This is a genomic window from Chitinophaga sp. sic0106, from assembly GCF_019219075.1.
Classification (GTDB): domain Bacteria; phylum Bacteroidota; class Bacteroidia; order Chitinophagales; family Chitinophagaceae; genus Chitinophaga.
In genome coordinates this window covers 115343-173013 of sequence record NZ_JAHUWJ010000014.1, presented here as the reverse complement: position 1 = coordinate 173013, position 57671 = coordinate 115343, and the positions used below count along the sequence as shown (strand labels likewise).

The window sequence follows — 57671 nt, the reverse complement described above, 5'->3', positions numbered from 1 at the left end:
AACGAAAAACTGGCAGAAGCAGTGATGGAAATCCTCCCGCAATTTGTATACAAAGAAGGCGTGGTAGGCATCGGGGAAATAGGCTTCGACGATCAAACCGCCCTGGAGGAAAAATACTACCGCGCACAACTGGAGCTGGCCAAAGAAGCCAATCTCCCGGTACAAATACATACCCCACACCGCGATAAAAAGCAAGGTACCCGCCGCAGCATGGATATCGCACTCGAACACGGCCTCGATCCTAAAATGGTGATCGTAGACCATAACAACGAGGAAACCGTGAAAGAAGTGCTGGATCGTGGATTCTGGGCCGCATTCACCATTTATCCGTTTACTAAAATGGGTAATGAACGTATGGTTCAGGTCGTAAAGCAGTATGGCAGCGAACGAATTATGATCAATTCCGCAGCCGACTGGGGTATCAGCGATCCGTTAGCAGTGCCCAAAACCGCAGCACTCATGCACGAAAGTGGTATTGACTCGAATGACATTCATTTGGTAACTTACAGGAACGCACTGACAGCCTTCGCTCAAAGTGGACAAATTAATGAATCTGATTTCGGAGTTGTCACGGACCAAAGTGAAAAATTTAATGGAAGTACTGTTTTAAGAGGTGGACAACAACCAAGAATTAACAAGAATACGACCATCATCCGTTAGGCGCTTATTGTACTGGAGTACAAGCCCGAAACCATGAAAACCTCATACTAAAGTGAGTTATATTGCTAGTAAAGTGATTGGATACCTGCGACTGATGCGACCCGCTAATATTATTACAGCCATCGCAGATGTTTTAGCAGGAGTAGCCATTTCGGGCTATTTTTTGAATGTGACTTATCGTACAGTTACATTGGAGTTTTCACTCCCCGTAGTATGCCTCTGCCTCGCAGCAGCCGGCCTTTACGGAGGAGGCGTCGTATTCAACGATGTGTTCGACGCTAAACTGGATGCGGTAGAACGTCCCGAACGTCCTATCCCCAGCGGAATAATTTCCAGAACACAAGCCATTATTCTCGGTGCTTACCTGCTACTCGTAGGTATATTAGGCGCCTTTTCGGTAGGACACCTGACCGGTGCCCCGGGCTGGCTCGCTATTGCCATTACCACCGCCGCACTGGTATACAACAAATGGGGAAAATATCATCCTATCTGGGGGCCCATTAATATGGGACTCTGCAGAGGATTCAATCTCCTGCTGGGTATCAGCATCCTGCCGGAAGCACTTGCGCAATACTGGTGGATGGGAATTATTCCCGTCATATATATCGCGGCCATTACAAATATCAGTCGCGGTGAAGTGCACGGAGGTAATACCAAAAGCCTTAAAATCAGTGCCCTCGGCTATGCCGTAGTATACGTAGCCATGATCGCGCTTGCCATACACCAGGAACGCCTGTGGAGGGCATTGCCATTTATTTTGCTGTTCATATTTATGGTGAACAGCCCGCTGATGAAAGCTATGAAAGAGCCTTCCGGACCTAATCTGGGAAAAGCAGTGAAAGGGGGGATACTGGCACTCATTGCCATGAATGCCGCCTGGGTGGCTGCTTTCGCACAAATGCCGTTCGCTATTTTTGTGCTGCTGCTGTTGCCTATTTCATTGGGACTGGGAAAATTATTTGCTGTTACTTAAGGATATTCATTTGAGCCTGATCGTTTGAGGAGAGACCATTGGTCTCTCCTCAAACGTTTAATACCTAAAGAAGATGAGTATGAAAACGTTTGAGACCCGTTATTTCGCCAGCTGCATCGGAATAATATTAAACGCTATATACGCCGTAGTACCTCTCCCTGCTGACGCATCAATATCCAGGTTCCCGTTCAGCGCCTTAATACGCGTGTGTAAATTGCGCAAACCCATGCCCTGATGCAGTTCCGGCTGATGTTGGAAACCGATGCCATTATCTTCTACCTGGATAGACAAAGTATGCTCCTCCTGCACCAGCTGTACCAGCGCAGCCGAAGCCCTGGAATGCTTGATGATGTTGTTAATCAGCTCCTGCACAATCCTGTATACGGATAACTCAAAGCTGGCATTATAACGCCGCACCTGCCCCGTGCTTTCATAAGTAATCAGCAGCTTCCGGCTATGACTCACATTCCGGCAATAGAAACCCAGCGCTTCCGATAGCCCCACCCTGGAAAGGATTTCAGGCATAAGGTTATGTGCCGTTTTACGCACTTCCACCACCGCATCATCCAATATTCCCATGGCATGCAGGAAACCAGGATCTTCTTTCAGATACGGACGCTCATGCCGCAGTGCGCTGAAATGCAGCTTTACGGCCGATAATAGTCCTCCCACGCCATCATGCAGATCCTTTGAAAGCCGCGTGCGCTCCCGCTCTTCGCCCTGCATCATAGCTTCCAGCACCTGTACGGTACGTTCTGCTTCCATAGTTTGCAGTTGCTGCAATTGCAGCCGGTGGCGGTGCCGCAGCTTCAGCCAGTAAATAATGGCAGGAATCATCAGCAGGATAAATCCCACCATGCCATAGAGTATCCACTTGTTTTTGCGATGCAGCTCCAGATTAATAGTAGCTACCTGTAGTTTTTTTTCGGTGAGATTTTTATCATTCCTGGCAGTGGCGTAGCGTGATTCCAACTGTTGCACACTGCTGCGCGTAGTATTGCCCAGCAACGAATCATGTAGTTTTTCATATTGCTTGCGTAATGCCAGCGCCTCCGCAGGCTTCCCTGTGGCTGCTTTCAGGTCTGATGCCACCAGGTAGGCCTGGTGAAGTTCATTACCTGCAAGGTATATCTTACTCAGAGAGATGGATTTATTGATGTATTCCTCGGCCGCAACGTATTTGCCGGAAAGAAACAACTCATTTCCAATACCCAGCAATATATTGATCAACTTATCAGGTGCAGGATATGCTTTTGTGATGGCCTCGGCCTCACGAAATAATTCCAGGGAGCTCTTATGGTCCCCTTTGCAGGAAAGCACAGATGCCATATTAATAGTGCCGTTCAGCACAAAGATACTGTCGCCCACCTCCCGGCCCAGCTGTATTACCTGTGTAAAAATCTTATTGGCCTGGTCGTGCTGCTTTAGTTGCAGCAAAGCGGCCCCCATGCAGTTCAATGCACTCGCCATCCGCCACTTATGCTTCCGCTGTTCTGCAAACTGATAAGCCTTTTTGGCATATTCCAGCCCCTTGTGGTAGTCACCTAATAATATAAATACCGACGACAAATTAATGGTGATTTTGTTGGCCTGCATACTGTCGCCCCGTATATCCGCCAGCTCCAGTGTAGCCATGTACTGATCCGCCGCTGCCTTGAAATTGCCTACCTGTTGAAACTCATTGCCCATGAAGTTGTGGACATTCATAAGACTGGTGGTATCCTTCAGGTGGCTGTAAATTTTTTCTGCCTGTTGCAGCAGGTACAGGCTCTGCATGTATTCCCCCTTCAGGTCCTGGATGTACATGTAATACATGGTGAAGTCGGCCACTCCTTTCTGATAGCCCAGCTGTATACTCAGTGCCAGCGCATCCTTCATCATTTTTTCAGCTTTCTGCACGCTATCCGGAACCAGCGCTTCTCCAAGGGCCAGATAGGTATTTACTCTTTCAATATTTGGCGGTAGTTTATCCAGGCGCTGATACAAACTGTCTTTATGGGACAGCGCTTGTGCCGCGGCTGTCAGCAGCAGCGGTATTATCAGGGCAGGGATTACCAGTAATAACTTACGGTACATAACGAATAGTGGTTTGGGGAAACGGCTTTCCTTTACAGTAACAATTAATTTCCGGGGCCTGTAAGCAGGTTCTCAGAAAACAAAGTTTATGCTTTTTCGGTGCATCCGCAAGGGTGTTTGGATGAATGGCGAAACCCCTCATGCGTATAATTCCCGTCTCCCGGAATATAACCCGCCACAGTACGGTAATTTGCCGCCCATCTGTCCGGTTAAGTAGAAATACGGATTTTTGTGTACATTTAAAGGATCACTAATTAGATAGAATGTAAGAGGATTAGCCATGGAATATTTACTGCAGAATTTTAATGTCAACTTTCACTACCAGGTACACTTTACCTCCCAGCTTTTTAGTCCTGACAATAACTGTTTGAGAGCATACCTGGAGTCGCAGGCGGTACATACCCACCTGAAGAAAATATTGGTGGTGCTGGACCAGGGTATGGCCAGCCACCATGAAGGGCTGCCGCAGCAGATAGCCTCCTATCTCAAAACCATCAAAGGATTTGAGCTGGCACCGGAAATATTAACTATTGCCGGGGGAGAAGGCGTGAAAAATGATTTACCGCTGTTCCTTAACCTGGTAAATGCCATTGATAAATATAAGATCGATCGCCATTCCTACCTGATTGGCATTGGCGGAGGCTCCCTCCTGGACCTGGTGGGCTTCGTTGCAGCTGTATCGCACCGGGGGGTAAGACATATCCGTATACCCACTACCGTACTATCGCAAAATGATTCCGGTATAGGTGTAAAGAACGGGATCAACTTCAATGGTAAAAAGAACTTCCTGGGTGCATTTGCACCGCCGCAGGCTGTTTTCAACGACAGCCGGTTCCTGACTACCCTCGAAAAGCGGGACTGGAACTCCGGTATGGTGGAAGCCGTAAAAGTAGCGCTCATCAAAGATGCCGCGTTTTTTGAATGGATGGAATCCCGTGCTGTGGCCCTTAGCCAGGGCGATATGGCGGATATGCAGGAACTGATTTACCGCTGCGCCGCCCTGCATATGCAGCACATCGGTAATGGGGGCGACCCGTTCGAAAGCGGTTCCTCCCGGCCGCTCGACTTCGGCCATTGGAGTGCACATAAGCTGGAGCAATTGACCAACTTTGAACTGCGGCATGGAGAGGCGGTATCCATAGGTGTGGCGCTCGACAGCGTATATTCGTACCTGTTAGGATGGCTGAGCGAAAACGATATGCAGCGCATCATCGCCGTACTGAAAAATATGCAGCTGCCGGTATGGCATCCGTTGCTTGAAAGGCAGGATGGGAAAGATTCTCCGGTGATTGCCGGCCTCGAAGAATTCCGCGAGCACCTGGGTGGGCAGCTCACTGTATCTCTCCTTAAAAATATAGGACAGGGAGCAGATGTACACGAAATGAACCTGGAAAAGCTGTACGAAGCAGCAGCGATTACCAAAACCATGCAATAAAAATCAGCACATGCAAACAACTGTTGGTCACCTGACCTACTGTTCCAATATACATCCCGGCGAAACCTGGAGCGCCCATTTTCACCAACTGCAGCAGCATATTCCTGCGGTAAAGAAAGCCGTATCACCGGATAAACCTTTCGGTATAGGATTGCGACTAGCCAATACCGCCAGCCTGGAACTGGCCAGGGAAGAGAACCTGCGCGCATTTCAGCAATGGCTGAGAGAAAATGATTGCTACGTTTTTACCATGAACGGATTCCCCTATGGCGGATTTCATAACACCGTGGTAAAAGACCAGGTGCATGCGCCTGACTGGACCAGCCCCGATCGCGTAGCCTACACTATCCGCCTGTTTCGCCTGCTGGCATCCATGCTGCCTTACGGCCGCGAAGGAGGTATTTCAACTTCCCCGCTGAGCTACAAATTCTGGTGTAACCGCTGTGAAGAAGAAAAGAATTCCGTGATGGAAAGCGCTACCCTCAATATTTTGCTGGTAGTGGAAAACCTGGTGCGCGTACGCCGTAGCGGCGGACCATTGCTACACCTGGATATAGAGCCGGAACCAGATGGGCTGCTGGAAAATACAGAAGAATTTATGGATTGGTATTTACATCAGCTGTTACCAGCTGGTATCCCATTCCTGCAGGATAAATTTAAAATTGATGAGGCTACTGCCGCCGGGTTTATAAAAGATCATGTGCAGTTATGCTACGATGTTTGCCACTTTGCACTGGAATATGAACAGCCAGCTGCGGTACTGGAGAAACTCCGGGCGTACGGCCTGAAAGTAGGTAAGATCCAGATCAGTGCCGCACTGAAAGCAGACATGCCAACGGATACGGATAAACGAAAAGAAATAGTAGCCGCATTTCGTCAGTTCGAAGAACCTGTTTACCTTCACCAGGTGATTGCCCGCACCGTGGAAGGCGGATTAATTCATTATCCGGATCTGCCACAGGCCTTTGCTGATGCAGATAACAGCAAAGTAACAGAATGGCGTTCTCACTTCCATGTGCCGGTATTCCTGGAAAGATATGATCCGCTTTCTTCCACACAGGCCGATATCAAAGCGGTACTGGCCTTACAAAAAGAGGCACCGTTTACAGCACATCTGGAAGTAGAAACATACACCTGGGAGGTATTGCCCGCACCACTGAAAGAAAATATGGATATTTCCATCTCCAGGGAATTGCAATGGGTATTGCAGCAACTGGATTATTGATAACCGAATAACAGCATTATGCCACAATAAGCAATGGCTAACGCATCTATGAAAAAGACAGTAGTAATCGATGTGGTAGGGCTTTCTGCTTCCCTGCTCAAACACATGCCTTTCCTGAAGGCCTATACCGACACGCGTCATGTGACCACGATTCAGCCTATGCTGCCGGCAGTAACTACGGCGGTACAAAGCACTTATCTTACAGGCCAGTGGCCATCTGAGCACGGTATCGTGGGCAACGGCTGGTACGACCGCACCGACGCTGAAATTAAATTCTGGAAACAATCCAATCGCCTGGTGGATGCACCTAAAATCTGGGACAAAGCCCGTCAGCTCAATCCGGAATTTACCGTATCGCAAATGTGCTGGTGGTATAATATGTACGCTAATGTGGACTACTCACTCACGCCAAGGCCTAACTACCTCCAGGATGGCCGCAAGGTGCCGGATTGCTATACCACACCGGCAGACCTGCGTGATTACCTGCGCGAAAAACTCGGCACCTTTCCGTTGTTTAACTACTGGGGACCCACCGCCAGCATCGTATCTTCCAAATACATTGCAGACGCTTCTATCCTCACGGATCAGCGCTACAACCCTACCATGACCTTCATCTATCTCCCACACCTGGATTACTGCCTGCAGAAATTTGGTCAGGATATGGAAAAGAATAAAAAAGAAATCCTGGAAATAGATGCCGTTGTAAAACAGCTGGTAGAATACTACCAGCAGCAGGATGCTGCTATTATCATCCTGTCGGAATACGGTATTTCCAATGCTGATAACCCGATCGATATCAACCGCATTCTCCGCAAGGAAGGACTGATTGCGGTGAGAGAGGAACGGGGGCTGGAGCTGCTGGATGCCGGGGCCTCCAAAGCCTTTGCTGTGGCAGATCACCAGATTGCGCATGTTTACATCAATGATCCTGCGGTATATAAAAACGTACGGAACTTGTTGCAGGCGCATCCGGATATTGAGCTGGTGCTCGACCGGGAAGGCAAGCGGCAGCATCACCTGCACCATGCCCGTAGTGGCGAGCTGGTGGTGGTGGCGAAGCCTGGCAGCTGGTTTACCTATTATTACTGGCTGGATGATGCCAGGGCGCCTGATTTTGCACGCACAGTAGAGATATTTAAAAAACCAGGTTATGATCCGGTAGAGATGTTCATGGACCCTAAAGATCCGTTGGTAAAGTTGAAGGCAGCGTTTAAAGTGCTGAAAAAGAAGCTGGGCTTCCGTTACCTGATGAATGTAATTCCGCTGGATGCCACGTTGATAAAAGGCTCCCATGGCCGCCTCGAAACTGATCCCGCTTTGCAACCGCTGGTGATCACCAATGCGCCTACCGGGAAGTCATCTATTCCTGCTACCGAGGTGTACCAGATCATGTGGAATCACCTGAATAATTAAGCCTTCACCGCCGGTCATAAAAAATCCCTGACAGTGGAATATTTATATATTTTCATGCAACCGATTGCCGAAAATCTAAAAATATACTATCGTTATGAAGAGAAGGGATTTCGTTAAAACCGGCGCTGCTGCTGGCTTAAGCGCAGGACTTACCTACCTTAATTTTCCGGTATTCGGGAAAAATGCACCAAGCAATAAAATTGTAGTGGGGGTAATGGGCGTGAATGCCCGTGGCAACTGGCTGGCACAGCTGGCCGCCAAACAGCCCAATGCGGAAGTCGGCTACATTTGTGATGTGGAAGACGGCGCCGTAGCCAAAGGACTGAAGGCATTGTCGGGTATACAAAGCAAGGCTCCCACCGTAGAAAAGGATATCCGGAAATTACTCCAGCGAAAAGATTTTGATGCACTGATGGTGGCCACACCCGACCACTGGCATGCGCCTGCCGGTATTATGGCTGCCACTGCCGGCAAGCACGTATATGTGGAAAAGCCCTGTGCCCATAATCCGCGGGAAGGGGAGTTGCTGGTAGCTGCCGGCGCCAGATACGGCCGGCATATCCAAATGGGCAACCAGCGGCGTTCCTGGCCTAATATGCAACAGGCAGCAGCGGAAATAAAGGCAGGTGTTATTGGTGAAGTATACTATGGCCGTGCGTGGTATGTGAATAACCGCAAGCCAATCGGCGTAGGTAAAAAAATAGCGGTACCCGCCACACTTAACTGGGACCTCTGGCAAGGACCGGCGCCGCGGCGGGATTTCAAGGATAATATTGTGCATTACGACTGGCACTGGCGCTGGCATTGGGGTACCGGTGAAACCTGTAACAACGCCACGCACGAACTCGATTGCCTCCGCTGGATGATGAACCTGGGATATCCTACCAAAGTGACATCTGCCGGTGGTCGTTATGCCTATCCCCCGGACGACTGGGAAACCCCTGACACCCAAACGGTCAATTTCGAATTTGAAGGCGGTAAATCCGTGTCCTGGGAAGGTCGTAGCTGTCACCCCTTCCCCTTAGAGGGAAGTGGCCGCGGATTCGCCGTATTTGGCAGCAAAGGGGCCTTATACTGCAATGGCAGCGACGCGTATAAAATTGTGGATAATGATAATAAAACCATCAAAGAGGTGAAACAGCAGGACCCGCCTTCCCGTTCGGTGACTAACACAGTGAGTCCTGCCGGTGAATACCTGGATGGACTGCATATTCAAAATTTCCTTGACACCATCCGCGGCAACGCTAAACTAAATTCCGAAATAAGCGAAGGTTACCGTAGTACGTTGCTTTGCCTGCTGGCAAATATTGCGCAGCGTACCGGCCGCGTTTTACATACCGATCCGGCCAATGGTCACATCCTTGCGGACGCTGCAGCGATGAAGCTGTGGAGCCGCGATTATGAAAATGGCTGGGCACCTAAAGTATAATGCTGAATTTATATTCTATCAACAGCGCCTGCCATCATACGATGGCAGGTTTTTTTAACCCTCAATCCGATAAAACCCTTATCCCTATTCTGTTTATAGACTAGGAATAAATATAATAAATTGTTATTGGCCATAACTTTTAGTTATTGCTTTTATTTCTTTAAGGAATGTGGTTGGCCTACATTTGTAGTACCTGTAATTTTATTTTTAAGCGAACCAACCACCATATTTTGGAATTTTTGTTACAACAAACTCAGTACCTGCCGGTATTGATTATCGGCCTTATTGTAGGCTATCTTTCCGGCTTGCTTGGCAAAGGAGGCAGTGCGATCAGTACACCGGCACTGCAGATTTTTGCCGGCGTTAATCCGTTTTTTGCGCTGGCCTCACCGTTGCCGGCGTCTATCACCAGTACACTTTCTGCTACCGCTGTATATCGTAAAGAAAAGTTGTTTAATGCAAGGGTTATTTTACTCAGTGCCGGAATGGCGGTGCCGGCCACTATTGCGGGCTCATGGTGCAGTAGTTTTCTACCTGGAAAAACGTTGATGATACTTACCGCTGTGTTCATCATGGGCATTGGTATCTCCCTGTTATACTCTTTTATGAAAAAGAAAGATACAGCCAATGATACAGTAGTAGCGGCGGAAGATGTGCCTGCTATGAAACTGCTGGGCGCGGCTATGGGTATAGGATTGCTGGCAGGCCTGCTGGCTAATGCCGGTGGTATTTTATTCAGCACCTTTTTTATTAAAAAGCTGAAAATGCCCATCAAACAGGCACTCGCCTGTGCAGTGGTATTATCCGCCATCTTATCGGTACCGGGAGCGCTCACACATTGGTGGCTGGGGCATATCGACTGGAATATCGCATTGCTGCTGTCGCTCACTGCTTTTCCTGCTTCCTACCTGGGGGCCAAAACTGCGGTGAAAATGAAAACGCCTGCGCTGGAAAAGTTATTCGCTATCACACTGATTGTATTCGGTGTGTACGATATCTTCTTTACCATCTTTGGGAAATAACCATTACGCACTCGCGTGATGGTTCTGAATTTGTTGCTGTTCCACCTCCGGCAAAGAACTAAACACCAGCTCATAGGCTTTTTGAAGGTATTGCTCCAGCTCGGAATCTGGTAAAGTATCATCCTGTTTCAACTGTACCCAGTGATAGCGGGCCAGATGTGGCGCCGGTACGATACCTGGCTTGCAGATCAGTTTGTGAAACTGTGCAGGCACACATTTAAATGAAATTCTATGGGGCTCATCCATAGATAGCATGGCAAATAATTTTTCTCCTACGAACAAACGCAGTTCATTATCCCACTTCACTTCAGTGGTAACGGCTGGTAAGGCACGGCAAAATGCCAGGGTATTGTCAAACATAGCAGCAGGTTTAAAACTCCATAAAATAGTTAATCAGTTTGTCATAACGGACTTAAAGGCTAACGAAAATAAACATATGTAAATATACTACATATGTGTGTGGCAACCCCTGAAACGGATTCATCAGGCGGTTGTTGTCAGGATTTAGGTAAATAGATTGGAACTGCGTTATAAAAATACGAAATATTATCGCTAAAAATCACCGGTGATAAAATCTTCAGAAATTTTTAATAACCGGGAGAGGGTGACCAAACCTTGCCTGACACAGCCGGCCGGGGCAGCTCTCCTGCTGCGGGATGTAAGCCCTCAGCAAGGTCCCGCAAAAAAGCCTGACGTTCGAAACGTCAGGCTTACCAATTTTAAGTATGTATAATACACCTATCGGTGTCCTTTGCCATTACCATGCCCCTTTCCATTATTGCCTTTATTGCCTTTGCCCTTGTTCCCGTGATTGCCGTTGTTTCCCTTACCATTCACTTTGTAATACTTCGGATCATCACTATCGCGGATAATCACCTGCTTGCCATACTGATTTTTATATTTTCCATATTTACCACGATAATAGTCAGGCCTTGTCCATGGATCGCGGTCATTCACCACTACCTTATATCCGCGGTATACGTCGTAATGATAACTGGCAGGTAAAGCATCGGCGAAAACCCATTTATTCCCATGCAGGTATACATACTGGCGCTGAGGAATAGCGTAATACGCATCTATATCCGGAAAATAATAATAGTTCGCATAATCATACCCTACAGGCCCCCAAACCGGCTGACTCCCAATATTCACGTTAATATTCACCTGTGCACTCGCAGTACGGGCAGAAAAAATGCCAAATGAAAAAAACATGACCAGGAAGAATAATCCCTTTTTCATAAGTTTTTCGTTTTAAGAATACTCATGCTAAAACAGTGCCAGCCAATATTTGGGTATCGTACTGCCGCCATTTTAAAAGATACCACCTTACTGAACGTAAACGTAACCGTGGTTACAGTAACTACTGTAGGTACTGTAACCTTACACTAAAACATACTTCTTATACACAAAAAGGCCGCTCCCATTTGGAAGCGGCCTTTATATTTATACACATTACTTATCTCTTCTGTTATCCCGGCGATCATCTCTGTGGTCATCCCTGCGATTATCTCTTCGGTCATTATCCCTTCTGTCGTTATGCCCGTTGCGGTGGTCGTTATCCCATCTGTCGTTGCGGTCATCCCGGCCGTTATTTATTCTCCAGCTGCTGTTGTTGCGGTTATGATCATCGGCATAATAACGTCTGTCGTTATCGCGGTAATCCCGGTGTACCTGCACATACCTGACATCCCTGGTATTGCGTATCAGCGGCTGCTTATCGTAATAACCTTTATACCTGCCGTAAGTGTTGCGATAGTAAGCCGCGCGGCGGAACGGATCGCGTTCATTCACCACTACTTTATAGCACCTGTCAATATCACAATGGTAATATCCCGGTAACGCTGCGCCGTAGACCCACCTGTTTCTTTCCAGGTAAATAAACTGGCGACCAGCTACATCATAGTAAGCATCTACATCCGGGAGGTAATAGTATTGTACATAATCATAGCCTACAGGCCCCCACAGTGGCTGACTGCCAATGTTGATATTCACACGCACCTGGGCAAAACTTTTGTTGATGATAACACCTGCCATCATTATTGCGACGAGTAAAATTGTTGCCTTTTTCATATACTATCGGTTTGACTTACTTAATACCAAAGGAATGCCAGAAGTTGTTATACCAATAGTTAAAGGTTAAACGTTTTTGCAAGTCTATCTAATTGATTTATAGAGAGATGTAATTTGCATTATGGAGAGATTTTTTCTTCCAACTCTCCATAAAATTCTGTTAAAATGAGCTTGCCCATCTTTCCATTTTCAGGTCGAGCACGGAAAGCGGTACACAACCATCTTTTAATAATTCATCATGGAAAGCGGACAGCTGAAATTTATTTCCCAGTTCTTTCGTGTATTTATTGCGCAGGTCACGGATCTTGATTTCACCAATTTTGTAGGAGAGTGCCTGGCCCGGAATCGCCATGTAGCGCTCGATTTCGGCGGTTACCTCCTGCTCGGAAACAGGTTCATTATCCAGCATATATTTAATTGCCTGCTCACGTGTCCAGCCTTTGGTATGGAGTCCTACGTCAACGACTAAACGAATGGCGCGATGTATTTCATCGCTGAGTCGACCGAAGTACATATAAGGATTTGTATACAGCCCCAGCTCTTTGCCCAGGCTTTCGCAATACAAGGCATATCCTTCGCCATAGGAGCCTATCCAGGCGAAGCGGCGGAACTTAGGGAGGGAGTCGTTTTCCTGTTGCAGCGAAAATTGGAAGTGATGACCGGGGATGGCTTCATGCAGGAACAGGCATTCCATGCCTACATAACTGAATTTGCTGGCATCGAGGATAGGCACATAAAATACGCCGGGCCTTGTGCCATCCGGACTTCCAGGCTGGTATTCCGCGCTGGCAGCCGCGGCGCGGAAAGCCTCCGTTTGCCGGATTTCGAATTTTGTTTTAGGGAGATGACCATACATTTTTTTCACACCGGGCATAATTTTCTGCTCAATGGCCTTGAAAGAATCAAGTACGGCCTGCGGTGTCTGGAAGATGCGGAACTGTTTATCGTTTCTTACGAATTCAAAGAATGCGGGGAGGTCGCCCTGAAAACCGGTGCTGTTCTTAATCTGCTCCATTTCCCCCCGGATGCGTGCCACCTCCTGCTCGCCGAGTGCAAATATTTCATCCGGTGTTTTGGTGGTGGTGGTCCAGTATTTTATGAGATAGTTGTAGTAAGCTTTGCCATCAGGAACGCCGTTGATGCCGCTGGTGCTGCGGGCTTTGGACAGGTATTCCGTTTCCAGGAACTGTTGCAGTTTGGCGTAGGATGGAATGATGTATTCATGTACGGTAGCCGTATAATCCAGTACCAGCTGGGCTCTTTCGGTGCCGGCAATTGAATCCGGGATAGATTTCAGCGGTGCAAAGAAAATGTTGGAGGAGTCTTTTTGCGCCAGGGCAGCCATTTGCGGGATGGTTTTTACTACCAGGGCTTGCGGCAGCACATAACCGGTGGCTATTCCACGTTTCATATTCGCGATGGCGGTATCCGTCCATACCGCGAAGCGCTGCATACGGTGGATAAAGTTTTTATAATCTTTAAGGGATTTAAAGGGTTGTGCGGCGCTGCCGGAGCCTAACTGCGCAAGGGTAAGCGGCAGGCAGGTAAACTGCTGCACCGGCATCAGGTTATCATGAAAGGTATAGCCTTCGCGGGTGATGGCCAGCTCCCGGCTGAGCATATCGTAGGTGATACGGTCGTTAGGACTGAGCACACTGGTATCTATCCCGGCCAGTTCCTGCTGGTAACGCACACAGAAAGAATCCGCGCGAAGGCGCCAGGCATCGCTGATGTCAATGGCGAGGTCACCGTTATATTTATCTTCTCCGTTGAAGGTGGATTGGACAGGGTTTAAGGCCATATTTTCTTCGTAATACCGGGAAGCGATGTCCTTTAGTTTTTCGGCTGTTTCCTCGCGACCGGCCCGCTTACAGGAGGCGGCGCACAAAATGGCGAGGGCTATCAGCCCTGCTTTGTACTTAAATATGCGCATAAGATGTATTTAGACAATATTAAATCTAACTAAAAAAAGAAAGCATTCCGAAGAATCGGAATGCTTATTTAGAACAGTGAACAATGAAAAAAAAGATGAATATTTTTATTTGAGAGTTTTAATCCTTAAGCTCCTGTAGGATACCTCGTTACCGTGATCCTGGAGGAGTAAGCGACCTTCCGGCCACAGACCAAAGTTATTCCAATTTTTGTATTTGCTGATAGCTACCAGATCTTTAAAAGCCTGAGAGCCTCTTTCGTATTCCAATACCTTAAAACCGTTCAACCAATGCTCAACGTGGTTATTTGGATACACAATTATACGACCTTTGTTCCATTCTCCAATGGGTAACAGGGCACGTTTTTCCTGTTTTCTTGTCATGAGATCGTAAAGTGACGCCAGCGTGCGGTTTCCGTCCCTTCCCAACTTGGCATCAGGGTGGGTTTCATCGTCCAGTACCTGGTACTCCAGCCCGATGGCAGATTTACCTTTTGTATCATATGACTCTTTTACGAAGTATTTCACGCCGGAGTTGGCTCCTTTGGTCAATTTAAATTCAAATTCCACTTCGAAGGCTTTGTATTCCTTGTCGGTAACGATGTCACCGCCGCTGCCCATCTCGTCGCCATTGCTGTTGTGGATGGTCATGGTACCATCGTTATAGCTCCAGCCTTTATCCGGGAAACTTTTCTGGTTGTAGCCTCTCCATCCTTTGGAGGTTTTACCGTCCCACAGCAGCTGGAAGCCGTTTTTCTTCTGTTGGGCAGATACGGTGTTCACCACATTATTTACCACATATATATTATCATAAGGGGAATATTGGGATGCGGAAGGGTTTTCGATGATGCGTACGTTGCGCCATCTGATGTCCTTGTTAGCGTCGGCACCATCTTTACCAATAGAATGCACCTGCAGGGCGATGAAGCCTTTAGGCAGGGCGGTATCTACCAGGTGGGCAGTGGCTACACCATTTACCCAGGTACGGATTTCGTTACCACGGCACTCAATACGGTATTTATTCCAGTCGGTTTTGTTGAAGGCATTTTGTCCGCCAGGGTTGTATTCCATCGGATATTGCCAACCACGGCGCCCTTCTTCATAAATACCACCGCTCCATTTACGGTCCGACGGGTCAATTTCCATCTGGTAGCCGAATACGCGGCCGTTGTTGTAGTCCGGGCGACTCTGGCTGCGGAACTGTATACCGGAGTTGAATTCTCTGTCGAGCTTAAATTCCAGCTCCAGGATGAAATCACCATAGTCTTTCTCGGTAGCGAGGAAGGAATTCGGGGTGTTTACCACGGTAGTGCCCACGATTTCACCGTTGCGTGCGGTATAGATTGCTTTGCCACCCAGCTGTTTCCAGCCTTTAAGGTCTTTCCCGTTAAAAAGGTCCTGCCATCCGGATTTAGAGGCTTTCTGAGCCTGCAGCGCACCCGTTAGGAGTAACACACTGCCACATACTAATAATATCTTTTTCATAACTAGTTCTGGAATGAGAGAGCCAAAATATAAAATGATCCTGACTTATACAACCGATTGCAACAGGCTTTTTTATAAAGATGTTAAATCTGCTGGTGAACGGAAATAAGGGTGGGCGAAATTTACTATCTTCAAAAGGTTATTTTAGAAATAATTATAAAACTCAATAAACCATGGCACAAAAGAAAATACTGCTGCTTACCGGCGATTATGCAGAAGATTATGAAACAATGGTACCCTTCCAGATGCTCCAGATGATTGGTCATGAGGTACATGCTGTTTGTCCGGACAAGGCGGCAGGGGACAAGATTAAAACGGCGATACATGATTTCGAAGGGGACCAGACTTACAGTGAGAAGCCGGGGCATGGTTTTGTGTTGAATGCTACTTTTAATGATGTGGCGGGGGCTGATTATGATGCTTTGGTGATTGCCGGTGGACGTGCGCCGGAGTACCTGCGACTTAATAAGAATGTGCTGGAGCTGGTAAAACACTTTTTTACGAATGATAAACCGGTGGCTGCCGTATGCCATGGTATTCAGATATTAACAGCGGCGGATGTGGTGCGTGGCCGTAAGCTCACTGCCTACCCTGCGGTAGCGCCGGAAGTAACGGCTGCCGGTGGTACTTATGTAAGTGTGAATGTAACGGAAACCGTGGTCGACGGGAAGCTGGTGACAGCACCAGCCTGGCCGGCCCATCATACCTGGATCGCGGCATTTCTGCAGGTCCTGGGCACTACCATCACCCTATAATAAAGTTTTATCTACAATTAATTGATTTTCAGGTGTGTAAATAAAATTTAAATTATCTCTTTGCGGATTTTCAAATTAAGCCTGCAATGCTTACCTTTGCAGCCAAAATCGGGGGTTGCCCCTGGATTTTTACTCATTTGTAATTCGTAATCGATTTTAATTATATGTCCGGACAACTTAAAGAAGTTCGTAACCGAATCAAATCTATTCAATCTGGTCAGCAGATCACCAAAGCCATGAAAATGGTTAGTGCTGCGAAGTTGAAACGTGCCCAGGATGCTATTTTATTAATGCGTCCTTATGCGCTGAAACTGCAGGAAATGTTGCAAAATATTGTAACCAACAGCGAGGGTAACATCAATACTCCGCTGGCGGCTCAACGTGAGATTGAAAAAGTGCTGATCGTTGTAATTACTTCCGACAGGGGTCTGTGCGGTGCTTTCAACTCTAACCTGATCAAGGCTGCAAAACGTACGATTCGTGAAAAGTACGCTGAACAATTTGAGAAAGGAAATGTTGAAATCATGCCTATCGGTAAGAAAGGATATGAGCATTTCCTGAATAACGGTTATAAAGTAAATGACCGTTTCTGGCAGATGTTCGGCAGTCTGACCTTCGAACACGTGAAAGAGGCTGCAGCAGTGGCAATGGAAGGTTTTATCGATGGTACATACGATGCGGTTGAAATTGTGTACAGCGAATTTAAAAACGCTGCCATGCAGGAATACATCACCGAGCAGTTCCTGCCGATCGCTAAAATTGATCAGGAAGACAACGGGCTGAAAGCAGATTATATCTTCGAACCAGAAAAAGATGTACTGATTGCTGAGCTGATGCCTAAAATCCTGAACACACAGTTCTTTAAAGCTATCCTGGATTCACACGCCTCCGAACACGGTGCCCGTATGACTGCTATGGATAAGGCAACTGAAAACGCCGCTGAATTGCTGCGCAACCTGAAAATCTCCTATAACCGTGCACGTCAGGCCGCTATTACCACCGAGCTCACTGAGATCGTTAGTGGTGCCGCCGCACTCGCTGGTTGATAAGATTTCAGCGTTATTCAAAGTTTATCAGCAACTGAATAATAAATTTTTCAGAAAAAGGGTCAAAGACGGTATTTTCGGTCTTTGACCTTTTTCTTATAACCGCCACCCGTACAATAATTTTATGGAAATATCTCAGATCATTCCGCACGTGGAAGCACTCATATTTGCTGCCGACAGGCCACTGCCCGCGCTGGAAATCCTGGATTTATTGAACAATGCACTGGCTTTCCTGGAAGATCGCGCAACCCTTGATCAGGTGGAAGCCGCCATTGAAGCCATTAAAGAAAAGTATAGCTCGGAATTTTATGCGTTTGAAGTAAGAAGCAGTGGTGGTGGCTATCAGTTTCTTACCAAAAAAGATTATTACCAAACGGTAGCCCAGCTAAATGGTGACAAGTTCCTCAAACGCTTGTCCACCGCCGCCCTGGAAACACTCGCCATCATCGCTTACCGCCAGCCTATTTCCAAAGGCGAAATCGAATACATCCGTGGTGTAAGTACCGATTATTCGATACAGAAACTCCTGGAAAAAGAACTGATCGTGATTAGCGGCCGTAGCGAAGACCTCCCGGGAAAACCCCTGCTCTACGCCGTTTCCCGCTCATTTATGGACTATTTCGGCATCAATTCCCCCGCCGATCTGCCAAAACTCAAAGAACTCTTCGATGAGGAAATGGTACAGCCCACCCTCATCAACGATGATACCGCCACCATTGGCCGCGGCGACCGTACCGAAGCAGTTGTGAACGGACACGCCATGATGGTGTCTGAAGATGGTGAACTGCTCGATCCGGATCACCAGCTCGATGATCTCACCAATACCATCCCACGCTCCGATTTTCACCTCATGTCCGATGAGGAAGAACATATCCCCGCCTCCGAAGATGAAGAAGCCGAACCTGATGATGAAATCATCCATTTCGACAGCTTCCTGCGCCAGGCCGAAGAGGAAGCACGTGACGGTGCCTCCGAAGACGAAGACGCAGAGCCAGATGATGAAATTATCCGGGACAGTTTTGAAGAAGAGGAAGAAGAAAGTGTAACAGCGTCAGATGAAGAAGTTACTGCCGATGAAGATGAGGAGGACGTAAACGACGATGAAGAAGAAGAAGATGATGACGAAGACGACGACGATGAGGATGAGGACGACGATGATGATGACGACGATGATGATGACGATGACGATGAAGATGAAGAGGACGAAGACGAAGACGAGGTGCAAGGCTTGGAAGACGATCAGGATGAACAGGATGATTTCCCTGGCACAGATACTGACGACGCCGATGAAAATGACCTTGATAAGAAATAAAGCATAACGGGTGCGTACAAACGCCATCAGGCACAAACCCGGAAGTAATAACGACAGCGCCGGTTGCCAAGCAACCGGCGCTGTCGTTTCTCCCAAATACGGACATCATACCGTCCTAAATCGGACACCTTCAAAACTGATTTGCTATTGAATTTATTGATGTTCAGTGTATTAAGATTTTGGTGCGCTTTTAGGTGCAAGTCGGTCATTAATACCGCATTCCATGCTGAGAAACTATCTGAAAATAGCTGTTCGAAATCTCCTGAAACATAAAGTCTTTACAATTATTAATATTGCTGGCCTGGCCTCGGGTATCGTTACGGTACTACTCATCGGTTGCTGGATTGCAGATGAATGGAATTATAATAAGCAGTTCAATAACTATAAAAGTATAGCGCAGATCTACCAGCGTACCACCGCCAACGGTAGCATCGGGGTAGGCAATAACATGCCTTTTCCTGTTGCAGCTACCTTGCGTAAGGACTATGGTAACTATTTCCGGGAGGTATCCCTCGCCACATGGGACCAGACGCATGTACTCACCGCCGGCACTAAACATCTTAGTAACACCGGTATTTATTGTGAGCAGGGATTACCGGATATGCTGCGGATGCAGGTTGCCGGCAATAAGAATCTCTCTGATCCCAATACCATACTGCTTGCGGCATCCCTCGCCCACGCCTGCTTTGGAGAGGATGATCCCCTCAATAAAACCATGATAATAGATGGGGATCAACCCGCGAAAGTGATAGGTATTTATCCTGATTTCCCTGCCAGCAGTGCATTTGCGGCAGTAAAATTCATACTGCCCTGGAAAAAGTATGCCCGGTTACAGCAGCTGGATCAGCGCCCCAATCCCTGGCGGGCCAATTCTTACCGGGTGTATGTGGAGTTAGCCGCAAATACCACCATGGAACAGGTTTCAGCGGTTATCAAAGACGTAAAGTACAATCATGTGCATGTGGAGGAGAAAATTTTTCATGCGGAACTGTTCCTGCAGCCCATGGAAAAATGGCATCTCTATAATGAGTTTTCAAATGGTGTAAATAGCGGAGGCCAGATCCAATACCTCTGGCTGCTGGGTATCAGCGGCTTTTTCATCTTGCTGCTGGCCTGCATTAATTTCATGAATTTAAGTACAGCAAGGTCAGAGACCAGAGCCAGAGAAGTAGGAGTGCGTAAAGCAGTAGGCTCCCGGCGCCGGCAGTTGATTCTTCAGTTTTTTACCGAATCACTGTTGCTTACTATCATCGCCATGGTGCTGTCGGCACTGGCGATACAGCTATTATTACCCTATTTTAACACTATTAGTAATAAGGAGATAGTAATGCCCTGGAGAAGTATTTATTTCTGGGGTTTTACAATTGTTTTTAGTGTGGGAGTGGCATTGCTGGCAGGTAGCTACCCCGCCATGTACCTATCTTCCTTTAAGCCGGTGAAGGTTCTGAAAGGTACTTTCCGGGCAGGAAAGGCTGCCGTAGGGCCCAGGAAGGTACTGCTCGTGTCCCAGTTCACCATTGCCATGGTATTGCTGATCGCTACAATAGTAGTTTACAGGCAGGTAAAACTAGGCGCAGAGCGACCTGTAGGCTACAACAGTAATGGCCTGATCACTGTACAAATGCACACCAATGTATTACATGATCATTACGCATTACTAAAGCTTAAACTGCTGGAATCCAGTGCAGCAGTGGCTATAGCAGAAGCCTGGAGTCCTGTAACTTCGGTATGGAATACCAATAGCGGCTTCAACTGGGCTGGTAAAAACGAGGCGGTAGCGCTGGATTTTCCCAATGAAGGGGTGTCACATGATTACGGAAACACCGTAGGGTGGCAGTTTGTAGCCGGCAGGGATTTTTCGGCGGATTATGCCAGCGATTCCAACGCATTTGTAATTAATGAAAGTGCCGCTAAGTATATGGGGCTGAAAGCAACAATCGGCGCTACCGTTACCTGGGATAACGAGCCTTATCATGTCATTGGGATTGTGAAAAATGTGATCGCAGAATCTCCCTTTGAGCCCGTCCGTCCTACATTCTATCATATTTCAAATGATCCGGGTACACAGCTCCTGGTGCGGATCAATCCTGAAATGAGTATAGGAACTGCCATGGCAAAAATTGAAACAATTTTTAGAGAAGTTAACCCTAACGACTCTTTCGATTACAGTTTTGTAGATAGGGATTACCAGGTGAAATTTGGAGCGGAGCAACGCTTTGGCAAGCTGGTAGGTATTTTCTCTTTCCTGGCTATATTTATTTGCGCCATTGGTCTATACGGCATGGCGGCTTATATGGTGGAACAGCGTACAAAAGAAATGGGAATCCGGAGGGTGCTGGGCGCCAGTATTTTTAGTATTTGGCGGTTATTGTCCCGCGATTTTGTAACACTCCTACTGATCGCTATGCCACTCTCTTTTGGTGCTGCTTATTATTTCATGCACAACTGGCTGCTTAATTATAGCTACAGAGTTAATATGGCCTGGTGGGTATTCGGCATGTCCGCTGCTATTACGATGGCACTAACTCTTGGTGCGGTGAGTTTTCAAGCGCTGAGAGCAGCTGCACAGCAACCGCTGAAAAGCCTGAAATCAGAATGAAAAAACCCGGCAGGACTGGCGAAGTCCTGCCGGGTTACCAATAATATTCAGGGAGATGTAACCCCCGTTCAGCGGCTATTTCGCGGCTTGCTGCACGCCGAAATATTCATAGAAGTACGACGCCGGTTTAAGATTTAACCATGCTTCCCTGTTCTTTTCCAGGTCAGCATAGGTCATTTTTTCAATTTCTTCCGGTGTGAAATTCAGCATGGATTCAGGCTGGCCCTTAGTCACGATGCCCAGTCCAAAATCACAATCCAGCACAAATACATTCAGGTCCTTACGCGTGCTTCTCATATGTACGATAGATTTCCAGACATCACCATTCCAGTTGTCCTTGAATCCACGAGCTTCCCATTCGCTGAAAGTACTGGCAGCAGTGGCTGTAGCAGGGTTGCAGTCATGCATGATGATCACCCCGTTTTCTTGCAGGTATTGCACGGCGTTTTCTACATCTCTCAACGCAAAATGATATTCGTGCATCCCATCTACCAGGCATACTCCGATTTTCCTGGATTGGAAAACCGCCTGTGCTTTTTCTGCAAAGAAGCGGTCGCTCTCCAGCTCATAATAAGAAGCATTCCAGTTAGACGAATTTTTAATGGAACGTTTCAGCTTTCTGAACCAGTTGAATTTGAAGTTAGGATCTATCGCAATTTTTTTCTCCGCTTTGATGGGGAAGAAGTTTTTACCGAGGAATACACCAATTTCCGCATAGGTTTTGAAGTCGTGCTTGTTGATCAGCGACGTTGCAATTTCTTGCCTGTTCAATGACATGATATAGTAAATTTTTAGTTGACAGTTGTAGATAGTATTGGCTGTAGGTCCGTCGTTATCTCTCTAAAGTTTTCATTTCTACTATCGACAGTTAAAATCGTTGTGTTATGTTCGCATGTTGGCAAACTAAAGATATAAAAAATGAGTTATGCGTGGAGGTTATTTGCTAAATGAGGTGAGTGGATGACTTTATAAGGCATAGGATTTTCCTGCTATCCGAAGGCGATGATCAGTTAGCGTATGGCAGGAGGCAGTTTTTGTTTGATCTGCCTGCTAAAAGGTGAATATCAGATATTTTTTGCGCTGAAGGGCGCTATACTTATCCAGTTATTGGTTGACTATTTTTTTAGTGCTTCAATAGCTTTCTTCAGGGCAGCGGCTGCCAGGTGTACGGCTACGGACCAGTCGTCGGCAGCAGCACCGTCGGCACCATCAGAGATGTATTTGAGGCATAGGAGGGGAATGTTCTCCTGTTTGGCGATCCAGGCAATAGGATGTGCTTCCATGTCGATGACGTTGTAATCGTCCGTTACATGACCTATTTCAAAGCTGTCGCCCGTACCACAGGTGCCTGAAGGCAGGCCTGGGGCAGCAATGCCATATTCCAGCAATGGCGGTTCACCGGAAAGCGGGGTTTCATACAAGGCAAATCCCAGCGGTCGAACGTCCATATCCCGCTGGATAAAGCGGGTGCAGCACACCACAGTACCACGCTCGAAGGTATTACTGCCTGCCGAACCGAGGTTAATAATGATACCTGGTCTGTTGGCAGCAATCGCTTTTGTAAGGTGGTAGGCGGCATTCACTTTCCCGATGCCTACAAACAAGGCGTTCACGTCATCAAATTCACCGGTAGCTTCGGACTTCAGTGCGAAAACAAATAGCGGGTTATGTTGAAGGAGATCTCGCAGTGGTGCGGTAGCTGCTATGGTAGATAAGTCGGACATTGCTGTAAATCTGTTAAACAGGCTGCAATTTAATTCCCTTTCCGGGCAATCACGTAAAATAATGGAGGAAAATATCGTTTTATCCACAGGAGCACTTTCTCTGCTCTGGCTATTTTTACCATTTTACGCCGTTTATGCATAGCCGTGATGATCTTTCTGGCGCATACGTTCACTGGAATGCCATGTGCCTGGCCCGGGTCCATTTTCCCAAATGCGCTGCCATCTCCCGTAATAGCTGAAAAAGTAATGGGAGTATGTATCCTGCCGGGGCAAACGATCGTGGTGTATAACTCCGGAATGGGCTGCTCGGTTTGTAATGTTTCAAAGTAGCCGTTCAATGCATGTTTGGCGGCATTATAGCCTGAGCGCCAGGGGTAGCCAAACAGGCCGGCCATGCTGCTAACCACCACTATCTGACCACCTCCCTGGGCTTTAAACTGCGGCAGGAGGGCTTTGGTAAGCATCACCGGTCCGAAGAAATTTACTTCCATCAACGTGCGGATGGCGGCTACGGAAGTATCTATCAGTTTGGAACGCTGGGTAACGCCTGCATTGTTGATCAGCACATCGATGCGGCCGTATAGGGCTATGGCCTTGGTGGCGGCGGTTTGGACCTGCCCTTCGTCGGTTACGTCCAGAGGGAGTACCTGGCAGTCGGCCGTATACTGAAGGCATTCCTGCTGTACGGCGATCAGCTTTTCGGTGTTTCTGGCGGCGAGTATCAGGCGGGCTTTCTGTTGCGCAAGCAACAACGCCAGCTCCCGGCCTATACCGGAGCTGGCGCCTGTGATGAGTATAACTTTTTGCTGGTAGCTCATTATGATTTCAATGGTACCAATTTAACGCTTTTCCATCTTACCTTAATGCCGCCACCTGAGTGGATTTGCAAGGCAATTTGTCCGTCGGCGCCGCCGATTTTAGCATCATTTAAAGTGATCATTTCATGGCCATTGAGCCAGGTGGTTACCTGATCGCCCTGTACTCTCACTTTCATGGTATTCCATTCACCCATTTTGAGATATTGTTCTTTCTCTTTTTCAGGCTTAATCAGCCATCCGCGGCCGTACGACTCATAGATGCCGCCGGTATGCTGATCCGGAGGAGCTACTTCCGCCTGCCAGCCGGTAATTTTGGTACCCTCGATAGAGGAGTGGAAAAACACGCCACTGTTGCCGTTGGCCTCTTGTTTGAACACTACGGTCAGCTCAAAATTTTTGAAGGATTTGTCGGTGCCCAGGTAGCCATATTCCTTATCCGGGCCGCTTTCGCAAATAAGTTCGCCATTGTCCACGTACCATTTTTCAGTACCATAAATTTTCCAGCCGTCGAGGTTTTTGCCATTAAAAAGTGAGATGGCTTTTTTCTGTGCATAGGTCTGGCTGGCACCCAGGAGGATACATGCTCCCAGCAGCAGTTTTAACATGGATTTCTTCATTCGAATAGTTTGCGTTTAGAGTTACAGAAAATAAAAAAGGCCTTCGGTTAGTACCGAAGGCCTCAATATAAAATCTAAATTCTGTTATTCTAAATTTATTACACGAATTAGCGTGCAACGTTCACCGCTCTTTTTTCGCGGATAACGGTAACCTTGATCTGGCCAGGGTATTGCATTTCCGTTTGGATTTTTTGAGCGATGTCGAAGGAGAGGCGGTCTGCATCGCTATCGGATACTTTATCCGATTCAACGATTACGCGCAGTTCGCGACCAGCTTGGATAGCGTAAGCTTTTTCCACACCGTCATGAGCGAGGGCCAGGTTTTCCAGGTCTTTAATACGTTGGAGGTAGCTCTGCATGATTTCGCGGCGGGCACCTGGGCGGGCACCGGAGATGGCGTCACAAGCTTGTACGATTGGGGAAATAACGTATTGCATTTCCATTTCATCGTGGTGGGCACCGATAGCGTTAACTACAGCAGCGTGTTCACCGTATTTTTCAGCCAGTTTAGCGCCGAGCAGTGCGTGGCTAAGTTCTGTTTCTTCGTCAGGTACTTTACCGATATCGTGTAACAGACCGGCACGTTTGGCGAGTTTAGGGTTCAGGCCCAGTTCAGCAGCCATCACCGCGCAAAGGTTAGCGGTTTCTTTGGAGTGCATGAGCAGGTTCTGACCATAAGAAGAACGGAAGCGCATTTTACCAACGAGGCGCACCAGTTCTTTATGTAATCCGTGGATACCCAGTTCGATAACGGTTCTTTCACCGATATCCATTACCTGTTCTTCCAGTTGTTTCTTGGTTTTTTCTACTACTTCTTCGATACGGGCTGGGTGGATACGGCCGTCTTGTACCAGGCGTTGCAGGGACAGGCGGGCGATTTCACGACGCAGCGGGTCGAAGGAAGAGAGTACAATTGCTTCAGGGGTATCGTCCACGATCAGGTCTACACCGGTAGCAGCTTCAATGGCGCGGATGTTACGGCCTTCACGACCGATGATCTGTCCTTTGATCTCATCACTTTCCAGGGTAAATACCGTGATGGTATTTTCGATGGTCTGTTCAGCAGCGGTACGCTGGATAGATTGGATAATGATTTTCTTGGCTTCTTTGTTAGCCTTTGTTTTGGCGTCTTCGATAATTTCCTGGATATGGGCCAGGGCCTGTGAGCGGGCTTCTTCCTTGAGGCTTTCCACCAGTTGGTGTTTCGCTTCTTCGGCGGTCAGGCCAGCCACTTTTTCGAGACGGCGGATGTGTTCCTCCTGGTGTTTTTCCAGTTCGGTACGTTTGATGGTTACCAGTTCCATCTGACGGTTCAGGGTGTCTTTGATCGCGTCGTTTTCGTTGATCTGTTTCTGAACCTGTTCATTTTTCTGGTTAAGACTTTGTTCTTTCTGTTTAATCCTGTTTTCGGATTCCAGAATTTTCTGATTGCGTTGGAGCACTTCTTTCTCGTGCTCGCTCTTCATCTGAAGGTATTTCTCTTTTGCTTCCAGGAGGCGGTCCTTTTTCAGGTTCTCTCCGGTTGTTTGCGCATCAGCGACGATTTTTTTTGCTTGTTGTTCGGCCTCGTCAATTTTCTGCTGCGTGTTTTTAGCAAATATCACCTTCCCTAACGCAATCCCTATTATTAAAGCTGCTATAGCAGTTATTGCAAGTGTAACATCCATATGATTTCTTTAATCTTGATTTATGTAGCATTCTCCGGCCCCGTTCGCCTAAAAGGCGTATCAGGGGCGAGAACTGACCCGCGAAAATACAAAAAAATAGCAGTAAAGCGTGTTTAATACGTGATTATTAGCATTTTAGCTAATTCGTTGTATAACAACGTGTAACGTGTTAACCCAGTGCTTGGTTGATTAATTCTTCCAGTTTCTCGAGCTTTTCCTGTAAAAATGGGGCTGTGCTGGCTTGTGCTTTGCCGCCGCTGGTTACTGGGTGGGTAGCATACATGATGAGGGCCATAGCGATGTAATCCTGCAAGTCTTTTCCTGCATAAGCGGCCTTGAAATCAACAATTTTCTCATTCACTTCTTTCATAATACGGCGAACTTCCTCTTCCTCCTCCGGTTTGATCTTGATTCGGTATGAGCGGTCGGCCACTATGATATTTACGGGAATGAGCTGCTCCATGGTATTGCTTGTTTACTTCAGGTTACGCTTATGCATTGAGCAAAGCGATACATCTGTCAATTTCCTTGATATAATCATTGATTTTGCCACGTATCTCTTTACGGAATGCCATATCATCTTCTGCTACGGGGTTTGCTCCCTGGGTAGTGGCAGCTATTTTCATCAGCTGCAGTTTATCTTCCAGGTGTTGTATTGCTCCCTGCTGCTCTTGCAACTCTTGTTGCCTGGTGTTGAGCTCCTCGCGCAGCAACGTATTTTCCAACTGCACCTGTTGCATCTTTTTGAGCAGCAGGTGCAGTTTTTCTTCGACACGTTGTATGTTTTGCTCGAGGATCATTAATTCTACAGATTATTTTCTGATATCTGCCTGCAATTGTGTCTGGAAGTTCTTCACCAGTTTTTCCATCACACTGTCAATTTCTTTATCGGTGAGGGTTTTTTGTGGATCCAGGAAGGTAAAGCTAACTGCATAAGATTTCTTGTTTGCACCCAGCTTTTCACTCTCAAACACATCGAACAGGTTGATTTCCTGCAGTAAGGCAGACTTCACTGCTTTAGCTGCGGCTTCCACGGCGGCGAATTTCACCTGTTTGTCCAGCACAAGGGCCAGATCGCGGCGCACTGCCGGGAAGCGAGGTATTTCTTTGTAAAAGTTATCACTTTTTTGCAACAGTCCCAGCATTTTATCCCAATTAAAGTCTGCAAACCAAACGGGTTGTTTAATGTCGAACTGTTTCAGTTTTTGTGAAGATACGCCTCCCAGCGTTACCACCACCTGATTTTTTACTTTTATTTCCCAGGAAGGAGTGAGTCCTGTGCCTTCACTTTCAACCCATTGCAGATTACGGTAACCGAGCTGAGCCAGTACATTGATCACATATCCTTTAAGGAAATAGAAATCAACCGCACTGCCTTTGTGCATCCAGGTTTCAGCCGTTTTCTGACCGGTAACGTAGAGGCATAAGTGATTGTTTTCGAAATACTTACCGTTATTAGCCACATAGGTTTTACCGAATTCGAAGAACAATAGGTTCTCGTTTTTACGGTTCAGGTTGTAGCCAATGCATTCCAGGCCGGATTCCAGCATGGAAGGGCGCATGATATCCAGCTCTACAGTGAGACTGTTCATCATTTTTACGGCTGTTTCCAGTACTTCTTCCGTATAGTATTTACTGTTGGTGATAGAGTTGGTGAAGATTTCGTTGTATCCGTTGCCGGCGAGGTAGTCTGCAATCTTCTCTTTCACTTTTTCCGGGTCTGGCTGGGCCGACAATGCCGGGGATATCGATACTTTAGAAGGTATTTCAATGTTATCGAGGCCGTCTATACGCATTACCTCCTCTACCAGATCGGCCGGCAGGCTGATATCTGGTTTGCTGAAAGGTACGGACAGGCGGATGCTTTCCGCAGTTTCGTGCAGGATCTGGAAGCCAAGACTGACCAGGATATTTTTGATTTTATCGTTGGAATAGTTGCTACCACTGAGTTTACGTACATACGCGAACGTAGTTTCTACTTCTGTTTTCTTTTTTACAGAAGGGTAGACATCGTGGACTTTAGAGGCTATTTGTCCGCCTGCCAGTTCACAGATGAGGTTAGCGGCACGTTCCAGTGCGAACACGACATTAGAGATATCCACACCTTTTTCGAAGCGGGTGGCAGCGTCTGTACGCAGGCCGTGGCGGAAAGAGGTGGTGCGGATCATGCCCGGGTTGAAGAAGGCACTTTCCAGGAAGATGTTTTGGGTAGCATCTGTTACGCCTGAATGTGCGCCACCGAATACGCCGGCAATACACATCCCTTCACCGGCGCCGTTGCAGATCATCAGATCTGTAGCATCCAGTTTCCTTTCTTTCTCGTCCAGGGTAACGAAGATGGTGTCCTGTGGTAATGTTTTTACTACTACTGCGTTGCCTTTGAGGACAGCATAGTCGAACGCATGGAGTGGCTGACCGGTTTCGTGCAACACGAAGTTGGTGATATCCACGATATTGTTGATGGAGCGTACGCCGATTGCTTCCAGTTTGTTTTTGAGCCATTCCGGGGAAGGGCCTACGGTAACACCGGAGATGGTTACACCGGCATAACGCGGGCAACCGTCTGTATTTTCGATGGTAATGCTGACAGGCAGTTCTGTGGCGGTTGGCACCAGACCATTGAATTGCGGCAGCTGTACCTGGTATTTATGGGTGTGTTCCAGGTTGTTGAGGAAGGCGCATACGTCTTTAGCAACGCCGATATGGCTCATCGCGTCCATACGGTTGGGCGTCAGGCCAATTTCGTATATCCAGTCCTGTACGGGCTTGAATACTTCGCTCACCGGTGTACCTGGTACGAGGGATGGATCGAGTACCATGATACCATCGTGACTGGTACCCAGGCCGATTTCATCTTCTGCGCAGATCATGCCCTGGCTTTCTTCGCCACGGATCTTGGCTTTTTTCATCGTCAGGGGCTCACCACTAACGGGGTAGATGGTAGCGCCGATAGGAGCTACTACTACTTTCTGGCCTACAGCTATGTTTGGAGCGCCGCACACGATGTGAAGCGGTTCTGCGGCACCAATGTTAACAGTGGTGAGACGCAGTTTATCTGCATTGGGGTGTTTTTCTGCTGTTAATACTTCACCTATCACTAATCCGGCAAAACTTCCTTTTACAGCTTCAAATTGTTCGAGGCTTTCTACCTCCAGGCCTATACGTGTCAGTATGGTGGATAATTCCTGTGGTGTAGGCTTCACCGGTAGATAATCGCACAGCCAGTTGTATGAAATCGTCATTTTCTTGTTCGCTCTATTTATATTGTATGGAGCGTAAAGTTAAAGGTTTCTGGCTGATGAGCAAAGCGTCGTTATATTATGCCGCAAAGGAGGTGGTATTATTAACGGAAGCTGGACTGGATAAGGGCCACAGGTTCTTATCCCGTCCAGCTTTTTCCTGGTACCGCCTTCGCCCCGAAAAACCGGGAAGCACAAAATCTTCCCGTAAAAATTCCCGGTAAAAAAGTTTTTTTAACAAATGTGTGTGAATAATCAGACCTTTGCCTGAGTATTACTTGAAAATTGGTGGATAACTAAGGTGTAGTCAGTGGATAACTGACATGTTGCCGGTGGATAACCTGTGATTGGAGCTTAATAAATTTAGTCCCTTCTGTATCGGGTTTAAATGAAAAAATGCGATTACCTTAGTTTGCACGGCTCGAAAAAGTTTGCAATTTTAAAAGTTGAATTAACGTCGGAATGCGAGAATGAATTCCATGTAACCAATTGTAAATCAATAGCAAAAGCCCATTGACAGTAACCTTTTATTAACTTTTTTTAACACACTAACCATAAATGGATCTCAATCTCAAGAAAGACCGCAATGTGCGTAGAAAGCCGTCCATTGAGGTATCATCCTTAGTGTACGGAAAAGTACCGCCACAGGCTAAGGAACTGGAAGAAGCTGTTTTGGGAGCCATCATGCTGGAAAAAGGTGCCTTCGATATTGTAGTAGAGATATTGAAAGGAGAGTGTTTTTACGTAGAGGCACACCAGTTAATTTTCTCTGCCATGACGCGTCTGGCAGCCAAATCAATGCCGGTCGATATCCTCACCGTTACGGAAGAACTCAAATCTATGGGGTCTCTGGAAGCTATCGGTGGCGGATACACGGTAATGAAGCTCACCAATGCCGTAGTTTCTTCGGCCAACATTGAGGCGCATGCACGTATCATCCTGCAGAAATTCATTCAGCGGGAACTGATTCGTATCTCCGGAGAAATTCTCACGGAGTCGTACGAGGATACGGCGGATGTATTTGATCTGCTCGACAGCGCAGAATCAAAGCTTTTTGAGATCACCAATAATCACCTTCGAAAGAACTACGATTCGATCGACCGTGTACTGGTGAACACCATGAAAAGGATCGAGGACCTGCGCAATAAGGGAGATGATATCACGGGAGTACCTTCCGGGTTCCCGTCGCTTGATAAAGTGACCTACGGCTGGCAGTCCACGGATCTGATCATCATCGCGGCACGTCCGTCTGTGGGTAAAACCGCCTTCGCCCTTAACCTGGCAAGAAATGCAGCCTTACACCCCCGCTTTCCGAAAGGTGCTGCGGTATTTTCCCTGGAGATGTCCTCCGGCCAGATCGTACAACGTATCCTGTCCGCGGAGTCAGAAATCAAGCTGGAAAAAATCTCCCGCGGTAAACTGGAAGAATATGAGATGAAGAAGCTGATGACCCATGGTATCGAACGCCTGGCAAAAGCGCCCATCTTTATCGACGATACACCGGCACTCAACATTTTCGAGCTCCGTGCTAAGTGTCGCCGACTCGTTCATAACCACGGTGTAGGTGTGATTATCATCGACTACCTCCAGCTGATGAGTGGCAGTGGGGATGGCCGCGGTTCCAACAGGGAACAGGAGATCAGTAAAATCTCCCGTGACCTCAAAGGGCTCGCAAAAGAGTTGCAGGTACCGGTAATTGCACTGTCGCAGTTGAGCCGTGATGTGGAAAAACGTAAAGACGGAAACAAGATGCCGCAGCTGAGTGACCTCCGTGAGTCCGGAGCGATCGAGCAGGATGCCGACATGGTAATGTTCCTGTACCGTCCTGAATATTATGAAATCAATACCAACGAAATGGGTGAATCCAACAAAGGTGAAACCCACGTGCGTATAGCCAAGCACCGTAATGGTCAGCTGGATACCATCAAACTGAGAGCTGTACTGGAATTCCAGCGCTTCGAAGATGATGGCAGTCTGGAAAATCCTGGTGGAGGCAATCCGTTTGCAGGCATGCGTCAGCAGCATGGTGGCGGCGCCGGTGGCAATGATGAAGCAAAATTATATATCCAGAAAGGGTCCAAGATGAATGATATGGACTTTGACGAGGGATTTGAAGATGCACCATTCTAGCAGATAAAGATATTTGCAAAAGCCGGCATCGACAGATCGCCGGCTTTTTTTATTGTGTAAAGATTCACAGAAGAATACATGAAACAACTGTACTTAAAATACAAAGCACACTACCGCGATAATTTCAGTCTCGCATACCCTGTAGTAATCAGTCAGCTGGGCCACACGCTGGTGGCATTATCTGATAGCCTGATTATAGGTCATACCGGAAAGGTGCCGCTGGCGGCGGTTTCCCTGGGCAACAGTCTGTTCTCCATTTTCATGGTGACGGGCATCGGCATGTCATATGGTTTAACTCCTTTGATTGCCCAGGAGAATGGTCGTGGTAACAAAAAACGAATCGGGCACCTGCTCAGCCATAGTTTGATTATCAATATGACAGTGGGCATGCTGTTGTCCATGGTCATTTACTGGGGCAGTGCCAGGATGGACCTGCTCAACCAGGAACCCGATGTGGTAGAACAGGCGAGGCCGTTCCTCCGCTACCTTGGTTTCTCTTTTATACCCCTGATGCTGTTCCTGTCGTTCAAGCAGTTTGCCGAAGGGCTGGGCTTTACCAGGCAGGCCATGAACATCAGTATTATTGGGAACCTGCTGAATATTGTGGTGGGGATAACGCTGGTATATGGTTTTCATATGGGCGTGGTAGGGGTGGGTATTGCCACCTTTGCCGACCGCTTACTGATGGGTATAACCATGATGATTTATGTGCTGCGTTCCCCTCGTTTTAAGGAGTACCTGACCTCATTCGGATTTTCAAATATTGAGTTTAGTAAGATAAAAAAGATCCTGGGCATAGGTGCGCCGGTGGCCCTGCAATATTTGTTTGAGGTAAGTGCCTTTAGCGGCGCCGCTGTGATGGTGGGCTGGATGGGTGCTGCCGAACTGGCCGCGCATCAGATTGCGTTGAGTCTGGCTGCTATGACCTACATGATGGCCAGTGGCATTGCAGCTGCGGCGGGTATTAAGAGCGGCAATAATTTCGGTAAAAAGGATTTTAAAGAGCTGCGGATGTCTGCCATTGCCAGCTACCACATGGTGCTGATTCTGATGGGTTTTACGGCGCTGTTGTTTATGTTGGGGAACCACATTTTACCGCGCTTTTATATCCAGGACCCGCAGGTGATTACGATTGCGGCCAAGCTGTTGATTATTGCAGCTTTCTTCCAGTTGTTTGATGGTACACAGGTGGTGGGACTGGGAGTACTTCGTGGGTTGGGTGATGTGAAGGTGCCAACTATCATCACATTGCTGGCTTATTGGGGGCTGGGACTACCATTGGGCTATGTGTTGGGTATCACACTTGGATTTGGTGTAGAGGGCATCTGGTGGGCCTTATTGCTTGGTCTACTGGTGGCTTCCGTATTGCTGTTTGTAAGATTTCACCACCGCACGAAAAAACTCGAATTACAAGCAGATATTTAGGACTTTTGCAGAAACGAAGAACGATCAACATGGAATTGCCTGTTTTTTACGCACCGGACATACAGCAGGATGCAGCTTTGTATACGATGAACGAGGATACCTCCAAGTATTGCATACAGGTATTGCGCCACGAAAAGGGTGATCAGGTGCTGCTGGCCGATGGCCGTGGTTCAAAATATACGGTTGTTATTACAGATGACAACAGAAAAAAATGTCAGGTACAGGTGCAGGTTAGGGAGATGTTACCGCCTCCTGCACCGGCGCTTCGTATAGCCATTGCGTTTACTAAAAATGCGGGCCGTATAGAGTGGTTTCTCGAAAAAGCTACGGAGATAGGGATTCAGACCATCATTCCGTTGGTAACTGCCCGTACGGAGAAGGAGAAGATAAAGGCGGAGCGACTGAACAGTATTCTGGTATCGGCCATGTTGCAGTCGAAGCAGTTCTGGCTGCCGGTATTGGAGGAGCCGCAGTTGTTGGATAAGGTGGTGAAAGGAAACAAGGACCCGCAGCGGTTTATCGCCCATTGTTTACCGGATCAGAAAACCGAATTGCAGGATGCGATGATGGCGGGAAAGGACACGATCATACTGATTGGCCCGGAAGGGGATTTTACGCCAGAGGAGGTGCAGCAGGCGCTGGCAGCAGGCTTTCGGCCGGTATCGCTGGGGCGCACGAGATTGCGCACGGAAACGGCGGGTATGGTAGCGGCGGTGCTGATGAATGCGAAGTTGCCATCTTAAAAAATAAAAAATTTTTTCTGTATACAAGCGTGGGGGTAAAATCCCACGCTTTTTTTATGCCTATAGGCTGGCATAGCTGATTTGAGGGAAGGAGTTCTTCTGCACTAAAATGTGCAATTTGATCTGTTCATTATCAACTTGATCTGTTCATTCATTCGGGGATGAAATCCTTTGTAGAAGCGGTTTTTGAATGTTTTTTAGAATTAACTTTGGAGTATGAATTTATTGTTAATGACTTAAAAAAATAGCATATGCAAAGATCACTTGAATTTTATGAAAAAGTAGAAAATGGATTGAAAGAATGGTTAGATGAGGCAACCACCTAGCAGGAAAATTGGGAGAAGGCAATTAGGTCAATGAATATCACGGAGGAAATGAAAGAACGGTATATAGAGCACTCTCATTTATTTAAAATTGGTAGGAGAGGGCCTAATATTGACTGGCCCCATCGAAGAAAGCATAATTTCCAATTGCTGGTTTCCACAATTAATTATTCACCAATAAATACATAATCATGCAACAGACACCTGAATATTATGAAGAGTTAAAAAACGATATAAAAGAATTTTGGGAAAGGGCCAGATCATCAATGGAAAACTGGGAGAGTAGTATTAACTCCTTAAATGTTTGTGAAGAAGCAAAAGAGTATATGATAACGAATGCTTATTTTTTTAAGGTCAAGGGGAGTAAGCCTCAAATTGAAAGTTTATAAGTTTAATTATCAAATAAATATTATAATATGATGGAGAAATCATCTTTTATTTATTCAGCAAATGAAGGATTGCTGCTTTGTTTCCATGGTTGTGATAAAAGTGTAGCGGAAAAAGTTATTACCGGTTCTGAATTTTTGCGGCCAAGCACAAATAGATATGATTGGCTAGGTGCTGGAATTTATTTCTGGCAGAATAATTATGAGCGAGCATATGATTTTGCTTGTCAACAGGCCAGGATGGGAAAAGTAAAAGAACCGGCAGTTATTGGGGCGGTGATTAATTTAGAAAGATGCCTGGATTTAATTGATAAGAGTAGTATTGATGTGCTGAGATCGGCTTGGCAAAGTACTATTGCTACCCTAGGTCACCAATCATTGCCAGGAAATATTAATCCGGTAAGTGATCCTCAAAGTGAAGACAAAGTATTAAGATTCCTGGATAGCGTAGTTCTGGAATCGGTTCATTCGAGAATGGTTGAAACTAAGAAACAGCCCTACGATACCGTCCGCTGCGCTTTCATCGAAGGTCAACCCATTTACCCCGGTGCCTCCTTTATGGACAAAAGTCACATCCAGATCTGCGTCCGCAATCCAAATTGCATCAAAGGTTTGTTTATGCCCCGGGTAATGCAGCCATGGAACGGTGATGTTTTCCACCAAACAGTAGCAGCTCCCGCTATAGCCAGCTGATTTTTTTAGTTAACCGGTTTTTTTTGTTACCCTTTTCCTTCTTTTCGTATCAATTCCGTACCACCCTAAAATTGCTGTGAACCCTGTGTGGTAGCAGTTCCTATAGTGTTGGATGTTTCTGTTCATTTTGTTCAACTTATCTTGATCGTGTTCATTCTCATTCGGGGACTTCCGTGCCCGAAAACGCGGTTTTTGCCTTCTCCATTTGAATAATTTTGAATCATAATAATCATTTCATTTTTGTAATTAGATGATAGAGGTGTTGTTTGTTAACCCCCATTGTTTGTTAACCTCATTTGTTTGTTAACCAAATTTTTGGCACAATCGCTCGCATAGTACTGTTACATTCCTTATCAAAAAAGGCTGGCCGTTTCTACGGCCAGCCCTGTTATATCAACAAATGCTGATTAGTTTGTTCCATTATTCCCGTACAGGTAATGAATTGCTACTATGGGTTGCTGCTCTGTACATGCGATCAAAGTAAATGCTGCCCTCAAACCTGCCCGGCAAACTGATGCTCCGTAGTAGCAAGGAACGCGAATGCTTTCTCTTAAAACCTGTTCGGCCCAGGTAGCGGTGTTACCTCCGCAGCCCCGCACAAATCTTTTTCACAATCGTTGGACCCTCATAAATAAACCCGGTGTACACCTGTACCAGCGCAGCACCCGCGTCCAACTTCTCCTGCGCATCCGCAGCTGTAAAAATACCCCCCACTGCAATAATCGGAAAAGCCCCATTACTTTTTTTGTGGATATAACGGATCACCTCCGTGGATTTATCTTTCACCGGCAATCCGCTCAGGCCACCAGCACCAATTTCCGTTACTTCAGTGGCAGGCGTTTCCAGGCCCTCCCGGCTAATGGTAGTATTGGTAGCTACGATACCCGCCAGTTTAGTCTCCTGTACTATCTCCACAATATCATCCAATTGCTCAGTGGTTAAATCCGGTGCAATCTTCAATAATATAGGCTTCTGTACTTTCTTCTGACTATTAAGAAACTGCAGGTGATGCAGCAATTGCTTCAGTGGTTCCTTTTCCTGCAAGGCACGCAGGTTAGGCGTATTTGGAGAGCTTACATTTACCACAAAGTAATCCACCACATCAAACAGCGCATGGAAGCACTTTTCATAGTCACTTACCGCTTCTTCGTTAGGGGTAACCTTGTTTTTTCCAATGTTACCACCTACAATGATATTGGACTTTTTATGTTGCAGGCGCCTGGCAGCTGCCACTGCACCCTCGTTATTAAAGCCCATCCTGTTGATCAGCGCCTTATCTGCCGGCAGGCGGAACAGCCTCGGTAAATCATTTCCCGGCTGTGCTACCGGCGTAACAGTACCTATCTCCACAAATCCAAAACCCAGACTCGCCAGCTCATCAATGTATTTGGCATCCTTGTCGAAACCGGCTGCCAGTCCTACTGGATTAGAAAATTTGAGCCCGAAAACTTCTCTTTCAAGCCCTTTCTCTTTTACTCCGCAAAATGATTCCAGGATTTGCTTGCCAAGCGGCAGGGAATAAATCGTTTTCATGCCACGCATAACGCTGTGGTGAATGTTTTCCGGCGGATAGCGGAACAGGATATTTTTGATCAGATTGTACATGTCGGGGGCAAAGGTAGAAATTTTTTCTATCCATTGATGTTACTGGAGATCACCTATATTTGCACCTCATCATGTTGGCGCTCCAATCATTTGAGGATTTGTTCAGGGAAAATCATGCGCACTGCCTCGCCTTCGCGACCCATTACACGGGCGATATGCACGAGGCCGAGGAAATAGTTCAGCAAGTGTTCCTGAAGCTATGGGAAAAAAGGGATACGATTGTTATTACCGGGCCCGTAAAGTCATACCTGTTTTCTGCTATCAGAAATGCCGCCATCAGCCAGTGGCGCAAAGCTACCGTTAGAAGCGAAAAAGAAACCGCCTACAGCCAGCATCGCGACGCCGCTACCCAGGCCGCCGAAGTGCGTGAACTGGAACAACTCTACCACCAGGCCCTGGAACGACTCCCGGAAAGATGCCGCGAAGTCTTCGTCCTCAGTCGCCACCAACAGCTCAAATACGCTGAAATCGCCGAAACCATGAACATCTCGGTGAAAACCGTAGAAAACCAGATGGGGAAAGCACTGAAAATCCTCCACCAGGAACTTAAAGAATACCTGCCGCTATTGACAGGATTCCTTTTCTAAAAAAATATCCGGCCCGGATAGGGGACAACCCTTTTCAGGTGCGTCATATGTAAACAACGCATACACTGTATAATGATACCATCGTTCTCTGACGAAGCACTCTACACCCTGCTCTGCAAATATCTGCTCGATGAAGCGGACGGGGAAGAACGTGCCTGGGTAGATAACTGGCTTACAGCGCATGCGGACAACCAGCAACTGCTGGATGCCCTGCGAAAAGTGCTGGACACCGCCGCCGCAAAGCAATACAGCATCCAGGCAGATACCAGCTCCTCCTGGCAACGCCTATACCAGCAAATGGACGTGCCGGAAACACCTGCCCAACTGCAACCCGTCCGAAACTTCTCCTGGAAAAATCTTTGGAGAGCCGCAGCAGTACTACTGCTAATATGCTGTGCCGGTACCTGGTACCTCCTTACCCGCCCGGCCGAAAAATATGCAGGCCCCCTGCAGGCAACCCTGCTGGATGGCAGTAAAATAGAACTGAAAGGAAAAGCCTCCACCCTCAATGTGGCCAAAGGCTTCAACGATAAAAACCGAAAGGTAACACTGAAAGGTAGTGCCGCTTTTGATGTGGCCGCAAACCCCAGCCAACCCTTCATCGTGTCCCTCGGACGCACAGAAGTGAAAGTGCTGGGAACCCGGTTTACGGTCAACTATCAGCCGGAAAGCGCCATCCTCGAAGTACACGTCAGCAGCGGTAAAGTAATGGTCATCGATCACGCCCGGGCAGATAGCGTAGTCCTTTCAGAAGGTATGCTCCTCCAACAGGACGCCGCCCGCCAGGATTTCCGTGTAGCCACCCACGTAATCGATCCGGTACAGAAATCCCTGGATTTCCAAAACGTACCGCTTGAAGAAGTGTTACAAACCGTCACCGTACTCTATGATGTAAGAATCATCGTGGAAGATACCGCCATGCTGAAACTAACGGTGAAAACAAACCTTAACGGAGCCAGCATCGAAGATGTGATGAAGTCCCTGGCACTCAGCGTAGGCGCTCAGTGGGAACAAACCGGCCCCCGTCAATACCGCCTTAAATAAAGGCACTGTTATCACTATAATCTGTTAAACATACTTTTAATTTAATATTACTATGTCGTTGACCGGAAAACTGTTGACGGTGCTCTTTTTTTTGAGCTTGCCGCTACAGGTTCTGGGATGGGATTGGCAAACGAAGGTGACGGTAGTAGTGCAGCACCAATCTTTGCAAACCGTATGCGAGCTGCTGGAGAAAAATTATAACATCCATTTTTCCTATAGCCGCGACCTTGTCAATTTATCCAGGAAAGTAACAGTAACTGTCCATAACCAACGCCTGAAAACGGTGCTGGAAGACCTCTTCGCACCCGATGATATCAAGTTTACCCGCGTAGGGGATCTCCTCGTGCTGCTACCCAATAACAAAACCACCCGCACCATCAACGGATATGTGAAAGATGCCGCCACCGGCGAGCGACTCCCCGGCGCCACCATCTGGTCGCCCACCTTGCAGCAAGGCACGGTTACCAATCAATACGGCTTCTTTAGCTTCACCACCACCAAAGATACCAGCAGTGTAGTCGTGTCGTTTATAGGATACCAGCCGCAGTGGCGACAATTTCCCAAAAACGACCGCACCATCGAAATTTCACTGGAGTCAACCACTCTCCTCAAGGAAGTAGTGGTGAACGGAGGAGAAGGTAATAACCTGCAAAACCAAACGCAGATGAGTAAAGTCAATATCTCCTCCGCGGCGGTGAATAAAACACCGCGACTCCTTGGCGACGCTGACCTGATACGCACCCTGCAGGCCATACCCGGTGTAAGCGGCGGTATGGATGGCGTTTCTGGTCTGCACGTACGTGGCGGCAGCCCGGATCAAAACCTCATCCTGCTCGATGGCTCTCCAATATTCAACTTTTCACATTTTTTCGGCATATTTTCTCTTATCAATCCGGATGTGGTAAAATCAACGGACCTCTATAAAGGCGCATTCCCGGCCCGTTTCGGCGGGCGGCTCTCCTCCGTGGTGGATATCACCCTTAAAGACGGGGATATGAACAGCTTTCACGGGGATGCAGCCATAGGCCTCATCTCCACCAAATTCGACCTGGAAGGGCCTATTGTTAAGGATAAAACCTCCTTTATCGTTTCTGCCCGGAGATCCTACCCTGACCTGGTTTACAATTCCCTGATACGCCTGGAAGATGATGAAAAAAATGAAGCCGACTTATCTGCTTATTTCTACGATATCAATGCTAAACTGAATCATATCTTCTCTCCTAAAGACAGGCTATATCTCAGCTTTTATACCGGGGAAGATAAAATGAGCCTGCACCTCGATTCTACCAGTATCCCCGATACGGCAAAGATCAACATGCTCAGTAGTGGTTTTGATGTTAGCTGGGGCAATACCATCGGGGCGTTGCGCTGGAATCATATCTATGGTCCGAAGTTGTTTTCAAATATCAGCCTCAATTATTCTACCTACGCTTTTAGCACGCAAATCGGGTATAAGTATACATTGCCTGCGGCCAATGAGCTTATTGACCAGGTAGGCTCTTACCGCTCCCGGATGGAGATTGCAGGGGTACGTGCCGACTTTGACTATCGCCCTGCGCCGAGTCATGGGCTCCGGTTCGGGACCGCTGTGAACATCCATGATTTTAAACCCTCCATGTCCACCTTTGCAGATAAAAGTGGCTCGGTAACACCGCTGGATACTGTTGCCAATGGCCCGCAGAATACCGCTGCAGAAATGCTGCTTTACATCGAGGATGACTGGCAGCTGAGTCCCGTTTTTTTTGTAAACGCCGGCCTGCATGCATCCGGATTCCTGGTGTCGGGGAAATTGTACCATAGCCTGCAGCCCAGGCTGGGACTACGTTACATGCTTCCGAAAAATTGGGCACTGAAGGCAGCCTATACGCAGATGAATCAGTATATCCACCTGCTATCCAACTATGGGACTTCACTACCGACTGATATCTGGGTGCCGGCTACCGACCGGGTAGCGCCGATGTCGTCCCGCCAAATGGCACTGGGCATTGCCAAAACCAGTAACCGGCAGGTGTATGAGTTCACGGTGGAAGGCTATTATAAAAACATGCATAATATGATTGAGTTACGTGATCCGATGGGCTTCATTACCCCGGATCTGCTGCGCTGGGAAGACCAGGTGAGCGTAGGGCGTGGCTGGAGCTATGGAGGGGAAGTGATGATAGCAAAGAAAAAAGGGACTACCACCGGTTGGATTGGTTATACGTTATCGTGGAGTACCAGGAAGTTTGCAGATATTAATAATGGTAAAATCTTCCCGTACAAATATGATCATCGCCATGATGTTGAAGTGGTGTTCAACCAGGTGCTGGCTAAAAACTGGGATTTTTCTGCCTCCTGGCGTTTTTCTACCGGCTCTCCGCTTACCTTGCCAGTGGCCAGTTATGAAGGGATTGAAACCGGCTCACCCTGGGACCCTGTAACCGGCCCGGGAAATTCAATTGACAGGTACGGCAACCGGTATAACTATCGGACCGAAAACTCCCACCGGCTGGATATCGGGATTAACTGGACGAAGCAGCGCGCTAAATGGAGCCGCACCTGGAATTTCAGCGTGATTAACGTCTACAATCATAAAAATCCTTTTTATTACTATGTAAAAAGAGATGATGAGGCGAAACAGCGTTATCTCTCCAAAGTGGTCATACTGCCTATTTTACCTAGTGTAACCTATTCAGTAAAATTTTAGTTTATGAAGAAGCTGGTGTATTTCATATATGCGTTCCCGTTATTACTGGTATGGTGTGCCTGTGAAAAACGGGTGGATATAGAAATTGCCTATGAAGGGGATAAGTTGGTCATGAATACCTTCATGCAACCGGATAGCCTGATCTATGTACGGGTGACCCGTAGCGTGCCGGTAAGTGAGTATGACGAAACTGCTTTTAAAGAAGAGGCAGGGGCACAGGTAAATATCGCTGCCAGCGATGGCACCGTATTGCCGGTGACCCTGCAAACCATTGCCGGCCGCAGGTATTTTGTTTCCGGTATGCCTGCCAAACCAGGCTTGCAATACAAAGTAAGTGCCGGCAGTAGCGGATTACAGCCCGTTTCGGCATACGATACCCTGCCCGCAGTGCCGCAGGTAAGGGATGGTAGTGCACAAAAATCCTCCACCAGGATTAAATTTATCCTGAGAGATTATCCGGGTACAGGCAATTATTATCGTTTGCGGGTATTTACCGTAGAAAATAGCTCCGCTAAATCCGCACTACTTTTTCGCCTTGATCCGGCTTTTAATAACAATCTGATCGACATGATCGCCAACGGTAACAGCACCAGTCTGATCATGGACGACAGCCGTTTCGACGGGCGCGAACTTACCTTTGTATTACAAACACAGGACCCCATTAACCAGTCAGATAGCCTGATGGTAGAAGTAACTACGTTAACCTACAACGCCTGGCAGTACCTGCGTACCGTTGCGCTGCAACAGGGCAATAGCGGCGTTATTGTGTCAGAGCCGATCAGAGTGTTCTCAAATGTCGGGAATGGCTATGGTATCGTTGCTGGCATAAATACTAAACGGTTGGTTTTTAAAGTTGACTAAACGGGTTTTCTTCATTCCTCCTCATGGGAACCTTGCTGCATAGCCTCATGGATAGCGTTGGCCATTTGTACGGACTGGCTGATGATTACCCGCTGCAGTTTTTTCTGTGCCGGCGCCGGGAGTTTCTCCACCGACGGAAAATGCGCTTTAATCAGGTCGTTGGCGGCAGTAACCAATCCATCCTGTACATTTACTATCCTTAATTGTTCTTCCATTGCCTGCTGAAAATCTTGTGAAAAAGGATCTAAAATCTCATCCCAATCCATGTGAATACCAAATTACTTTCCGCCTATAACGCCTGAGGTTGAATTTAGTTGAACAACGAACTATTTTTTTGAAAAAAAAATAACTCCATCCTCCCATTTTGTTGTGTATGAACATTTTCGTAACACATGTGTTCTCTTGGTCAGCGCTCACAAATCATTGTTTATTTCTCATAATAGTTTTGTCCTATCCCATATTGTGACGCTGTTATAAAAACACGGAAACCTGCATCCTTTAATCACTAAATCAAAATGGTTGATTATGCCCTTACAGATTTTTAAACACCAAAGCAATGGGAATGGGGCCGACAAACCCCATTTAGGTGAAGACATTTACACCTCGCCCTACATGCGCGAAGGGATAGAGCTAAATAAAATGCCCGGAACGTCCCACCTGCCTGAAAATGTGTATGCCTTGTTGAAAGATGAGTTGCTGCTGGATGGTAACTCCAAACAAAACCTCGCCACATTTTGCCAAACCTGGATGGACGAAGAGGTGCATAAGCTCATGGACGACTGCATCGACAAAAACATGATCGATAAAGATGAGTATCCGCAAACAGCGGCTATTGAGGCACGTTGTGTGAATATCCTGGCGGACCTCTGGAACTCTCCTGCTGCCACTACCACCATCGGTTGTAGTACTACCGGCTCCAGCGAGGCAGCCATGCTGGGTGGACTGGCCCTGAAATGGCAATGGCGCAAGAAACGTAAAGCTGCCGGTAAAGACGACTCCAAACCCAATCTTATATGTGGCGCCGTCCAGATATGCTGGCATAAATTCGCCCGTTACTTTGATGTGGAGCTGCGCGAAATACCACTGGAGCCTGGTAAGCTTACCATGCAGCCCGAAGATGTACTGAGCCGCGTTGATGAGAATACAATCGGTGTGGTTCCTACGCTGGGTGTTACTTTCACCTGCCAGTACGAGGATGTGAAAAAGATCAGCGATGCGCTGGATAAACATGCAAAAGATACCGGAATCGATGTGCCTATTCACGTAGATGCTGCCAGTGGCGCATTCATTGCACCTTTTATTACCCCGGATCTGGCATGGGATTTCCGTTTGCCCAGAGTGAAATCTATCAATGCTTCCGGACATAAATACGGATTGGCACCGCTCGGAGTGGGTTGGGTCGTATGGCGTGACCGCAGTGATTTGCCGGAGGATCTGATTTTTAATGTAAACTACCTGGGAGGAAACATGCCTACGTTTGCACTGAACTTCTCCCGTCCGGGTGGCCAGATCATTGCCCAGTATTATAATTTCCTGCGTCTGGGCAAAGAGGGCTATAAAAGGATCATGGAAGCGAATATGTCGCACGCTCAATATATCGCTGACGCTATTAAGGAACTCGGCTTGTTTGATTTATTCTATGATGGCCGTGGTGGATTGCCTGGGGCTTCCTGGCGCATCAAAGAGGGTCTGAATCCTGGTTTTTCCCTATATGATTTGAGTGATCGTTTACGTATGAGGGGATGGCAGATTGCCGCATATCCGTTACCATCCAATATGGGAGATGTGGTGATTCAGCGTGTGCTGGTACGGCACGGATTCAGCAGGGATATGGCTGATCTGCTGATCAACGATATCAAACGTGCGATCGATTACTTCCAAAAACACCCGATTTCTGTTCCGCTCACCCGGGAAGAAGCCGGTGGTTATGCACATAACTAGTAAAAAAATCATGCTGGCAGTTAGTAACAATCCTTTACGGCTTGTTATTGGCTGCCAGTTTTTTTAACGCATTCAAACTGTTTCTGAATATGGCTGCAACTTCATCCACCAAAATAACTTACGTGAGTCTGGCCCTGATGACCGCCGCTGCGGTGATTAGCTTGCGCGGACTTCCCATGATGGCAAAAGAGGAGCTCACTATGTTTTTCTATATCGGTTTTGCCACCTTTTTATACCTCATACCAGCGTCACTGGTGGCTGCCGAATTAGGTAGTGCTTTTAGTACCAAAGGAGGCGGTGTATATACCTGGATCAAAGCGGCATATGGCTCCAGGATGGGATTTCTGGCCATCTGGCTGCAATGGATACAAAATGTGGTGTGGTACCCCACGGTACTGGCATTTGCGGCAGCGTGTATCGGATATACCATTGGCAAACCGGAGCTGGCCAATAACGGAACTTTTGTGGGAATATTTTCCATCATCATTTATTGGCTGGCTACCCTGCTGGCATTAAAAGGCACTGACCTGATCAGCAAGGTTACCAGTTATGGGTTTGTAGTAGGTACCGTTATTCCGGGTGTCGTTATCATTCTCATTGCGATCGTTTATATTTTTAAGGGAGAGGAGATACAATTCCTTCATCCACAGGAAAACGTGGCAAGTATAGTGAAGGAGGTAGATGGAAGGTTACATCCCCGGCTCTTCCCTTTTATCGGTGGTGTAGGTGATATTGCCTTCCTGGCCGGGATTCTCCTGTTATTTGCCGGTGTGGAAGTACACGCCGTACATGCGCAGGAGTTAGATAATCCACAGAAAGATTTTCCTAAATCTATTTTACTCGCCGGTATTATCATATTCGCCCTTTTCACCTTTGGCTCGCTGGCAGTAGCTACCGTATTGCCTTATGACCAGATAGACCTGCAGGCAGGGTTAATGGAAGCATTCCGGGTGATCTTTACCAAAGTAGGGGTGCCATGGGCTACCAGTATCATTGGTATTTTGGCGGCCTTTGGGGTATTAGCAGGTGTAACCTCCTGGATCTCTGGTCCCAGCCGTGGTTTGCTGTGGACAGCCAAGGAGGGGGTGTTACCTCCATTTTGGTCCAAAACCAATGCAAACGGTGTACAGATTAATATACTGATTGTGCAGGGCTGTATCGTTACCATTCTGTCGTCCCTGTATTTCTTTATGGATAATGTGAGTGTGGCCTTCTTCCTGTTGAGTGCACTTACCATTGGTTTATACCTGATCATGTACCTGATGATGTATGCAGCTGGTATTAAACTGCGATATACAGAACCGGATCTGCCGAGAACCTATAAAGTACCGGGCGGAAATAAAGGGATGTGGTTTTTCGCCGGAATTGGTTTTGTGGCAACCCTGTTTTCCTTTGTGGTGGCATTTTTCCCGCCAACGCAGTTGCCGGTGGGTAGCCCTGCTTCCTACGTGGCCATGGTTGCTGGCGGTACCATCATTTTTGTTGCGATTCCGCTGATAATTGCTAAAAAGCCGCACACACATCTCTAAAAGAATAATACAATCACTATGATAAAATACCTTTACTGTTCAAGGAGGATTTTTTTTGGTAGTGTAGCATTACTATCGTGTTTTGTGATCCCCGCGCAGGCGCAGGTTAGCACTGATAGCCTGTTGAGGCGGATTGATAGTCTCGAGGCAAAAGTGAACCGCATACAAAAACAAAATATACGACCGCTGCCTGAAAATCGTTCCCAAACAAGGAGTAGCCTGGAGTCAGGCCGCTATGGCGGATTTGTGGTGGCGGACTTAAACAATACCAAGCTCACCATTGGGGGCTTTGTGCAGGCGGACTTCATTTTTGATTTTAAGGAGCCAGGAAATGCATGGGCGTTTGCCACCGCCAGCATTCCCGTTAACAATGGTTCCAGGGGCAACGTGACTTTTTCCCCCCGGCAAACCAGGCTCAGTATTGGTTCGGAGTCAGATACCAAATTGGGAAAACTCAAAACAATCCTGGAATTTGATCTGTACAATTCTGACGGATCGCTGGTGCCACATCTGCGCCATGCATGGGGCGAATTAGGAAGATGGGGAGGCGGGCAGTACTGGTCGGCATTCATGGATATAGATGCATTCCCCAATACCATTGATTATGAAGGTCCTAATGCCATGGTTTTTGTCAGACAGGTACAACTTAGGTATACCCAGCCATTGTCAAGAAAATCCACATTGGCATTTTCGCTGGAAAATCCAGGCAATAGTGTCCGTTATCCAATAGATTCCGGCCTTTCATCCCGAACGATTTTTCCAGACGTGGTAGCACAGTTTCGCTGTAATTTAACCTCAAATACGCATATACAGCTGGCAGGGCTTTTTCATCCGATCACGTTTGATAATGCTGCTGATGAAATGACGACCAATATCGGATGGGGAGTTAACCTGACCGGTACTATAGAGGTGAGTGATAAAAGCAAGGATAATATTATGTTTCAGGCGGCATATGGGCAGGGGATTTCCCGTTACTTCAATGATATAGGCGGCTCCGGCTACGATGCGGTGGTTAAAAGCCAGTCAGCCATCAAAACCATTCCAGTCCTGGGTATTTATGGATTCTATGATCATTGGTGGTCAGATAAACTGAGTACAACCTTTGGCTATAGTTACCTCAAGCTGGACAACCAGCAATGGCAGCCGGTTACAGACTTCAAATCCACCCAATACGGCGTGTTGAACCTGCTGTATTATCCATCTTCCTTTGTGAAATTCGGCCTGGAATATCTCTATGGCAAACATATCACTATTGATGACCAGAGCGGCGACAACAGCCGGCTCCAGCTATCAATGATGTACAAATTTTAAAACATTCCTTATGAAAAGCATGCACACTGTGATCTGCGCATTGATATGTTTACTGCTGCCAGCCAGCAGTTTGATGGCGCAGAAAGCAAAGCCAGGGCTTACGGAAACAAGCATCCGTGCAGCCATGAACGAGGCGTATGATAAATTTAAGAATGCTCCCGGCGGTGCCAACGCCAATTACATTCCCTATCTGGCGGATGTGGACCCCAAACTATATGGCATCGTGGTATGCACGGCCGATGGAAAAGTTTTTGAAGTGGGCGACACCAAGTATGAGTTTGGTATCGAGTCTATCTCAAAAGTATTTGTACTGGCATTGGCTATGCAGGACAATGGTGCTAAAGCCATTGAAGACAGTATTGGTGTAAATGCAACTGGTATGCCTTTTAACTCCGTACTGGCGGTAGAGTTAGAACCCGCCAGAGCCGTAAATCCACTTGTAAACGCTGGTGCCATGGCCACTAACAGCTTTGTAAGAGCACCCAACAGTGCCGCCAAATGGACAAAAATTGATGATATTTTTGCCAAATTTGCAGGGCGCCGACTACCTGTCATAGATAAACTCTATCAGTCGGAAACCGTTACCAATCAGCATAACAGGGCAATCGCCTGGCTGCTGTATTCTTATGGCAGGTTTTATGATGATGTAGATGTATCCGTAGATCTTTACACAAAAGCCTGTTCCTATGGTACCAATGCCAGAGACCTTGCCGTGATGGCGGGCACCCTGGCCAATAATGGTATCAACCCGGTGACGAAAGAAAAAGTCATCAACCCTGATTTCTGTCCGAAAATATTAGCCAATATGATTACGGAAGGGTTGTATGACTCTACCGGCGATTGGGTATACCACACCGGGCTGCCAGGTAAGAGTGGTGTTGGTGGCGGCATTATTGCCGTTGTTCCCGGTAAACTGGCTATTGCCGTGTTTGCCCCACCGTTGGATAAAGCAGGAAACAGTGTGAAAGGTCAGTTAGCGGTGAAATATATGGTGGATAAATTAGGTTTGAATTTGTTAGATGGAAGGAATTAATTTTTAAATAGTTCGGGAGGTAGCCTTACCTGAGGCAAGGCTACCTCCCGAATCAGCGGTCACCTGCGGTGGCCGCTGATTCGGAACCTGAATGAAAAAATCTTTATGATTCCGTAATTTCATAGAACAAGTTCATACCATAACAAGTTTTATAATTATGGATGTAAAAGACTACTATAAAATCCTGGGCGTAGAAAAGAGTGCAACAGCAGACCAGATCAAAAAAGCCTACAGAAAACTGGCGGTGAAATATCACCCCGATAAAAACCCTGATAATAAAGCCGCCGAAGATAAGTTCAAAGAAATCAATGAGGCCTATGAAGTGCTGAGCGACGCCGACAAACGCAAGAAATATGACCAGTTCGGTGAAAACTATAAATACTACGAACAGCATGGCGGCCGTCCGGAAGACTACGACTGGTCCCAGTTTGGCGGCGGTGGCGGCGGTCAGTCCTACACCTACCAGGGCAATATGGATGATATGTTTGGCGGGGAAGGAGGTAATTTTTCTGACTTCTTCGAACAACTGTTTGGAAACCGCTTTTCCGGCGGTGGCCGCAGACAGCAACGTACCACGCGCGGCCGCGATGTACAGGCCACCATGGAGGTGAGCCTGGCAGATGCCTATAACGGCGCTACCCGCCAGGTAGAAGTAAGTGGCAGCAGATTGAATATAAAGCTCAAACCGGGCCTTTATGAAGGTCAGGTAATACGATTGAAGGGAAAAGGTTCTCCGGGCCGCCAGGGTGGTGAAAACGGGGATTTACTCATCTCCATACAACTAGCACCCCACCCCGGGTATGAACTCAAAGGACAAGACCTGTATGCGGATGTGGATATTCCCCTGTATACCGCCGTGCTGGGTGGAAAAATAACAGTACCCACACCAGGCGCTTCCCTGAATATGAATATCCCGGCAGGCACAGATAGTGGCAAGGTTTTTCGGCTGAAAGGTAAAGGGATGCCTGCATATGATAACAAGGGTAACGCTGGCGACCTCTACATTAAATCGGTGGTACGCATACCCACCCACCTGTCTGACAAAGAAAAAGAACTGTTTCAGCAACTTTCACAATTAAATGAGAATGGTCATGCTTAAACTATTTGATTATCTCGAAGATATTGCAGCCACGGAAAGAATTTCGCAACTGCGGAATCCACCGCTGCTGTACACCGCCAGTGAAATCATGAAAGAACTGGGCTATGAACAGCTGGCCATGGCGCAGGAGCCGCTGGACCGTGCCATGCACGCCTGCGCTGCACTGAATATTCCCGTAAACTTCAACTTTCAGAAAGTATACTGTTTTAAGGACGGTGAAATGGTGACCGACTGGCAATTGTCGGAGCTGGCATCGTACCTGTTTATGATTAACTGCAATCCGCTGAATCCAGTGGTGGCAAAAGCACAGCTGATATTCATGATGAAAGATAAAGTATGAGAGATGTAAACCGGACGGGTATATTGATTGTGATCATTATGGGAACTATCATGGCCGGGATAGATTCCAGTATTGTTAATATATCCCTTCCCGTTATGAGCCGGCAGTTCAACTGTACACTCGATGAAATCGAATGGGTGATCACGGTGTACATGCTCAGCTTCTCTGTACTGATGCCTCTTACCAACTGGCTCAAAAACCGCATCGGATTTTTTAATCTCTACCTGGGCGCTATCACGCTCTTCACCATCGGATCACTCCTCTGCGCCCTATCCACGGACCTGTCCAGTTTATTGGTAGCCCGTATCATACAGGCCCTCGGCGGTGGCGCCATGGCGCCTACCAGCATGGCCATTATTTCCTACGTATTTCCTGCAAGGGTGCGGGGTACTATATTAGGCTGGTGGGGGCTCGGTAACCTCGTAGGACCCGCTATAGGTCCTACGCTTGGTGGTATACTGACGGAGCATTTCGGATGGCCCTCCATCTTTTATATTAACCTGCCCATCGGCATACTCACGGTGGTGATGGCGTTTAAATACCTCGGTATCTTGCGCCGGCAGCCGAAGATCAAGCTGCCGTTCGATCTCGCGGGATTCACCACACTGACGCTTTTCCTGGTAGGATTACAATATGGTATTGCTAAAGCCGAAAGAGTGGGCTTGTCATCTCCCCAAATCATCATTACGCTGGTAATAGCTTTCCTTTCGCTCATTGCATTTATAGTAATCGACCGGCGCGTGAAAGCACCTATCATAGACTTACAACTATTCAGGAATTACGCCTTCGTGAGTTGTATACTGGTCACCATTTCCAGGGCGGCGGCCCTGTTTGGAGGGCTGTTTCTGATGCCATTTCTGTTACAGGAGCAGATGGGATTTTCGGAAGGGATGTCGGGGCTGCTGATACTCCCCAACTCCGTGTTTATGGCGGCCCTGATGCCCTTTGCAGGCAGGTGGTCCGATAAGCATGGAAGTCGCGAAATATCCATGGCGGGGTTGGTGCTGCTGGCCGTGTCCATGTTTCTGTTTGCCCGGCTCGATGTGGGCAGCAGTATCCGCAGTGTGATCATCACCATGACGATCCGCGGCCTCGGAATGGGATTGCTGCTGGCGCCTCTTAATTCCGCCACCATCAGTGCCGTGCGTCCACCGGAAGTAACCATGGCTTCCAGCATCAGCACCCTGATGCAGCAGGTAGGTGGTGCACTCGGTATTGCCATGCTGGCTATTATCACACAGGGAGCCTACAACGGGCATATCCTGAATGGGGTAACCAATATGCAGGCACATCACCTCGCATTGAAGCAGGGTTTTCATATTTCCATGATCATCCTGCTGGTGACACTCATACCTGCCTGGTTTATGCCACGGCGCAATATTGTGCGCAAGGAGGAAGAAGCCGTGCATATCGATACTTAGGAACAATATTTGACTGCATCTCAGAAATAACTATTTTTAAGAATGGCCAACACAGGAATGAAGCGCATTTTAATGATTGATGATGATGAAGATGATTTCTTTCTCGTAAATGCACTGCTGCAGGATATTTCGCCTGATCAGTACCTGTTGGAATGGGCCTCCTCCTACCAAAAAGGCATTATCGCCATTGAATCCATGCAACATGATTTATACCTGGTGGACTACCGTTTGGGTGGCTTTACGGGTATTGATGTGTTGAAGCATTTTCGCCAATTGGGGATTAATGCCCCCGTTATTCTGTTTACAGGCAAAGGTGATTATCGCATCGATAAGGAAGCGATGGAAGCAGGAGCATCTGATTACCTGGTAAAGTCAGAAATTAATGCGGCCATGCTGGAAAGGGCCATCCGCTATACACTGGATAAGTATGCGCATCTCAGTGCCATTGCGAAAAGTGAAAAGCGTTACTTCAGTATTTTCGAAAAATCAAATGACCTTATTTTACTGGTAGATAAAACCCAGCGCATCATCGCTGCCAACCCGGCTGCCCTGCGGCTGCTGGGGTATGATGACGCTACCTTGTATAGTTTTCACCTCCGGGATTTATTTGCCGGGGAAGAAGAAGGGGCAGACTTTGCAGCACAGTCGCTGTCCTCCTTCAATACACAACATAAAGAATATCTTTTCCGCAATCGCCGGCAGCAACTGCTGGACGTGACGATGAGTGTATCGCTGCTGGATGAAAAGAAGGAACTCTACTTATGCCTGATACAGGACGTGACGGCCCTGAAACAAAAAGCCAGGGAAAAACAGCAGCATGAAAAATTTGCTATCACCGGCCGTATAGCCCGTGTGGTGGCGCATGAGGTGAGAAACCCCCTGACGAATATATTACTGGCCACCAGTCAGCTGAAAATGGAGCCTGTAGCCGAAACGGAGGATGCAGTATTGTACCTGGATATCATGGAACGCAACTGCACAAGGATCAATCAGTTGGTGACGGAGTTACTGCAATCTACGAAGATGGTGGAACTGCATATGCAGGAACTACACCTGCACACCCTGATCGACAAAGCTGTGCAAATGGCTGCTGACAGAATGCAGTTACATAATATGCGCCTGGAATACAAACTGGCAGCGCATTCCCCGATTGTTTGGGCGGATGAAGAGAAATTAATCATTGCCCTGCTCAACATTATTATCAATGGAATTGAAGCCATGGAACCTGGCAAAGGAGTACTTGAAATAGAAACCGCTGTTGATCATAATAAAGTATTACTTCGTATAACCGATAACGGTAGCGGCATTTCTGCCGAGAACCTGAGTAAATTGTTTGAACCATTTTTTACGAGTAAAACAAAAGGTACAGGGCTGGGACTTACAGCTACCCAAAACATCATCCTCAATCACAAGGGTACAATCAATGTGAAATCCAAACCAGGAGAGGGTACCAGCTTTTTTGTCACCTTTCCGTTGCTGGGGTGATCTGAAAAAAAAATAAAATTTGCGAAAATAAACTGCTATCTTTCCGGCCGAATTATACCTACTTCATTTTAGCCACCCTACGGAAAAGCTGCGAATCGCATTGCCTGCAGCAGATAATCGATCGCTTTACTACATCAAAATCAATTATTTAAGTACTACCAATACGTGCAGCTTATCCCTGTATTTCTATTGGCTATTCATCCGACTATGCACCACTTTACCGTACATCGTCAGAGAAACAGCTTTGTGTTTTCTCTTGTTTTACTCCTATTAAACATTTTCGCAGTTACAGCCCATGCGCGTACTGCACCTCTGAAAGCGGCCGCTGTGCCGGTGATTGCCAGTGTACAGGTACCTGCTTCCGGCAATTACAAAAAAAATGACAAGCTCACCTTCACGGTAAACTTTAGCAATGTGGTACGCATCACAGCATTGTCGCGCATTGCGCTGACGATCAACGGGCAAACCCGGTATGCTACCAATGAATCCACTGCTGATGCTGCCGTGCAGAAATTCAGCTATGTGGTAGGAATAGGTGATAACCTCACTAACGGTACCGTCTACTTTGATAATAAATTGGAAATCGTATCCGGATATATCCGTGATGTGGCTTCCGGCGACTACCTGGACCAGGGATTTACCAGCTTGCCTGCAGGTACACCGGTAAGTGTGAGTGGTATGAATGTAGATGGAACCCCGCCAGTGCCGGGCGTTTTCCAGCTTGCAGGTCCTAAGGATGTGGCAGTAACAATGCCGTCGCTGTCGTTTAACATCAGCTTTTCTGAAAAAGTAACCAATGTTACCAAATCAGGTTGGGTAGCTACGGGTACTACTAAAGTGACTTATAGTGATTATAATGTAGTTATGAATCCTGACCAACAAACAGGAGTGATTACATTTCTGGATGTAACTAACCTGGATCACCGCGATTCCGGAATGCTGGGCGTGATATTGATTCCCGGCCCCAGTGGAATCCTGGATCTGGCGGGAAATCCCCTGGAAGTTACAGGTGTAAGTAACAGCTACTATATGGCTAAGGCGGTACTCACTGCGCCTATCCCTACTATTACTGTGGTGGGTGGTAAAACCAAAGTAAACGGGCCTTTTACCGTGAAAGTGGAATTTGATAAAAATGTGCAGTCTGCTACTTTTGATGCCTCCAAATTAACTGTGACAAATGGTACGGCTGTATTTACCGGCAATCCTTCGATTGGCGTGTATGAGTACCTGGTAACACCGGTAGCTGCGCCGCCATCCGGTGCTATCAGCGTGAAGCTGCAGGCGGGTGCAATCAAGGGTGAAACGAATATCGATAATGTGGCTTCCAATGAGCTGATTCTGAATTATGATCTGGTAAGGCCTACCGTGTTGAGTATTGTTCCTTCTACCAATAATGTGCTGAACCAGTTTGAGGCTGTTGTTACCTTCAGTGAGCCTGTGACGGGGCTTTCCGCCACCGGATTATTAGGTACACATGGTGCAGTTACCATCAATGAACTGGCGCCAAATAATGGCACCGTGTATAAAATCACATTTGTTCCTGTAACGCCTACGGCAGATGTTAACTTCGGCGTTATGGAAAATGCCGCGTATGATGAGTATGGAAACGGTAATGTTGCCAGCACCATCGTTAATCATCATTATGACGTGGAAATACCCAGGCCGCTTTCGATCGTACCTGTTACACCTACCCCTACCAACCTCAATACCGGTGCGTTCGTGCTGACTTTCAGTGAAGAAGTAACCGCACCATTACCCACAGATTTTGTTACCGGTATTACCGGATCAGTGGGTGGTGCAGTGGTTTCGGGGGTAGTGCGGCTCTCTCCTGCCAGCTTCCGTATTGAACTAAGTGGCATTACCGGTGATGGCGATTTAAACTTGTCACTACTGGGTACAGCTAACGTGCGTGATAATTACAATAATAAAATTGGTATGGGCGTAAGCAGTGCTTATATCACTTACGATCATACGTTGCCGGTATTAACACTGCCCGCTGGTGGTGCTACCTATGGGGCACCATTCACCATTACATACACCTTTAATGAGCCGGTGGTGCCTGGTGATCCTGGAGCATTCAGCTTTACCAATGCCTCCCAGGGACCATTGACCAGGGTGGATGATACGCATTACACCGCGTTGGTGTCACCTGGCGTAACTGGTGCCTTTGATGTAACGGTTAATCCCAATGCATTTTATGATAAAGCAGGGAATCCGCTGGCTACTGTAGCTGTTTTCCAGGCGGCGTATAATAATGATATTCCACAACCAGAATTAACAAGAGTACCTGGTTATACCGCTCCGTTCACTTTGAATTTACATTTCTCTATTCCGGTTACATCGCCACTTATTTTATCGCATTTTGTTTCTACCAACGCGTCGGCAATTACCATAGTGCCGCCTGGCAGTCCTACTTATCAGGACGTCATGTTGTATATATTTCCGGCAGGTCCGGGTCCGATATCAGTGTACCTGAATGCAGGTGTCACACAGAGCACCACCGGCATTCCCAATGCCGAGTCAAATACCGTTATCTGGACGTATGATCCAAACCCTTTTGATGTAGTGCTTTCAGGACCAACAGTAGCAGTGAACAGTTTTGAAGTGGATGTGGTAGCTAGTAAAGATATGGATCTGTTAACAGCAGATAAGTTCACGGTTAGCAATGGAACTATCACCAACATTCAAAAAATATCCAACACGCAGTATAAGCTCACCGTAGCTGCGGTAAGCAGTGGTATTGTGCAGGTTCAGCTGCCTGCCGGACAGCTTTTTGATGCCGTAGGTCGTCCAAATAGTGCCAGCAACACCTTAGCGGTGGACGTAAGCGTTAACCAGGCACCTACAGATATTACCCTTACAAATGCTGAGGTGAATGAAAACAGTGTAGCAGGAACCGTAGTAGGTATATTGGGAGTGGTAGATCCTAATATGGGCAATACATTTACATTTGAAGTGGTAGGAGGCCCGGATATGGGCAGTTTCGAAGTAAATGCTACCGGTGACCTGCTGACCAAAGCAGCTTTTGATTACGAAACCAAAAGAGAGTATCGTATCACCATAAAGGTGACTGATAATTATGGCGCCTGGATGACCAAGGATTTTGTGATTGCGGTAAAGGATGTAAATGAAGCGCCAACTGATATCCTGTTAAACAATACCAATGTGGATGAAAACAAACCTGTTGGTACAACTATCGCGGATGTAACGGGCACTGATCCCGAAAATAATACACTCAGCTTTACGCTCGTAAATACACTGGATGCTGCAGTGTTTACCATCGGTGCGGATAATATACTGAGAACTGCGGCGGTATTCGATTTTGAAACCAGGCAAACTTACACCATCCGCATCAGAGCGCAGGATCCTGCTGGCCATTTCTTTGAGAAAGACTTTACCATTCACGTACAAAATGTGAATGAAAGTCCGGCTGGTATCTCCCTGGATGTAAATACAATTGATGAAAATAAGCCAGCAGGAACCCTGGTAGGTACATTTACCGTACAGGATCCTGATAACTTCACCTTTGACCTGGAGCTGGTACCTGGCAACGATGCGGACCAGTTTGTGCTGGATGGCTATGAATTGAAAACGGCGACCTCTTTTAACTACGAAGTGAAAAACCAGTATACCATCCGTGTAAGAGCGGTGGATGGCGAAGGTTTGGATGTGGAAAAAGACTTTGTGATTAATGTTAATAACGTGAATGAGCAGCCTACGGATATTTTCATTTCCAGTACCACGGTGGGTGATAATGCAGTGATCGGTAATACTGTAGGAACGCTGAGCACTACTGATGAGGATGCAGGGGATACCTTTACCTATACCCTGGGCACCGGTGGGGATAACGATGCATTCCATCTTTCAGGCAATGCGCTGATAACTACACAAACATTTGACGTTACTGTTAAATCTGCTTATTCCATTAGCGTTACAACAACTGATGCGGGTGGCCTGAGCTTTACAAAGCAATTTACTATCAATGTGGTGCATGTGCCGCTTACCCCAACGGATGTCACATTGTCGGCCAGCAATATCACAGAAAATCAACCAGTAAATACAGAGATTGGCACATTTACTACCGTGGATGCCAACGCCCACGAGTCGTTTACCTATACCCTGCTACCTGGCCTGGATGCGGACAGCTTCCTGGTTGTGAATGATAAGCTATATAATAAAGTAGTATTCAATTATGAACACGGTCATGCCTATACGGTTAAGGTAAAAGTGACGGATATTGATGGCCTTAGCTTTGAAAAAGTGTTTACCATCAACGTATTGGATGTAAATGAAGCACCGGTACTTTCGTTGAGTAATACAACCGTTGATGATTTCAGTCCTGCGGGTACTGTAATTGGCAACCTCACCGTGGCGGATGAAGATGCGAATGAAACACAGGCATTTGCTTTTGATGGCGGCGCAGATGACAACCAGTTTGAAATAGTGGGTGGCCAGCTGAAGATTAAGACAGTGGTGGATTACCTCGTGAAAGCATCCTATGAGGTGAAAATAAAAGTAACGGATAAAGGCAGCCTCACAGATGCTAAGACCTTTACCATTACGGTAAACAGGGTAAATAAGGCGCCAACGGATATTGCACTGAACAACAGTGCCGTGGATGAAAATAAGCCGGCAGGTACCGTGGTAGGTACATTAACTGCTACCGACGCAAATGCTGATGACACGCATACCTATACTATTGAACCTGGTGGGGATGCAGCGGCATTCACGATAGTAGGCAATGAGTTACGTACCAATGCTTCATTTGATTACGAGGTGAAAAGTGCTTACTCCATTACCATCAAGGTAACAGACGCCGGTAACGCTACCTTCTTAAAAGCATTTACTATCCAGGTAAATAATGTGAATGAATCGCCAGACCTGAACCTGAGTAATCAAATGGTGGAGGATTATAGTCCTGTAGGTACATTGGTAGGTATCATTACTACCAGCGATCCGGAAAACGATGCGGTAACCATCGCTTTTTCAGGATATGTAGATGACAGCAAATTTACCATTGTGAACAATGAGCTGCGAATGGCAATTGTGGTGGATGGTGCCACAAAATCTATCTATACTATCGGCATAAAAGCAACCGATAGTCATGGTAATACGACGAAAAAAGTTTATGGAATCGGGGTAGTTGCCGTGAATCCTGCGCCAACAGCTATACTGTTATCTGCCAATACCATCGAAGAAAATAAACCTGTTGGTACAGTAGTGGGTACATTAACCGCTACGGATGCAGGCAACGATACACATACCTTTACGATTGTTCCGGGTGGGGATGGTGCATCTTTCACCATTCAGGGTAATGAGTTACGTACCAATACCGTGTTTGACTACGAGACGAAGCAAACCTATACCTTGCGCATCAGGGTTACGGATGCTGCCAATAACACCTTTGAAAAGGACTTTACGGTGTCCGTAACAAATAGCAATGAAGCACCTTCGGCTATTAACCTGAGCAATAATACGGTAAGCGAAGTGGTGGCAGCAGGTGCCACAGTGGGTACGCTTTCAGCCACAGATCC

46 protein-coding genes (2 of these 46 running past the window's edge) are annotated in these 57671 nt (G+C 47.2%); 30 read left to right on the top strand and 16 right to left on the bottom strand.

Annotated elements, in window-relative coordinates:
- Both KW844_RS20165 and eboC read left to right on the top strand, forming a co-directional pair.
- A protein-coding gene (locus KW844_RS20165; RefSeq protein WP_218378590.1) for a TatD family hydrolase crosses the window boundary here: on the top strand, positions 1-660 show its 3' portion. The gene continues 321 nt to the left of window position 1, outside the view; only the last 660 of its 981 coding nucleotides appear in the window; its start codon lies off the left edge, out of view; the stop codon is at positions 658-660.
- A gap of 52 nt (positions 661-712) precedes the next feature.
- Positions 713-1633, top strand: a complete 921-nt coding sequence (gene eboC / locus KW844_RS20160) for a UbiA-like protein EboC (RefSeq protein WP_218378589.1) — start codon at positions 713-715, stop codon at positions 1631-1633.
- A gap of 99 nt (positions 1634-1732) precedes the next feature.
- Here the strand turns inward: eboC and KW844_RS20155 are convergent, their stop codons facing one another.
- The gene (locus tag KW844_RS20155; RefSeq protein WP_218378588.1) at positions 1733-3709 is read right to left on the bottom strand and encodes a tetratricopeptide repeat-containing sensor histidine kinase; all 1977 of its coding nucleotides are present in this window, start codon (positions 3707-3709) and stop codon (positions 1733-1735) included.
- Positions 3710-3989: 280 nt separating this feature from the next.
- On the opposite strand from KW844_RS20155, the gene KW844_RS20150 reads away from it, so the two are divergent.
- The 5 genes from KW844_RS20150 to KW844_RS20130 all read left to right on the top strand — a co-directional run bounded on the left by KW844_RS20150 (position 3990) and on the right by KW844_RS20130 (position 10233).
- Positions 3990-5144, top strand: coding sequence for a 3-dehydroquinate synthase (locus tag KW844_RS20150; protein WP_218378587.1), 1155 nt, complete (start codon positions 3990-3992; stop codon positions 5142-5144).
- Between the two features lie 10 nt (positions 5145-5154).
- The gene (gene eboE / locus KW844_RS20145; protein ID WP_218378586.1) at positions 5155-6369 is read left to right on the top strand and encodes a metabolite traffic protein EboE; all 1215 of its coding nucleotides are present in this window, start codon (positions 5155-5157) and stop codon (positions 6367-6369) included.
- Positions 6370-6417: 48 nt separating this feature from the next.
- Positions 6418-7782, top strand: coding sequence for an alkaline phosphatase family protein (locus tag KW844_RS20140; protein ID WP_218378585.1), 1365 nt, complete (start codon positions 6418-6420; stop codon positions 7780-7782).
- 94 nt (positions 7783-7876) lie between these two features.
- A complete protein-coding gene (locus tag KW844_RS20135) occupies positions 7877-9211 on the top strand; it encodes a Gfo/Idh/MocA family protein (RefSeq protein WP_218378584.1) in 1335 nt (444 codons plus the stop codon).
- A 239-nt stretch (positions 9212-9450) separates the two neighbouring features.
- Positions 9451-10233, top strand: coding sequence for a sulfite exporter TauE/SafE family protein (locus KW844_RS20130; protein WP_255578543.1), 783 nt, complete (start codon positions 9451-9453; stop codon positions 10231-10233).
- A gap of 3 nt (positions 10234-10236) precedes the next feature.
- Here KW844_RS20130 and KW844_RS20125 read toward each other — a convergent pair whose 3' ends face one another.
- A complete protein-coding gene (locus tag KW844_RS20125) occupies positions 10237-10593 on the bottom strand; it encodes an MmcQ/YjbR family DNA-binding protein (RefSeq protein ID WP_218378582.1) in 357 nt (118 codons plus the stop codon).
- A 378-nt stretch (positions 10594-10971) separates the two neighbouring features.
- Complete coding sequence (locus tag KW844_RS20120) at positions 10972-11472, bottom strand: hypothetical protein (protein WP_218378581.1); 501 nt, start codon at positions 11470-11472, stop codon at positions 10972-10974.
- Positions 11473-11496: 24 nt separating this feature from the next.
- On the opposite strand from KW844_RS20120, the gene KW844_RS29125 reads away from it, so the two are divergent.
- Positions 11497-11622, top strand: coding sequence for a hypothetical protein (locus tag KW844_RS29125; RefSeq protein ID WP_255578542.1), 126 nt, complete (start codon positions 11497-11499; stop codon positions 11620-11622).
- A gap of 63 nt (positions 11623-11685) precedes the next feature.
- Here the strand turns inward: KW844_RS29125 and KW844_RS20115 are convergent, their stop codons facing one another.
- The 3 genes from KW844_RS20115 to KW844_RS20105 form a co-directional block, all read right to left on the bottom strand.
- Entirely contained in the window at positions 11686-12303 is a 618-nt protein-coding gene (locus tag KW844_RS20115) for a hypothetical protein (protein WP_218378580.1), read from the bottom strand.
- Positions 12304-12463: 160 nt separating this feature from the next.
- On the bottom strand, positions 12464-14236 hold the full coding sequence (locus KW844_RS20110) for a DUF885 family protein (RefSeq protein WP_218378579.1): 1773 nt from the start codon (positions 14234-14236) through the stop codon (positions 12464-12466).
- Positions 14237-14341: 105 nt separating this feature from the next.
- The gene (locus KW844_RS20105) at positions 14342-15718 is read right to left on the bottom strand and encodes a DUF1080 domain-containing protein (RefSeq protein ID WP_218378578.1); all 1377 of its coding nucleotides are present in this window, start codon (positions 15716-15718) and stop codon (positions 14342-14344) included.
- A 173-nt stretch (positions 15719-15891) separates the two neighbouring features.
- Here KW844_RS20105 and KW844_RS20100 point away from each other — a divergent pair, with 173 nt between their 5' ends.
- The 4 genes from KW844_RS20100 (at position 15892) to KW844_RS20085 (ending at position 21430) form a co-directional block, all read left to right on the top strand.
- Entirely contained in the window at positions 15892-16473 is a 582-nt protein-coding gene (locus tag KW844_RS20100; protein ID WP_218378577.1) for a DJ-1/PfpI family protein, read from the top strand.
- Positions 16474-16637: 164 nt separating this feature from the next.
- Positions 16638-17519 (top strand): ATP synthase F1 subunit gamma, encoded by an 882-nt coding sequence (atpG, locus tag KW844_RS20095; protein WP_218378576.1) that lies wholly within the window; start codon positions 16638-16640, stop codon positions 17517-17519.
- Positions 17520-17643: 124 nt separating this feature from the next.
- Positions 17644-18831: an SMC-Scp complex subunit ScpB gene (scpB, locus tag KW844_RS20090; RefSeq protein ID WP_218378575.1), complete on the top strand. Its 1188-nt coding sequence runs from the start codon at positions 17644-17646 to the stop codon at positions 18829-18831.
- Positions 18832-19054: 223 nt separating this feature from the next.
- Positions 19055-21430 (top strand): ABC transporter permease, encoded by a 2376-nt coding sequence (locus tag KW844_RS20085; RefSeq protein WP_218378574.1) that lies wholly within the window; start codon positions 19055-19057, stop codon positions 21428-21430.
- Positions 21431-21505: 75 nt separating this feature from the next.
- Here KW844_RS20085 and KW844_RS20080 read toward each other — a convergent pair whose 3' ends face one another.
- The 8 genes from KW844_RS20080 to pheT all read right to left on the bottom strand — a co-directional run bounded on the left by KW844_RS20080 (position 21506) and on the right by pheT (position 29498).
- The gene (locus tag KW844_RS20080; protein WP_218378573.1) at positions 21506-22207 is read right to left on the bottom strand and encodes a class I SAM-dependent methyltransferase; all 702 of its coding nucleotides are present in this window, start codon (positions 22205-22207) and stop codon (positions 21506-21508) included.
- A gap of 338 nt (positions 22208-22545) precedes the next feature.
- Positions 22546-23154 (bottom strand): hypothetical protein, encoded by a 609-nt coding sequence (locus KW844_RS20075; protein WP_218378572.1) that lies wholly within the window; start codon positions 23152-23154, stop codon positions 22546-22548.
- Between the two features lie 29 nt (positions 23155-23183).
- Positions 23184-23972: an SDR family oxidoreductase gene (locus tag KW844_RS20070; protein ID WP_218378571.1), complete on the bottom strand. Its 789-nt coding sequence runs from the start codon at positions 23970-23972 to the stop codon at positions 23184-23186.
- The gene (locus KW844_RS20065; protein ID WP_255578541.1) at positions 23972-24589 is read right to left on the bottom strand and encodes a DUF1080 domain-containing protein; all 618 of its coding nucleotides are present in this window, start codon (positions 24587-24589) and stop codon (positions 23972-23974) included. The genes KW844_RS20070 and KW844_RS20065 overlap by 1 nt, the downstream gene beginning before the upstream one ends.
- Positions 24590-24696: 107 nt before the next feature.
- Positions 24697-26256 (bottom strand): ribonuclease Y, encoded by a 1560-nt coding sequence (gene rny, locus KW844_RS20060; protein ID WP_218378570.1) that lies wholly within the window; start codon positions 26254-26256, stop codon positions 24697-24699.
- 169 nt (positions 26257-26425) lie between these two features.
- On the bottom strand, positions 26426-26719 hold the full coding sequence (locus tag KW844_RS20055) for a cell division protein ZapA (RefSeq protein WP_218378569.1): 294 nt from the start codon (positions 26717-26719) through the stop codon (positions 26426-26428).
- Positions 26720-26747: 28 nt separating this feature from the next.
- Positions 26748-27056, bottom strand: a complete 309-nt coding sequence (locus tag KW844_RS20050) for a hypothetical protein (protein ID WP_218378568.1) — start codon at positions 27054-27056, stop codon at positions 26748-26750.
- A gap of 12 nt (positions 27057-27068) precedes the next feature.
- Complete coding sequence (gene pheT / locus KW844_RS20045; protein ID WP_218378567.1) at positions 27069-29498, bottom strand: phenylalanine--tRNA ligase subunit beta; 2430 nt, start codon at positions 29496-29498, stop codon at positions 27069-27071.
- Positions 29499-30053: 555 nt separating this feature from the next.
- Here pheT and dnaB point away from each other — a divergent pair.
- The 5 genes from dnaB to KW844_RS20020 all read left to right on the top strand — a co-directional run bounded on the left by dnaB (position 30054) and on the right by KW844_RS20020 (position 35195).
- Entirely contained in the window at positions 30054-31625 is a 1572-nt protein-coding gene (gene dnaB / locus KW844_RS20040; protein ID WP_218378566.1) for a replicative DNA helicase, read from the top strand.
- Between the two features lie 78 nt (positions 31626-31703).
- Positions 31704-33050: an MATE family efflux transporter gene (locus tag KW844_RS20035; RefSeq protein WP_255578540.1), complete on the top strand. Its 1347-nt coding sequence runs from the start codon at positions 31704-31706 to the stop codon at positions 33048-33050.
- 5 nt (positions 33051-33055) lie between these two features.
- Positions 33056-33793 carry a 16S rRNA (uracil(1498)-N(3))-methyltransferase gene (locus tag KW844_RS20030; protein ID WP_255578539.1) on the top strand — a complete coding sequence of 246 codons (738 nt, stop codon included), beginning with the start codon at positions 33056-33058 and terminating at the stop codon, positions 33791-33793.
- 514 nt (positions 33794-34307) lie between these two features.
- Positions 34308-34505, top strand: coding sequence for a hypothetical protein (locus KW844_RS20025; RefSeq protein WP_218378565.1), 198 nt, complete (start codon positions 34308-34310; stop codon positions 34503-34505).
- Positions 34506-34532: 27 nt separating this feature from the next.
- Entirely contained in the window at positions 34533-35195 is a 663-nt protein-coding gene (locus tag KW844_RS20020) for a hypothetical protein (RefSeq protein ID WP_218378564.1), read from the top strand.
- A 579-nt stretch (positions 35196-35774) separates the two neighbouring features.
- Here KW844_RS20020 and KW844_RS20015 read toward each other — a convergent pair.
- Positions 35775-36800, bottom strand: coding sequence for a quinone-dependent dihydroorotate dehydrogenase (locus tag KW844_RS20015; protein ID WP_218378563.1), 1026 nt, complete (start codon positions 36798-36800; stop codon positions 35775-35777).
- Between the two features lie 71 nt (positions 36801-36871).
- Here KW844_RS20015 and KW844_RS20010 point away from each other — a divergent pair, with 71 nt between their 5' ends.
- From KW844_RS20010 to KW844_RS19995, 4 genes are all read left to right on the top strand, one after another.
- Positions 36872-37387: an RNA polymerase sigma-70 factor gene (locus tag KW844_RS20010; RefSeq protein WP_218378562.1), complete on the top strand. Its 516-nt coding sequence runs from the start codon at positions 36872-36874 to the stop codon at positions 37385-37387.
- A 72-nt stretch (positions 37388-37459) separates the two neighbouring features.
- Complete coding sequence (locus tag KW844_RS20005) at positions 37460-38431, top strand: FecR family protein (protein WP_218378561.1); 972 nt, start codon at positions 37460-37462, stop codon at positions 38429-38431.
- Positions 38432-38483: 52 nt separating this feature from the next.
- A complete protein-coding gene (locus KW844_RS20000) occupies positions 38484-41117 on the top strand; it encodes a TonB-dependent receptor (protein WP_218378560.1) in 2634 nt (877 codons plus the stop codon).
- 3 nt (positions 41118-41120) lie between these two features.
- Positions 41121-41978 (top strand): DUF4249 domain-containing protein, encoded by an 858-nt coding sequence (locus KW844_RS19995; RefSeq protein ID WP_218378559.1) that lies wholly within the window; start codon positions 41121-41123, stop codon positions 41976-41978.
- A gap of 11 nt (positions 41979-41989) precedes the next feature.
- Here the strand turns inward: KW844_RS19995 and KW844_RS19990 are convergent, their stop codons facing one another.
- Positions 41990-42244 (bottom strand): hypothetical protein, encoded by a 255-nt coding sequence (locus tag KW844_RS19990; protein WP_218378558.1) that lies wholly within the window; start codon positions 42242-42244, stop codon positions 41990-41992.
- A gap of 259 nt (positions 42245-42503) precedes the next feature.
- Between KW844_RS19990 and KW844_RS19985 the strand changes: the two genes are divergently transcribed.
- The 9 genes from KW844_RS19985 to KW844_RS19945 form a co-directional block, all read left to right on the top strand.
- The gene (locus KW844_RS19985; RefSeq protein ID WP_218378557.1) at positions 42504-43919 is read left to right on the top strand and encodes a glutamate decarboxylase; all 1416 of its coding nucleotides are present in this window, start codon (positions 42504-42506) and stop codon (positions 43917-43919) included.
- Between the two features lie 89 nt (positions 43920-44008).
- The gene (locus tag KW844_RS19980) at positions 44009-45448 is read left to right on the top strand and encodes an APC family permease (protein ID WP_218378556.1); all 1440 of its coding nucleotides are present in this window, start codon (positions 44009-44011) and stop codon (positions 45446-45448) included.
- 18 nt (positions 45449-45466) lie between these two features.
- Positions 45467-46759 (top strand): DcaP family trimeric outer membrane transporter, encoded by a 1293-nt coding sequence (locus KW844_RS19975; RefSeq protein ID WP_218378555.1) that lies wholly within the window; start codon positions 45467-45469, stop codon positions 46757-46759.
- Positions 46760-46769: 10 nt separating this feature from the next.
- The gene (glsA, locus tag KW844_RS19970; protein ID WP_218378554.1) at positions 46770-47792 is read left to right on the top strand and encodes a glutaminase A; all 1023 of its coding nucleotides are present in this window, start codon (positions 46770-46772) and stop codon (positions 47790-47792) included.
- A gap of 157 nt (positions 47793-47949) precedes the next feature.
- Complete coding sequence (locus KW844_RS19965; protein ID WP_218378553.1) at positions 47950-48891, top strand: DnaJ C-terminal domain-containing protein; 942 nt, start codon at positions 47950-47952, stop codon at positions 48889-48891.
- Complete coding sequence (locus tag KW844_RS19960) at positions 48884-49231, top strand: hypothetical protein (protein ID WP_218378552.1); 348 nt, start codon at positions 48884-48886, stop codon at positions 49229-49231. Before KW844_RS19965 ends, KW844_RS19960 begins: the two co-directional genes overlap by 8 nt.
- A complete protein-coding gene (locus KW844_RS19955) occupies positions 49228-50652 on the top strand; it encodes a DHA2 family efflux MFS transporter permease subunit (RefSeq protein WP_218378551.1) in 1425 nt (474 codons plus the stop codon). The genes KW844_RS19960 and KW844_RS19955 overlap by 4 nt, the downstream gene beginning before the upstream one ends.
- A gap of 42 nt (positions 50653-50694) precedes the next feature.
- On the top strand, positions 50695-52137 hold the full coding sequence (locus KW844_RS19950) for a hybrid sensor histidine kinase/response regulator (protein WP_218378550.1): 1443 nt from the start codon (positions 50695-50697) through the stop codon (positions 52135-52137).
- Between the two features lie 207 nt (positions 52138-52344).
- Positions 52345-57671, top strand: partial view of a cadherin domain-containing protein gene (locus KW844_RS19945; RefSeq protein ID WP_218378549.1) — the 5' portion only. It continues 1609 nt past the right edge of the window; the window shows 5327 of its 6936 coding nt (coding positions 1-5327); the start codon lies at positions 52345-52347; the stop codon falls past the right edge of the window.

What these genes read in the sequence shown, in the direction of transcription:
- KW844_RS19990 (WP_218378558.1), bottom strand. Translation starts at nt 42,244, where the DNA reads ATGGATTGGGATGAGATTTTAGATCCTTTTTCACAAGATTTTCAGCAG.
- KW844_RS20085 (WP_218378574.1), top strand. Translation starts at nt 19,055, where the DNA reads ATGCTGAGAAACTATCTGAAAATAGCTGTTCGAAATCTCCTGAAACAT.
- KW844_RS19965 (WP_218378553.1), top strand. Translation starts at nt 47,950, where the DNA reads ATGGATGTAAAAGACTACTATAAAATCCTGGGCGTAGAAAAGAGTGCA.
- KW844_RS19950 (WP_218378550.1), top strand. Translation starts at nt 50,695, where the DNA reads ATGGCCAACACAGGAATGAAGCGCATTTTAATGATTGATGATGATGAA.
- KW844_RS20075 (WP_218378572.1), bottom strand. Translation starts at nt 23,154, where the DNA reads ATGTCCGACTTATCTACCATAGCAGCTACCGCACCACTGCGAGATCTC.
- KW844_RS19960 (WP_218378552.1), top strand. Translation starts at nt 48,884, where the DNA reads ATGCTTAAACTATTTGATTATCTCGAAGATATTGCAGCCACGGAAAGA.
- KW844_RS19955 (WP_218378551.1), top strand. Translation starts at nt 49,228, where the DNA reads ATGAGAGATGTAAACCGGACGGGTATATTGATTGTGATCATTATGGGA.
- KW844_RS29125 (WP_255578542.1), top strand. Translation starts at nt 11,497, where the DNA reads ATGCTAAAACAGTGCCAGCCAATATTTGGGTATCGTACTGCCGCCATT.
- KW844_RS20100 (WP_218378577.1), top strand. Translation starts at nt 15,892, where the DNA reads ATGGCACAAAAGAAAATACTGCTGCTTACCGGCGATTATGCAGAAGAT.
- dnaB (WP_218378566.1), top strand. Translation starts at nt 30,054, where the DNA reads ATGGATCTCAATCTCAAGAAAGACCGCAATGTGCGTAGAAAGCCGTCC.
- KW844_RS20080 (WP_218378573.1), bottom strand. Translation starts at nt 22,207, where the DNA reads ATGTCATTGAACAGGCAAGAAATTGCAACGTCGCTGATCAACAAGCAC.
- KW844_RS20000 (WP_218378560.1), top strand. Translation starts at nt 38,484, where the DNA reads ATGTCGTTGACCGGAAAACTGTTGACGGTGCTCTTTTTTTTGAGCTTG.
- rny (WP_218378570.1), bottom strand. Translation starts at nt 26,256, where the DNA reads ATGGATGTTACACTTGCAATAACTGCTATAGCAGCTTTAATAATAGGG.
- glsA (WP_218378554.1), top strand. Translation starts at nt 46,770, where the DNA reads ATGAAAAGCATGCACACTGTGATCTGCGCATTGATATGTTTACTGCTG.
- KW844_RS20115 (WP_218378580.1), bottom strand. Translation starts at nt 12,303, where the DNA reads ATGAAAAAGGCAACAATTTTACTCGTCGCAATAATGATGGCAGGTGTT.
- KW844_RS20150 (WP_218378587.1), top strand. Translation starts at nt 3,990, where the DNA reads ATGGAATATTTACTGCAGAATTTTAATGTCAACTTTCACTACCAGGTA.
- KW844_RS20140 (WP_218378585.1), top strand. Translation starts at nt 6,418, where the DNA reads ATGAAAAAGACAGTAGTAATCGATGTGGTAGGGCTTTCTGCTTCCCTG.
- KW844_RS20125 (WP_218378582.1), bottom strand. Translation starts at nt 10,593, where the DNA reads ATGTTTGACAATACCCTGGCATTTTGCCGTGCCTTACCAGCCGTTACC.
- pheT (WP_218378567.1), bottom strand. Translation starts at nt 29,498, where the DNA reads ATGACGATTTCATACAACTGGCTGTGCGATTATCTACCGGTGAAGCCT.
- KW844_RS20035 (WP_255578540.1), top strand. Translation starts at nt 31,704, where the DNA reads ATGAAACAACTGTACTTAAAATACAAAGCACACTACCGCGATAATTTC.
- KW844_RS20015 (WP_218378563.1), bottom strand. Translation starts at nt 36,800, where the DNA reads ATGTACAATCTGATCAAAAATATCCTGTTCCGCTATCCGCCGGAAAAC.
- KW844_RS20065 (WP_255578541.1), bottom strand. Translation starts at nt 24,589, where the DNA reads ATGAAGAAATCCATGTTAAAACTGCTGCTGGGAGCATGTATCCTCCTG.
- KW844_RS20020 (WP_218378564.1), top strand. Translation starts at nt 34,533, where the DNA reads ATGATGGAGAAATCATCTTTTATTTATTCAGCAAATGAAGGATTGCTG.
- scpB (WP_218378575.1), top strand. Translation starts at nt 17,644, where the DNA reads ATGGAAATATCTCAGATCATTCCGCACGTGGAAGCACTCATATTTGCT.
- KW844_RS20070 (WP_218378571.1), bottom strand. Translation starts at nt 23,972, where the DNA reads ATGAGCTACCAGCAAAAAGTTATACTCATCACAGGCGCCAGCTCCGGT.
- KW844_RS20105 (WP_218378578.1), bottom strand. Translation starts at nt 15,718, where the DNA reads ATGAAAAAGATATTATTAGTATGTGGCAGTGTGTTACTCCTAACGGGT.
- KW844_RS20110 (WP_218378579.1), bottom strand. Translation starts at nt 14,236, where the DNA reads ATGCGCATATTTAAGTACAAAGCAGGGCTGATAGCCCTCGCCATTTTG.
- KW844_RS20135 (WP_218378584.1), top strand. Translation starts at nt 7,877, where the DNA reads ATGAAGAGAAGGGATTTCGTTAAAACCGGCGCTGCTGCTGGCTTAAGC.
- KW844_RS19985 (WP_218378557.1), top strand. Translation starts at nt 42,504, where the DNA reads ATGCCCTTACAGATTTTTAAACACCAAAGCAATGGGAATGGGGCCGAC.
- eboE (WP_218378586.1), top strand. Translation starts at nt 5,155, where the DNA reads ATGCAAACAACTGTTGGTCACCTGACCTACTGTTCCAATATACATCCC.
- KW844_RS19975 (WP_218378555.1), top strand. Translation starts at nt 45,467, where the DNA reads ATGATAAAATACCTTTACTGTTCAAGGAGGATTTTTTTTGGTAGTGTA.
- KW844_RS20120 (WP_218378581.1), bottom strand. Translation starts at nt 11,472, where the DNA reads ATGAAAAAGGGATTATTCTTCCTGGTCATGTTTTTTTCATTTGGCATT.
- KW844_RS20055 (WP_218378569.1), bottom strand. Translation starts at nt 26,719, where the DNA reads ATGGAGCAGCTCATTCCCGTAAATATCATAGTGGCCGACCGCTCATAC.
- KW844_RS20010 (WP_218378562.1), top strand. Translation starts at nt 36,872, where the DNA reads ATGTTGGCGCTCCAATCATTTGAGGATTTGTTCAGGGAAAATCATGCG.
- KW844_RS20050 (WP_218378568.1), bottom strand. Translation starts at nt 27,056, where the DNA reads ATGATCCTCGAGCAAAACATACAACGTGTCGAAGAAAAACTGCACCTG.
- KW844_RS20025 (WP_218378565.1), top strand. Translation starts at nt 34,308, where the DNA reads ATGCAACAGACACCTGAATATTATGAAGAGTTAAAAAACGATATAAAA.
- atpG (WP_218378576.1), top strand. Translation starts at nt 16,638, where the DNA reads ATGTCCGGACAACTTAAAGAAGTTCGTAACCGAATCAAATCTATTCAA.
- KW844_RS19995 (WP_218378559.1), top strand. Translation starts at nt 41,121, where the DNA reads ATGAAGAAGCTGGTGTATTTCATATATGCGTTCCCGTTATTACTGGTA.
- KW844_RS20005 (WP_218378561.1), top strand. Translation starts at nt 37,460, where the DNA reads ATGATACCATCGTTCTCTGACGAAGCACTCTACACCCTGCTCTGCAAA.
- KW844_RS19980 (WP_218378556.1), top strand. Translation starts at nt 44,009, where the DNA reads ATGGCTGCAACTTCATCCACCAAAATAACTTACGTGAGTCTGGCCCTG.
- KW844_RS20155 (WP_218378588.1), bottom strand. Translation starts at nt 3,709, where the DNA reads ATGTACCGTAAGTTATTACTGGTAATCCCTGCCCTGATAATACCGCTG.